Origin of the sequence: Corynebacterium sp. SCR221107 (assembly GCF_027886475.1) — a bacterium.
In the GTDB taxonomy this organism is placed as follows: domain Bacteria; phylum Actinomycetota; class Actinomycetes; order Mycobacteriales; family Mycobacteriaceae; genus Corynebacterium.
On the sequence record NZ_CP115670.1, the window covers coordinates 2,533,785 to 2,588,724 of the forward strand.

Sequence of the window (54,940 nt, forward strand, 5' to 3'; positions counted from 1 at the left end):
ATCGCCTCCCTGCCGGTGCCGGATCCGGTGGAACAGGCGCGCAGGCGTGCGCGACGTGTGTCCTAGCGCAGGATAAAAGGCCGGTCCACCTTTCGGGGCCTCGAGCTTCCTCGTTCGGGGAAATTTCCTGTGGTGATTCACGCCGCATTAAAGTGATATCACTTTTATGATAATCTGATATCACATTATTGGATCTCACTGAGGAGGAAACATGGACGCAAACACCGCGCCCGCCCCGGTCGGCCACCAAGGCGCCGCCGTCACCGTCACCGAACACCCCGCCTGGTCTGCCTCGGCGCCGCTGGCCGGAACCGCGCTCATCGTCGCGCTCGCACTCATCGGACTGAGCGTGTGGGACATTTTCCAAGGCCTACTGCCTCTCGCCCTCGACATCGCCGTGATTATCATCGCGCTTTTCGCCTTGACCATGATCCGCGTCATCAACCCGGGTGAGACCCACGTGGCGCAATTCTTCGGCAAGTACGTGGGCACCGTCCGCCGCACCGGGCTGACGATGGTCGCACCGCTGGTGGCAACGCGTAAGAAAAGCGTGCGCGTGCGCAACTTCGAGACCAACGCCATCAAGGTCAATGACCTCAACGGCAACCCGATCAACATCGGCGCGATCATCGTCTGGCAGGTCGCCGATACCGCGAAGGCCACCTTCGCCGTCGAGGAGGTCGAGGAGTTCATTCATTCCCAGGCCGAATCCGCCCTGCGGCACGTTGCCACCACGCACCCTTACGATTCCGCCGATAGCACCACCACCCCATCCCTTTCCGGTTCGACCGACATCGTCTCCGCCGAGCTTGCCGACGAGGTCGCGGCGCGTGCCGCCATCGCTGGCGTGGAGATCGTGGAGGCCCGCATTTCGGCGCTGAGCTACGCCCCGGAAATCGCCCAGGCGATGCTGCAGCGCCAGCAGGCCACCGCCATCGTCGATGCGCGGGAAAAGATTGTGGAGGGCGCGGTGAGCATGGTCGAGTCTGCCCTGGGGCAGCTGGAGGCGCGTGAGATCGTGGAGCTTGACCCCGAACGCCGCGCCGCGATGGTGTCCAATCTGCTCGTGGTCCTGTGCTCGGACAATTCCGCCGCCCCGGTGATCAATGCAGGTAGCCTCTATTCCTAAGGTGGGATTATGGCCCCCCGTAAGAACATTCCCCTGCGGCTCGACCCGGCCATCTATGATGCCATCGCCCACGTGGCCGCCGACGAGCTACGCAGCGTGAACTCCCAAATCGAGCTCATGCTGCGCGAGCAGCTGCGCACGATGGGGCGCCTGCCCTCCAGCGCCGGCGAGCTCCCCCGCCGTGGCCGCCCCCGCAAGAATCAACCGGCCACGGACAACCCCGACCTGCCCCAGAACGCATAGCCAGTCTCACACCGCCCCGGCGCACCAATGGTTCTTGTGCTTCTGCCCTTGCTTGCCGACGTCAGCCGCGCCGGGACCAAGAGAAATGCTGAAAGCCGTGAGGAGTGCTGCCGCAAAGGGGCGGGGTGCTGCCCGCATCTTTAGACAAGGCCCCGTAGACAGTGCGCCATGTCTACGGGGCCTTTAAAGCTATATGCGCTGGTAAAACCAGGTTTACTAGCTCACACGCTCCGGCTTGACCATCGGGAAGAGAACAGTCTCACGAATACCCAATCCGGTCAGCGCCATCAGCAGGCGGTCGATACCCATGCCGCACCCGGCCGTCGGCGGCATGCCCTGCTCCATCGCGGCGAGGAAGTCCTCGTCCAAGACCATCGCCTCATCGTCGCCAGCGGCAGCAAGCCGGGCCTGGTCCTCGAAGCGCTCGCGCTGAATGATCGGGTCCACCAGCTCGGAATAGCCGGTGGCCAGCTCGAAGCCGCGCACGTAGAGGTCCCACTTCTCCGTGACCCCCGGCTGGCTGCGGTGCTGGCGTGTCAAAGGAGAGGTCTCCACGGGGAAGTTCTTCACGAAGATCGGGCCGTAGAGCTGGTCCTCGCACAAAAGCTCCCAGATCTCCTCGACCAGCTTGCCGTGGCCCCAGCCACCCTTCTCGGGCACGTCCAGGCCGATGACCTTCGCGATCTCCTTGAGCTCCTCGACGGTGGAGTCAATGGTGACCTCCGGCTGCCCCGGGAACTTCCGCGCCAGAGCCTCGTTGAGCGAAGGATACATCTCGATCTCCTTCCACTGACCGCCGAGATCGTACTCGGTGCCGTCGGCAAGCGTGACGGTGGTGGAACCGAAGACCTCCATGGCCACGGACTGGATGAGGTTCTTGATGGTGCGCGCGCCGTCCTCGTAGGTGCCCCAGGCCTGGTAAGTCTCCAGCATCGCGAACTCCGGGGAGTGCGAGGAGTCCACGCCCTCGTTGCGGAAATTGCGGTTAACCTCAAAGACCCGCTCGATGCCGCCGACCACGCAGCGCTTGAGGTACAGCTCCGGGGCGATGCGCAGGTAGAGGTCGATGTCGAGGGCGTTGGAGTGGGTGATAAAAGGCCGGGCCGCAGCGCCGCCGTGCAGGGTCTGCAGCATTGGGGTCTCCACCTCGAGGAAGCCCTCGCCCTCTAGGAAGTTGCGCAGCGCGCGCATGACCTTGATGCGGGTCAGCGCATTCGTGCGGGCCTGCTCGCGCATGATGAGGTCGGTGTAGCGGTGACGCACCCGCGAATCCTCACTCATCTCGGCGAAGGCAACCGGCAGCGGCCGGATCGCCTTGGAGGCCATGTGCCAGGTCTTGGCCATAATCGACAGCTCGCCGCGACGCGAGGAGACCACACGCCCGCGGATGGAGACGATGTCACCCAAGTCCACGTCGGCCTTCCACGCCGCCAGCTTCTCCTCGCCGACCTCGGCCAGCGACAGCATGGCCTGAATCTGGGTGCCGTTGCCCTCCTGGAGCGCCGCGAAGCACAGCTTGCCGGTATTGCGGATAAACAGCACGCGCCCGGCGATGGCGACCTCGACGTCGGTCTCCTCGCCGGGAGTCAGGTAGGTAACGCCCTCAGCGGGCTCGGCCGGGGCCTCATCAACGGCCACGAACTTCTGACGCAAGTCGGTGATGCTGACGGTGCGGTCGACGATCACCGGGTAGGCCTCGGCGCCGGAATCGATCAGGCGCTGGCGCTTCTCACGTCGGATGCGCAGCTGCTCAGGGACATCATTTGCTGGGGTGTTTTTTGCGTCAGTCACGCCTTCAAAGGGTAGTCGATGGCGGGCTTTTTGGTACAACTGCCCCTTTTTTGCTTGCCGACGCCCAACCGGTCACTTTCCACCCCGCGAAAACTACACACCCATTAGACTGGCTTTCATGACTGCCACCAGCGAGAATTCGCCCCTAGTCCTCGTGTGCGGCGAGGGCCTTTTCGACCTTGTCCCTTCCACTACCGCCCCGCTTTCGCCCCTGGTACCGGCAATGGGAGGTGGCCCGTTCAACGCCGCCATCGCGGCCTCTAGACAAGGCGCCCCTGTCCAGTTCCTTTCCCGGTTGTCCACGGATACCTTCGGCCAGGCGCTGGTTTCACGCTTGGAGTCCGAGGGGGTGGACGTATCCCTCGTCCAGCGCGGGCCCGAGCCGACCACCTTGGCGCTGACCTCGATCGGTGAGGACGGTTCGGCGCGCTACACCTTTTATATTGAGGGCACGGCGGACAGGATGGTTGAGCCGCCGGCCACCGTCGCCGCCGATCTCGCCTGCTTCGGCACGGTTTCCCTGGCCTTGGAGCCCGGCGCGTCACGGTACGCGGACCTGCTGCGAACCCTGTCACAGCAGGGCACGTTTGTCACGTTGGACCCCAATATCCGCCCGTTCTACGCCCACGACGCACACAAGGCCTTCTTGGAGTCACTGTATCCTTTCGTGGATCTGCTCAAGCTTTCCGACGAGGAGGAGGAGTTCCTGGGCTCACCTTCTGCGCCCATTAAGGTGATCACTCGCGGTGGCGACGGAGTCTCCATTGTCCTCGGCGGCACCACGACCATCGACGTGCCCGGCCGGCAGATCACGGTGGCGGACACGATCGGCGCCGGGGATACGATCATGGGCTCGTTGCTCTCCCAGATCTCGGCCCGCGTCGGCGCGCGGGGCGGCGCTGTGCGCGAGGCCGTGGCCTCCTTTAGCACCGAGGACTGGGCGGAGATCGGCGCTTGGGCGGTCACCGCCGCGGCCATTACCTGTTCACGCACCGGTGCCCAGCCGCCGACCGCGGCCGAGGTGGAGGCCTTCTAGGCCAGAATCTTCGCCACCTCGCTCAATACCTTCTCGCCCACCATCTCCGGGTGGGCGACCGGGTAGCTGTGGGTGCGAAGCCGGGCGGTAAATTCCTCCCAGGCTGTCGCACGCAGGCGGGCATCACGATCGTCGGCTGCCGCGGTGAAATGCCACGTCACCCCCTCGTAGCGGGAGGTGCAATGCGCGCGCATGAGCGTGGCGTTATGCACGATCATGTCTTTGACCGCCTGCAGTTGACGCGCGCTGAGCTGGGTGACCACGTCCTTGAGCGCGGCCACGCCGCGCCAGAGTTGCTTGTCCTCGGGCTCCGGCAGCTGCTTCCAGACCTCGGCCGGGTATGCGTCGAGAAGCACGAGGCTGCGCACCGCGCCACGCTGGGCTGCGATCTCGTGGGCTACGACCCCGCCGACCGACCAGCCCACGAGGTCAATCTCGCCCGCGCATTGTTCGTCGATAGCCTCGCGTGCTAGGCGGGCGGCCTGCTTGATGGACTCGGCCTTCGCCGCGGGTTCTTGCAGCCCCGGCGCCTGGATGCCATACACCGCCCGCCCGGGGTGCAACTTGGGCACCAGCCGGGAAAATGACGAGCTCAGCCCGCCTGCAGGATAGATGCAGAACACGGGCGGTCGGTGTGAGTCGCGCCCGGGCGATAGGCAGATGAGCTGCGCGAACCCATCCTGTGCGACGCCCGTAGCGGCGAGAGTGGCTAGGCCAGCCGCGGTGGGGCTGGCAAAGACATCCGCCACGCCTACCCCGAGCCCAGCCTTTTTCAGCTTGGCGGCCAGCTGCACCGCCAACAGCGAGTTACCGCCGAGTGTGAAGAAGTTAGCCTCCGGATCCTCGACCGTCGCGCCGAGGACGTGCTCGAAGGCACCCAGCACCGCGCGTTCTTGGTCGGTGGCCGTGCGCGCTCGCCGGTGTGTGTGCAGGTCGGCGACCGTAGGCGTCGGCAAGCGTGCGCTATCGAGTTTGCCGTTGACGGTGACGGGCAAGGAATCGATTGCCATAAAGGCGCTGGGCACCATGTATTCCGGCAGAAGGGTGCGCGCATGCGCCTGCATCCTGGCCACGAGATCTGGGGCTGGCTCCTGGGTGACCAGGTAGGCTACCACCGCCGAGCGTGCCGACGAGGCGGGCTACCATCGCGATGATGTGCCCGAACTCGTCGTGGCCACGCCCGCGCTGCCGCATCTGCCGGGTGAGCACGACGCTGGCCTGAATTGGGGTCTCGTCGGCGCCGGGTGCAATCAGCGGCTGGGGCGCCGGTGCCGAGGGATTGTTGTGCCACCACGTCTGCGCGGCGCGAAGGTCCGGCACCTCGGGGCGGGAGTACAGGTAGTCCCATTCCAGCGGTAGCGGGGGCAGGGTGCGTGCGGTCGCCTCCGCGCTGTAGCAGGCCGCCACCCAGCTGAGAAGGGCGTGGAAGGCGAAGCCGTCACCGGTGATGTGATGGAACCGCGCCAGCCAGTACTGCCTGCCCTCATCGTCGGTGATCAGCCAGTGCTCGGTCAGTGCCACTGACTCGAGTACCTCAAAGCGAGCCGCTGCGAGTGTGCGCTGGGCGAACTCGAGGACCTGGGCCCGGGTGCCAGACACATGCTGTCGCTGCACCACGATGGGTGCCGGGTGGGCGGTGGCATAATCCGGTGCGTGGTAGCGCAACTGGAACACGAGCACCTGTTGCAGGCAGGAGGCGATGACGGATTCGAGCAGGTCAAAATCGACGCCGCCTGCAACGTTGGTCGAGTGATCAAATTCGAGTAGTTCCGCGCACTGGTAGGCCGCGGAGTGCGGGTTTAGTTGCTGGGCGATCCACAGTGCCTGCTGCCCTTTGTGCAGGTAATACTTGCGTCGGGATCGCCGTAATGGGCAGGTCCCTCTCATAGTCGGTGCCTTCCTCATTCTGCGTTCACATTCTTCAGGCGATAAAGAAACTCGGAAGTGACAGAAGAAGTCGAAGTGTTGGCAAATGATGCATCTTTCGATGTCAGTGAGCAAATCATTTTTTGGGACAAGCTGAAGTACACCAAAGGCGTTGGAACTCAGCTAGAGAGATATGAAGAGGAAATCGATAATATTTGCTGTCGACTCGAAAATGTACGAAAGGAAATATCTGTTGCTGAAACTTCCCAACATCGTTCGGAAGGAGTACTAGCTGCTGATTCCCTGCTGGCGACTGTACGCTCACTCCTCTGATTTGGAATAGCATGAGCGTCCGTGAGGAATATAGCTGGAAAACATCCATGCATTTGGCAACCCGATCAGCTGCTCTGCTCCTGCTTGGAGCTTCTGTAAGTGAAGGCTAGATAATCCAAAGTCGGCCGTAGGCCTCCATTTTTCTGTTCTTGTTTCCAGCTGTGTATCCCATCTTCTTCCAGAAATGATGAGTGCTCTCTGGTGATCTTTCATCTACAAATGCCAGAGACAAGGTAGCTCCCGCAGCTTCAAATTCTTCTTCGGCATACTCCACCAGTCTTCGCCCTATTCCTCTGTGTTGATATTGGGGAAGGACGGCAACTTCAAGAATGGTTTTGGGTATACCTACCGTTCGAATACTGCTTCGGGATCGTCCATTGCCTCGATTACCCCAGTTAGGTTGCCGAGGTCAGCCAAGGGCGAGATTTGTGCCACTTGAACGATGCCTGTAACCACTGCCTGCATCGCCGCAACATCACCTCTCGGGGTGAGTATGACTAAGAAACTATTCGCTAGCGGGGTAGCTAAGGCCATCCCCGTCGCCGGTGCAGTTTTCTCGGGAGGCCTCACGCTGGGGACATTCCTTCCGATGTCCAAGCGTCTGCAAAAGCATTTATCCAGCCTGGAGTTGACCAAGCCGGGGCACCGGTCCGAAGTGAACTGCTCCCCGGAAGTTGGACCGAGAAATCAGACACCAACACCTGGGGAGCAATTCACATGCGAGGTGGGGATTAGTGATGTGACGTGATACCAGGGTGCCTGCTCTGATTCAGGGATTATCTCGGCGTGGATGTCGACGCTTCTTCGAGCTGTAAAGGGCGAGAGCAGCATTATACTGGTCGATCCAAAACTGCTCTTTCTTCTCGGGGGAGGCATCACGAGGTAGTAAGCCCATGCTGGTCGCCAAGTTGTAAAAACCGCTGCCCGGCTTGTTTTCGTTGAGGTACATCACCAACGATGAGAGCATGACCTTCTGTTCTGGGTGCTCGTTATAGGTTTGTTCCACCACATAGCCGAGCAGGTCACCCATGGCGTTTCTCCCCTCGGGGGATGAGAAATCAAAACCTGGCTGGCCCGTGCTTGCACTGATCTCCCGATTGAGATCGGTGTAGTTGGAGCTGCGCCCCAGGCGTGCGGTTCGCTTCAAGGATGTGACCGCTGCAGAGACAAGCTCCTGCCACTGCTCCGGATCGCGTCCATGGATACTCGTCATAATTGACAGGCCTTTCGTTATTGCCGAGCAACGATGCCAGTAAAGATACTCTGACCTAGCTAATTCTAGAGGGTGCTGTTGCAAAGTTGGGGCAGTAGGAAGAGCGACGTGAAATAACCACAGCCATGGGTACCTTCTCCGGTCGTCATTTCCCCCGTGACATCATTCTGTGGGCAGTGCGGTGGTACTGCCGCTACGGGGTGAGCTACCGCAATCTGGAGGAAATGATGACTTCAGCAGGGCGTGCCGGTCGATCACACCACGATTCTCACCGCTGGGTCCAGAAATACGCCCCTGAGCTGGACAAGCACACTCGGTGGTACCGGCAGGTACCTGACTGGCAGACCAGTTCCTGGCGGGTGGATGAGACCTATATCCGGGTACGGTGTCATCGGTAATCGGTGGTGACGTCGCTGACCCCGAGGAGTTCCATGTCCTCCTGGGCTCTCACCGCGTCGGCTACACGTTTACCGATGACACCGTACCCGTTTACTGCAACCTTGATTTTATTCGGCATGCTGATTGTCCTTCCCGGAAATCCTGGTTTGGCCCGATGGTCGTATGGTCGTGTTTCTCATCTGGGGTGGTCGGGGAATGTCCTTGTTCAGAGCTCATTGAGCATCTGCTCCATCTCGGCAATCTCGGCCTCCTGATCTTCAATGACCTGCTCAGCCAGAGCGATGGCCTGCGGGTTCTGGCCATCAGTGACCTCATCGCGGGCCATATCGACCGCGCCCTCATGGTGGGCGGTCATCTGCTCAAGGTAGAGCCGGGCAGCCTCGGTGCCCTGGGCGTCCTCGAGGGCTGTCATGTCCTCCTCGCTCATCATTCCACTCATCCCGCCATGGTCCATCTCACCCATATCACCGGTGACCGGATCTTCTTCCCAGGTCTCGAGCATGGTATTCATCCGGTCGATCTCCGGGCCCTGGGCATCGATAACACCCTGGGCGAACTCGATGACCTCGGCCGGGATATCGTCCTTGGCCAGGAGGATTTCACTCATCTCCACGGCCTGTTGGTGATGCGGGATCATCATCTGCGCGAACATGATGTCCGCGTCATTGTGCTCGGTGGAGACCTCTCCGGCCGCCCCCGTCTCTGTCTCAGGATCCGTGGTGGCCCCGGTCGTTTCGGTGGTGTCGGGGGCGGACGTAGTGGCGATGGTCGTGGTGTCGGTGTTTTCTCCCTCAGTGTTATCTGCGCAGGCGGACAAAACCAGGGTGGAGGTCAAGGCGAGAGCGGCGATGGTGATGGTGCGCTTCATGGGGGTTCCCTTTCGGAGGTTGTGTATGGGGGGAGTCGATGAAGGATTGAAAGTCAGCGGACGGGGGCTGCAGAGCTCACAGCAGCCTTCTCCTCCTTCCCGTCGGTCGGAGCCAGGTGAGCCGAGTCCAGGTCGATCCGGCGTAGCAGCTGGGCGTTGAGGGCGACGATGATCGTGGACAGGGACATCAAGATGGCGGCGGCCGCCGGGGGAAGCAGCACACCGCTGGGGGCGAGCACACCGGCGGCCAGGGGAACGGCCACGATGTTGTACCCGGTCGCCCAGACCAGGTTCTGGACCATCTTGCGGTAGCTGGCATGGGAGAGCTCGATCATCGACAGCACGGCCCGGGGATCATCACTGGCCAGGACCACCCCGGCGGACTCCATCGCCACATCTGTACCCGCGCCAATCGCAATACCGACCTCGGCTCGGGCCAGGGCCGGGGCGTCATTGACACCGTCGCCGACCATGGCCACGCTCAGACCGCGCTCCTGCAGCTGGGTGACCTTGGTGTCCTTGTCCTGCGGCAGAACCTCGGCGAAGACCTCATCGATCCCCAGATCCTTGCCCACTGCCTGGGCGACCTGGGTGGCGTCACCGGTGATCATCGCTACCTTCACCCCGCGGGCCTGCAGGGCGCGCACCGCCGCGCGGGATTCGGGGCGGATCTTGTCCTCGACGGCCACGGCACCGATGATCTCACCGTCGCGGACGACGTGGAGCACTCCGGCGCCTCGCTGCGCCCAGGAACCGGTGATGTCGGTGAGCTCACCCGGGATGGTCAGACTGAATTCGCGCAACATGTTCGGCCCACCCACGAGGATTTGGGTGCCATCGACAGTGGCCCGGATCCCGCGGCCGGAGGCGGCGGTGAAACCGGTTGCGCGCAGTGGGCGGCGTGAGGCCTCCGGGTGTGCGGCCGCGGCAGCCACGATCGCCCGGGCCACGGGATGCTCACTATCGGCCTCAGCGGCGGCGGCCAGGGCCAGCAGCTCACCCTCGGCGATACCCGTGGCCGGAGCCACGCCGGTGACGGCGTGTGCGCCTTCGGTCAGGGTGCCGGTCTTGTCGAAGAGCACGACGTCGATGGTGCGCATGTGCTCGAGTGCCATGCGGTCCTTGATGAGCACCCCGGATTTCGCGGCGCGCTCGGAGGAGATCGCGATGACCAGCGGGATGGCCAGGCCCAGGGCGTGCGGGCAGGCGATGATCAGCACGGTCACGGCGCGGACTACCGCATCGTCGGGGCTGCCGATGATGGTCCAGACCACGGCGGTGATCAGGGCCGCGATCAGGGCGAACCAGAACAGGAAGGCTGCGGCTCGATCGGCCAGGGCCTGGGCCCGGGAGGAGGAGGCCTGGGCATCGGCGACCATGCGCTGGATGCCTGCCAGGGCGGTGTCCCCACCGGTGGCCTCCACCCGGATACGGACGGTGTTGTCGGTGGCCACGGTGCCGGCCACCACGCGCTCACCGGTATCCCGGTAGACGGGTCGGGATTCACCGGTGATCATGGACTCATCGAATTCGGCCGCTCCGTCGATGATGGTCCCGTCGGCCGGGACGCGGGCACCGGCTCGGACCAGCACGACATCGTCGACGGCCAGCTCTGAGATCGCTACGGTGCGGGTGGTCCCGTCGACGACCTTCTCGGCCTCATCGGGCAGGAGCGCTGCCAGCGCGTCAAGCGCGGAGGAGGCTGCACCAAGAGCGCGCATCTCCAGCCAGTGGCCCAACAGCATGATGGTCACCAGCAGGGCCAGTTCCCACCAGAAATCTAGGTGGAACCCGCCCAGCCCCAGGGTGGTGACCCAGGAGGCGATAAACGCCACGGTGATCGCCATGGCGATCAGGAGCATCATGCCCGGTTGGCGGGATTTCAGCTCGGTCATTGCGCCCTTGAGGAAGGGGGTGCCGCCGTAGAGGAAGATGATCGTGCCCAGGACCGGAGGAATCCAGTAGGCTCCCGGAATCTCCGGAATATTATATCCCAGCAGGTCGGCGAACATCGGGCTGAAGAACACCACCGGAACCGACAGGATCAGCGACCACCAGAAGCGGTCCCGGAACATCGCGGCGCTGTGGCCGGCGTGTTCACCGTGACTGTGGACCTGGTGTTCTTCATCGACAGCGGAATGCGGATGATCGTGCGGCAGGGCATGGCCGTGGGTGGCGGCATCCGCATGGTGCTCGTGACCGGCATGATCCGGGTGGTGGGTGTGGTCTGTTTCCGGAGCGGGGTGATCACCGTGGTGGTGGGTGTGGTCTGTTTCCGGAGTGGGGTGATCACCGTGGTGGTGGGGAGTGCTCATGAGGTTCCTTTCGCTCAACCCGGTCGGGGTCGAGATGATGGGTGAATCGATCAGGACAAGACGGTGTAGCCGGTCTCTTCAATTGCCCGGTGGACGGTTTCCAGGGGCACGGAACCCGTGACCGTGACGATGGAGACCCCACCGGCGATGAGGTCGACCTGGACGTCGTCGACCTGGGGCAGAGCGCTCACCGCCTCGGTGACGTTGCCGGCGCAGTGTTCGCAGGTCATGCCTGTGACCTGGTAGGTGGTGGGACCTTCAGGTGTTGCGTCGGTTGCCGCGGCCACGGCCGGGGCGGAGACGGTCGCGGACGGTGTAGAGGACGCGCAGCATCCACAACCGTCGGAGGCCAGCGGCAGCAAGGAGGAAGTCGGGGTGGTCATCGGATCGCTCCTGTGGGATCGGGGGATCAGGCGGGGTTTCCCCTCCCATCGTATACCCCCATGGGGTATTGTCAAGGGGTTGATACGGATCGCTGCCGAGGTCATCAGAATTATTGTCCCCGGGGAGTGGGGTCACTGAGCATCAGGGACACGTTTTCCTGGTGCAGGGGAAGACGGATGGTGAAGACCGATCCGGCACCGGGGCCAGGAGAGGTGGCGGTGAGAGTGCCGCCGTGGGCCTCGATCAATGCCTTGGAGATGGTCAGACCGATACCGGCCCCGCCGTTGTCCCGGCTGCGGGCGGCATCCCCCCCGGTAGAAGCGTTCGAAGATGTGTCCGAGCTGGCCAGGTGGGATGCCCTCGCCGTCATCGGCGACGTGGATGAGCGCGGTGGACGCTCCCTGTCGGTGGACGCTGATCCGGACCTGCCCGCCGGCCGGGGTGTGCCGTAGCGCGTTCGACAGGAGATTGCTCATCACCTGGCCGAAGCGTTGCCGGTCCACGAGCACCCGGGCGGTGTCCGTAATGGTCTCGACCTGTAAATCGACGCCTTTATCAGCATAAGCTTCCCCCGCGGCAGCAGCGGCGGTATGGAGCAGATCCCCGAGCCCTTCCTCCGCCAGGTCCAAATCGATCCGGTGTTCCTGGGCCCGGGAGACATCGTCGATGTCTTCCATCAACCGGGTCAGGCGGGTGAGTTGGTCAGCCATGATCGTGTGGGTGGCATTATTCCAGTCCACGACCCCGTCCTGGAGACCATCGAGGTAGACCGTGAGCACCGATAAGGGGGTGCCCATTTCGTGGGCCAGATCAGAGAGCATCTGGCGGCGGACCTGTTCGGGGTGTTCCAGCCGGTCGGCCATGGTGTTGAAGGCATGCGCCAGGGTGGTGACCTCGGGGCCTGCTTCTCCGGCGGGCACGCGGATACGGTAGTTGCCGGCCGTCAGGCTGGTAGCGGCGCGGGTGAGATCCTGCAGGGGGGTGCGCAGGCGACGCGATAACCACAGGCTGGCCAGCAGGGCGCTGATCAAGGCGGTGGGCAGGGCGACGGCCAGGGTGATCAGGTTGGCGTCCCGGTAGGCCTGCTCGGCATGGAACAGCTCCAGCGAGGGGTCCTCCCGGCCGGTCATCAACATATGATCATGGAACAGGGTCGGGCCCACCATCGTGGCCACGGCCGCGGCCACCAGCAGGCTAATCACCACGACCAACACCTGGGCGGCCAGGAAGCGGAAGGTCAGGCCGGGTCTGTGATTCATGGCTGCCCCACCCGGTAGCCCACGCCACGCACGGTGTCGATAAACCCCCGGCCCCGGGTGTCGGTGCCGAGCTTGCGACGCAAGTTGCCGATGTGGACATCGACGATGCGTTCATCACCGACCCAGTTGGTGTCCCAGACCTCGGTGACCAGGTCGTGGCGGGTCAGCACCTGGCCGGGGCGCAGGGCCAGGGCAACCAGCAGCTCGAACTCCGTGCGGGTGAGCTCCACGGTCGTCTCCCCCACCCGCACCTGATGGGCGACGGGGTCAAGGATGAGGTCACCAACAATCAAGGGGGTGGTCACCTGCGGTGGGGTGGTGCTGGTGCGCGGGCGGCGCAGCACCGCATGCACCCGGGTCACCAGTTCCCGGATGCTAAAAGGTTTGGTGATGTAGTCATCCGCCCCCAGGGTCAAACCGCTGATCTTGTCGTCCTCGCTGCCACGCGCGGTGAGCATGAGGATGTAGCAGTCCGAGAAGGTGCGGATCCGTCGGCACACCGCCAGGCCGTCGAGTTCGGGCAGCCCCAGATCCAGCACCACAACATCGGGGGAAAAGCGACGGGCCTCGTCCACGGCCTGGGTGCCGGTGTGCGCCTGGCGGGTGTCGAAGCCGGCCCGGATGAGGTAGGAGGCCACCATCTGAGCCAGGGGTTGTTCATCATCGACGACCAGCACCCGCCCCGGGGGCGTGGCGGTGGTCGGTGTGCGGTCAGCCATAGACCCCAGTATCGCTTCGGCCGGGGGTCTTATTTCTGGTCACGGATATCCCTTTCTTGATGCAGGTGCGCTGGGGGCATGGTGGAGAGCACCTGCCCGAGGGCGTCGATGAGCTCTTCGCGCCACCAGGCCACGTCGTGCCCGCCGTCATATACGCGCAGGCGCACCGCGGATTCGGGCAGCCCGTGGTCGCACAGGGCTTGTTTGAGGGCCAGCACGTGCGGCACCAACAGGCCTTCGTGCAGGCCGACCGACAGGTGCACGCTGGTGCGCGGCCATGGCCCGAGTTTGCCCACGATCCACGGCCTGATCTGCCCGGCAAGGTCGGCAGGGGTGGCTGCGGGGTCGGGGTGCCACCACAGAGACGGGGAGGAAATGATCAGCTTCCCGATGCGCCCCGGGTGTGCGTTTGCCACAGCTAACCCCGCCAGCCCGCCGAGGCTTTGCCCGGCGAGGATGAGCTCACCTTCCTGGATGCTGGAGCCGCGTTGCCCGGCGCTGCGGTGGGCGAAGGCAAGCAAAGGAGTGATGATCTCGGCGAGGAGGTCCCGGCGCGGGTCGAGCAGCTGCTTGCGCTGCTGGCGCTGGTGGTCTCTCCCGCGCTCAATGCGCTTGCGCTTGGCGACGATCACGGCGTCGCACTCGGCGTGCGCACCGGTGTCGTGCGCGCCGCATGCCTTGCGGCAATTACCTTGCTGTGCGGGGCGGCCACCGCCGCGGTGGGCCCGATCATGTTCGTGGGCCTGGCCGTGCCCTATCTTGCCCGCTCGGTGGTAGGCACCGATCTCAGGGTGGTGCTACCCGCCTGCATGCTCATAGCACCCATATTCTTGCTGCTTACCGACGTCGCAGCCCGGCTGGTCATCGCCCCCACCGAGATCCAGACCGGCATCGTCGCGGCGCTGATCGGTGGCCCCCTCTTCATCGCCATCGTCGTTCGGAGAAACGTGGAGACCCCCGCATGAGCTACGACCACTTCTCTTTCGGCGGCGTGCGCGTGGCCAAGCGCACCGCGCTGGTGGGTACCTGCATGGCGGTGGCGATCACCGCGATCGGCTGGGTCGCGCTCATGCGCGGGGCATACCCCCTGGGGCCTGGCGACGTGCTGCGCGCGCTCAGCGACATCGGCCTGGGCGACGTCGACCCGCTCGGGGCCTACTTCGTGGGGCAGCAACGCCTGCCGCGGACGCTGTGCGCGATCGCCGTGGGTGCCCTTTTGGGAATCGCCGGGGCCATCTTCCAGCGCCTTTCCGGCAATCTCTTAGGCAGCCCGGACATCATCGGGCTTTCCACGGGTGCCGCCAGCGGCGCGGTCATCGCCATCATCGTCTTCTCTGGTTCCCCCGCGGTGGTAGCCCTGGGGGCGATCGCAGGCGGGCTTGTCGTCGCCTGCTTTATCTACCGGCTTTCACTCCAGGGTGGGAAGTCCAACACCACCCGGCTGGTGTTGGTGGGCATCGGCACCGCAGCCATCCTGCAGGCGCTCAATACCTTGCTGCTGGTTGGTGCCTCACTCGACGCCGCCCAGACCGCAAGCCAATGGCTGGCCGGAAGCTTTAATGCAACCACCTGGACCGATGTCGCCTGGGCGTGCGGCGTGCTCATCCTTGTGACCCCGATAGCGCTATTGCTGGGCCGGCCGCTGGCGGTGCTCATGAGTGGTGATGACCTCGCCGCGGGCCTCGGCGTCAACGTGGAGCGCCGGCGTGCCGACCTGCTCATCGTAGGGGTCATAGCCACCTGCATCGCCGTTGCGATCGCAGGCCCCATTTCCTTCGTCGCACTCGCCGCCCCCCAGCTGCCCGTCGGCGTGGTCACCGGAGTCCTCGGCGGCGCCTACCTGGTGTGGCTGCTATCCGGCGCCCGACGCTTTTAACCGTTGACGAAAGGAAGCACGAAGTGAACACACAACGAGAACACACCACCGCCCTCGGCGCGCGGAACCTTCATGTGGGTTATGGCGAACGCGAAATCATCACCGACCTCGATATCGCGCCGCCCACCGGTGAGCTCAGCATCCTCGTCGGCCCTAATGCCTGCGGCAAGTCCACGCTGTTGCGCGCGCTCGCCCGCGTGCTGCGTTCCCGCGGCGAGGTGTTCCTGCGCGGGCGCGACATCCGCCAGCTCAAGCCCGAGGAGATCGCGCGCGACATGGCGCTGTTGCCCCAATCCCCCACCGCCCCAGCGGGATTATCGTCCGCGACCTCGTAGGCCGCTGCCGCTATCCGCACCAGGACATCCTGGGGCGCTGGCGAGCCTCCGATGAGCAGGCGGTCGCCGAGGCTATGGAACGCGCCCATATCAGCGACCTAGCCGACAAGCGCCTCGATGAGCTCTCCGGCGGGCAGCGGCAAAGGGTGTGGCTGGCGCTGGTTTTGGCACAGCAGACCCCGATCGTCTTGCGCGACGAGCCGACCACCTACCTCGACATCACCCACCAAGTCGAGGTGCTCAATCTCGCACGCGACCTGCAGGAATCGGGTGTGACCGTCGTGATGGTCTTGCACGAGCTGACACTGGCGTTTCGCTACGCCACCAACCTTGTTGTCATGCGCGACGGTGCCGTCGTCGCCGCCGGTGCGGTCACCGATGTGGTCACCGAATCCCTGCTTTCCGACGTCTACCAGCTCGACTGCCAGCTCATCGACAACCCCGAGACGGGGCGCCCGATCGTGGTGCCGCGCATGGGCGTCGGTAAGCACTAGGCCCTAGCCCCGTTCGGCCTCGAGGTTTTTGAAACCGATGCCGATGGGAACGCCCACGTTATCGATGAGGCGCACCCCACCGATTGTGGCCGCGACAAAGAGCCGGCCATCGCCGTGCTCCGGTGCCTCGTCGAGGCCCAGGCTGCGCAGCTCGACGTACTCCGGCTTCATGCCCGCAGCCTCAAGAACCTCGACGCAGGTATCGACGATAGCTTGCGGGCCGGACTCCGCCGCATACGCCCCGGCGGTCAACGCCGCGGACAGCACGAGCGCCTGCTCGCGCGCGGCGGGCTGGACCTGCCCGTTGCGCAGGGAAATCGCCACCCCGTCCGGCATCCGCACGGTGGGCACCGAGTGCACGGTGACCGGGACGTGCAGGTCAGTGACCATCCGCTGCACTCCCACCAGCAACTCATAATCCTTCTCGCCGAGGACGAGATCGCTCGGGCCCGCAATGTGTAACAAGGTGAGGATCTGGGTGGCGGCCACCGACAGCGCTGCCGGATCCTCCATCCCATGATCGGCGAGGGTGACCGTGGTGCGCAGCCCCTTCGGCCACAAGCTCTCACGCTCGTAGCGGAAGACGGCGTCGACGCGCTCCTCGCGCAGCGCTTCATAATCGGCCGGGGTTGCGTCGTAAAGCGAAACGATGACCACCGCGCCCGGAATCCGCCGCGCCGCGCGGATCAACGCGCGATGGCCTGCATGAACCCCGCGGGACAGTGGAACCAGCACCACCGGCTTGCCCTGCTTGCGAAACGCCCGGGAGAACATCGCGATCTGATCCGGGCTCTCGAAAACGCGCGCGCTGCCAAACTCAAAGGCCACAGATTGGTTCCTCTTTCTTTCTTGTCCTTTTTCTAGCTTGCTTCTAGTCTTCTTCGTCAAGGGCCGGTTCCTGCCCGTGCTCGAGTGCCCACCACTCCACGTCATGCGCGCGATAGGCCTGCGCGGTGCGGCGGGCCAGGTGACAGAAGGTCTCCCGATCCGCCGGATCCGCGATCGCATTCACGCTGTGTTCCAGCGTTGCCACATCGACCAAAGACGAAGAGCCCGCTGCGGTGTCCATGATGAACTGCTGCAGCTCCTGTGGCACCCCGGCGGACTCGAGAAGCTCGAAGCCAATGATCTCGATCTGATTGCGAAATGCGGCAAAGGCCATGCCCGCGACAAATTCTTTGAGGTGCTCCGGCGCGACCGGGATGACCCGAAGGCCGCACTCCCCGAGCAAAACGTTGCCGACGACCTCAGCCGCCGGATCATCACCGGTGATCGACCACGCATCATCCGCCGCGTTGAGCGCAACAAAGGTGCTCACCTGCGCAACCTCGTGCAGCGGATCGAAGGCCTCCAAACCGTAGCGCGGGCAGGTGTGCCCGATGACCTGCTTATCGCGCACGAAAGGAACGATCGCGTCGATCGCTTGGGGCAGCTCGTCCGCGCTGGTACCGATCAGCACGATGCCCGCGCCGGCGACCTGGGATGGGTCACTGACCTGCAGGATCGTGTGCCCGACCTCCTCAAGGCGAGAATCGAACTCGATGTGTCCAATGACCGCGATGACAAGGCGAGGAGGGTTCACAGCTTTATGTTTCCTTTTGGTTTCGCTTGAGCAGGTCTGCGACAGACACCGCGCTGGAGTGCTCGTCCCGACGCCGGCGCCCCCTCGAGACAGGGGCCTGTTCGGCTGGTGGCTCATCCACAGTCTCTTTCGCCACCTCTGCAGCGGTGGTGTCAGCCACACTCGACGTGTTCTCGGCCTCTTCCGGTTTGCGTCGCTTGCCACCAATATACGGCGAGTTCTTCGCCGCCGCAGCGGCAAGCTGCGACACCGACAGCTTCCCCTCGCCCGCGCGGTGCTCAGCCTGGGTAGCCTCCTCCTGAGCTGCGGGATCCTGCTTCACCTGTGTGACCACGGCAAACTCGGCCGTAATCGGCTTATCTGCCTTGTCTGCTTTTTCTGCCCTGTCTTGCTTGGCTGGCTTGTCTTGCTTGCCGACGCCCACCGGCTCATCAGCGCCAACGGTCACCTTGGAAATCACGGCCGTTTCTTCCGGAGAAGGGCTCGGAGCCGGCTGGGGCTGCGCCTGCGGTTTGAACACCGGTTGCTGTACCTGCTCAGCCGCGGTCTCGATCTCCATGATCCGTCGTGCCTGTGCGCGCAGCATACCCGGCTCCACCAGCGATTGGCCGGTTAGATACTCCAGTTGCTCACGCAACTCCTCGAGCTGCCGGCGAATAGCCTTGAGGGTTTCTTCCTCACTGGAGCGAATCTTGTGTTCCAGTTCGACCTGCATTGTTGCTTTATCCGCCTCGAAGCGCTGATTCGCCTCCTCCAGACGAGCCTGCCCCAGCTCTATTTCCGAGGCCAGTTGGGCTTGCGAGGCCACGGCCTGCGCGCGGTAACGGCTGACCAAAAACATGCCAAGAATAGCCGCCCACAGGGCAGCGAGCAGGGCAAGCTTCAGCGCGCCGACGCTGCCGGTAAACAGCATGACGATGCTTGCGACCAGAGCGAGAATAACGAGAACAATAAGAAGCTTCTGTCCCCGCTCAGTTGAGCTATCGTTTCGCTGATTTTCGGCACTCATGGGTACAAACCTACCTCACGACCATGGGCATGGGGCATCGAGCCACGAAGCTTTTGCTGAGTTCGTGCTCCTCCCTAAGGTGCAGCGGGAAGGAACTGAACCCAGCATTGGCCGTGACGTCGGCGCTGTCCACCGAATTTTTCTTTTCGTACATTATTGTGAACAATTCCAGATAAACCGTTGACGAAGGGTTTTGACGCTTTTAATATCGCACATATGAGCGAATTTGACCTCAGTCAAGAACAGGGCGAAGGCCCGCCACCACCGAGGATTGGCCAGCTAATGGATGAGCTTGCGGGCGCCGAATTCAGCGAGAACGTGCCCGAAAAGGCAGTGCGCAAGCTGCAAGACTGGGCCCAGCGTTTGCACGCCTTCACCGACGACATCGTGCCCACCTTCTTTCACGAAGACGTCTCTCTCGGCCTTCTCGATGACATGGCCGAGCTGGTGGGCAAACTCAATTGCCTCACCGACCGCATACGGTTAGGCTTCATCCGCGCAGCCAACCGCCTCTGCGAGGGCAGGTCAGGGGCACAGAGCAGGCGGCGTTTCGCCGCACGGCTCATGATCCCCATCGGACGATACAACTATTACGCCAATGTGGAGGCCCGCGCACTCATCCACACCAGCGACGGCACAATAGTCAATGGGCTCGTCCAACGCCTGTTCGCCGACGCGCGAATAGGCCAGGCAGCGCTGGAAGCCATCAGCGAGACCCTTCACCGCATACCCGGAAACAAGCGCGAGATCGCGAAAGAAATCGAGGAAAAGCTCTGCGAGCTCGCTCTCGCCGGCTCTGGGGAAAATCTGCGCACCGCTGGCATCGCCCTGTTGCAACAGCACGGCATCGGCGCCAGCGAGCAGGAACAACGGGAGAAGGTTCACCTACGGATTTCCAAGCAGACCGCCGACCTCATGGCAAGCCTTCACGGCAAGCTACCCTCGAGCACCATCGCCTTACTCAATCGCCTTTTCCATGACTACGCAGGCCCAGGCGACCTCCTCGAAGATAAAGCCAACGACGAACGCAGCGCCGACCAGCGCCGCATCGATGCCCTCGAACGCGCGCTGGAGGTTGCCCTAGAAAAAGACCTGCGGCCCACGAGACCCGGCTGCGCCAGCGTCGTGGCCACTGTCACCCTGCAGCAGCTGTGCGAATTTAACGGGGTTGCGTTAACTGATGTCGGGACGGCAATCACGATAGATGACCTGCTCAAGTTGGGTGCTTCCAGGCACTGGTATCTAGCCATCCTCGACCACGAAAACGGCAACCTCCTCCATGTTTCGCGCACGAAACGCACCGCAGACTTGGCCATGTACCTAGGACTGTTGGCATCCCAGGGCGGTGACCAAACCCCGGGCTCGAATCTTCCCGCTGCCGCCTGCGAGATCCACCACGTGCGCTCTTTCGCCAACGGCGGGGAAACCGTGCCCAACAACCTCATGTTCCTTAGTCCCCACACTCATCGGTTAGTCGACGATAACCGCGAGGACCGCGATTGCTATTGGACGGTGGAGGCAGGCGACCACACCGTGGCCGTGCGCAGGCCGCAATACCTCGATCCCCTGCGACAGGTCAGCCACAACTTCAATCCGGCCCTGTGGTTGACTCCGGGCCTGCGCCTCAAGCACGGCGTGCACCTGGATCCGCTGCGCCCGCAGTGGGTGGCTTAAGCAATACTTAGGCGGGTTCCCCGTCGGTCGGTGGGGGGACTGAACAATTGCGCTCGAGGAAGGCACCGCCTACAGACATGGCGATCCCACCCAAGGCTGCGGCGATGACCACCGGGGCTTCGTCGGCAGCTGCTGCAAGCTGCTTGTATTGCATGAGCACGTATATACCCATGCCCGTGTAGACGCCGCCAAAGATGGCACCGGTCCAGGCCGAGGCTTTTCCGATGACCAGAAACATCGCGGCGGACAGCGGGTTGAGTTGGGAGCGATCGAGGCCGATCTTGTTTTCCTCGATGCGGGACTTGATCCGGATCCCCAAGATGAGGCACAAAACGGCCATGACCCACAAAGTGATGGCCACAGATACTGGGACCGCACTGAGGAGGCCAAAGTAGCTTGAGACCACGATTAGGCTGGCTGCGGCGCAAAAGCCCCAGGTGCCGATCAGGGAGGCGATGGATGTGGTCTTCATGCCTGCTACTCTACGTCGGCAAGCCTCACTCCGTCGACATCCTCTCTGGGAAGGCGGGCAATGAGGTCTGCGACTTGGCGATGTCCGAGCATCGCCTCGGGGTCTGCCTCCAGCCACGGGATCAGCACAAAGGCACGCGCATGCGCCCACGGGTGCGGCAGGATGAGCTCCGGATGGTCTGACTTGAGCATCTCACCGTCCTCGTAGGCGGTGATGATATCAACATCGAGTGTGCGCGGACCCCAGTGTACGGTGCGCTTGCGTTCGGCGCGTTGCTCCAGCTCCTGGCAGCGACGCAGCAGCTTCATCGGGGTGGTATCCACCTCGACGATGATGGTCGCATTGAGGAACTCCTCTTGGTCGGACACACCCCACGGAGGGGTGGAATAGACCCGAGAGCTTGCCACCAGCTCGTCCCTGAACTCCTCGAAGGCCGTCATGATGAGACCATATCGATCGTTCATGTTAGAACCAATGGACAAAACCGCTCTGAGCATACTTAAATCTTTCCTCGCGAACGCCGCGCAACCACGGCAACATCTTCGAAAGTCAACGGTATCGGCGCACTCGGCTTATGCACGGTGACCTCAACCGCGAACAACTGGGAATAGGCCGCCATCACCTTGTCGGCTATCTCGGCTGCAACCTTTTCTATCAGATCAAAGGGGGGACCCGTAATCACTTCGTGGGCAATTGTGGCAAGCTCCGCATAGTTTATGGTCTCGTTCAAATCATCACTTTTGGCGGCGGGGCCCAGGTCCAGCCAACACGTGATGTCGACGATGAAGTCCTGCCCCTCACGCTTTTCGAAGTCGAAGACACCGTGGTGCCCACGCGCTTTGAGCCCCTTGAGTTCGATGCGATCAGCCATCATTCCCCCTACTTTCCACAATTCCAGCGTGCAGCCACGTCGACCGCATCGCGGGAGGTAGCAACGTTGTGCACGCGCACGCACCACGCGCCCTGGGCCGCAGAAATTGCGGTCACGGCGGCGGTAGCGGGGTCGGCGGCTACGGCCGGGTTAGCGTCGGCAAGCAAGCCGCGTTCGGTGCGGATCGCCGCAAGGAAACGCTTGCGCGATGCCCCCACCAGGACCGGAAAATCGCCCTTAACGAACTCCGGCAACATTTTCAACAAAGCCCAGTTATCCTCCGCGGACTTGGCAAAGCCTAACCCCGGGTCGAGGGTAATGCGCCCCGGGGATACCCCCGCCGCCAGCGCCTGATCGACCAGCTGCGCCAGCCGGTCGCGCACATCCGCCACCACATCACCGCCATGATCGGCGTGGCCAGCCGCGTCACCGAAGCGAACGGTCTTCCAGTGCATGAGGCACACGGCCTTGTCGGTCTCGGCCATCACGCGGAACATGTCCGGATCGGCCAAACCGCCGGAAACATCATTGATAAGGGCAACCCCCGCCTCCGCCGCCGCGGCGGCAACGCTGGCGCGCATGGTATCCACCGACGTCGGAATGCCCAGCTCATGCAGCGCCGCGATGACGGGAACGACCCGGTTCTTCTCCACCTCGGCATCGACGCGGGTGGCGCCCGGCCGGGTGGACTCGCCTCCGACATCAATGATGTCGGCCCCCTCGGCAACAAGTTGGCGGGCGTGCTCGATGGCTTTCGCCGGATCGAGATATCGCCCGCCGTCGGAGAAAGAATCCTCCGTCACATTGACAATGCCCATGACCAGGGTTCGGCCGGGCAAGGTGGTCTCAATTCCAAGGACGGGATCGCGCATGCAAGACATGTTACCCGCCCGTTTTGTGCCCCCTAACTACGGATCAAGGCCAGCGCCTCCGCACGGGAAGCGGCATTGCGCTGGAAGCCACCGCGCACGGCCGAGGTGGTGGTGACCGCCCCCGGCTTTCGAATACCGCGCATGGCCATGCACAGGTGCTCGCACTCGATGACCACGATGACCGACTGTGCCTGCAGCTTATCCACCAACGCGTCGGCCACCTGAGAGGTCAGGCGCTCCTGGACCTGCGGGCGCTTGGCATAAAGGTCGACCAGCCGGGCGAGCTTGCTTAACCCCGTGACCTTACCGGAGTCCCCTGGGATATAGCCGATGTGGGCCTTGCCGAAAAACGGCACGAGGTGGTGCTCGCAGGTGGAATAGATCGGGATGTCTCGCACGAGGACCAGCTCGCGGTGGTCCTCGTTGAAGACCTTTGACAGCACTTCCTTCGGGTCGGTGTGCAGTCCCGCGAAGCACTCCTCGTAGGCGCGCGCCACTCGGGCCGGGGTTTCCTTCAGCCCCTCGCGGTCGGGGTCCTCCCCCACTGCGATGAGCAGCTCCCGCACGGCAGCTTCTGCACGTGCGCGGTCAAAGGTTCCGGTGGCCATCTACGCCTCATCTTTCTTGTTAGCTTCCGCATCGGTGCCGTCGTCGCCTGCGGCATCGGCGATCTTGCGAATGACTTGGGTGTCATCGCTTTCCCACTGGCTTGGTTGGCGGTGGCGCCCGGCCGGTTCCTCCGGCGATTGTGCCTGGATCTGCACGGTGGGCTGGGACTGATTGTCCCCGTCAGTCTCATCCTTTGGCTCATCGTTCCAGGTGTGCTCGGTGCGCTCATTTTCCGGCAGGCAGAAACCAATTTCCTCCTGCGGTGCGGCCGGGGTCTCAGGCTGGGCGGGCTCAGCAGGCGCTGCGGGTGTGCCGGCGCCGTAGGCTTTCAGACCTGGGTGCGGCTTCGGAACGAAGGAGCCCTCGGAACCTTCGGACTGGGTGTTGTTCGATGGCGGCCAGCCCGGCGCCGACCATCCCGCCGGCGGCGGGGTGCCCGCGTAGCGGTTGGAAGGATCCGGGGCCGGCGGCATCTGCTGCGGCGGGGTGAGACCTGGGGCAGCCTGATTATCAGGTTGGGCGGGCGCGCCGCCCCGGGCGGCGAGTTCTGCCTCGCGCTTGGCGCGGGCGGCCTTGGAGGCCTCAAGCAGGCTAAACGGCTTCGGTGGTTCCTCGCCGCGCTCGAGGGCCAGCTCGGTCGGGGTCTTGACCGGCTCGCGCCCGGCCTGGCGCGGGAAGCGGGAGTCTTCACCGGGGAAGACCTCTCCGACCTCGCGCGGAGTAATGCCTTCGAACAGCGCCTCCAGGTCTGGGCGGCGCAGGGTTTCCTTTTCCAGCAGCTTCTCGGCCAGCTTATCGAGATAGTCGCGGTGCTCGGCGAGGATGTTGTAGGCATCCTCGTGGGCCTTGTCCATGAGGTACTTCATCTGCTCGTCGATCTTCGCCGCTGTGGCCGGCGAGTATTCGAGAGTCCCCTGGCTGCCACGGCCGGAGAAAGGGTCGCCTTGCTCATCGCCGTACTTGACCAGGCCGAGGCTTGGGCTCATGCCGTACTCGGTGAGCATGGCCTTAGCCGTCTTGGTTGCCATCTCGATATCGGCAGACGCGCCGGTGGTGGGCTCGCCGAAGACGAGTTCCTCGGCGGCGCGCCCACCCATGGCGAACACGAGGCGCGCGTACAGCTCGTCGCGGTTGTACATTCCCTTATCGTCCTCGCCAGCGGTCATGGCGTGGCCACCCGTGCGCCCGCGGGCCAGGATGGTGACCTTATAGACGCGGTCGATGTTCTTTAGCGCCCATGCGGCAAGCGTGTGTCCACCCTCGTGATAGGCGGTGACCTTCTTTTCCTTCTCGGAGATGACCTTCGACGAGCGGCGCGGACCGCCGATGACGCGGTCGGTGGCCTCTTCGAGGGCGTCGGCGGTGATCACGTTGCCGCCGATGCGGGCGGTCAGCAGCGCAGCCTCGTTGAGGACGTTGGCCAGGTCGGCGCCGGACATGCCGGCGGTGCGTCGCGCGAGCGCCTTGAGGTCGGCGTCCTTGGCCAATGGTTTGCCCTTGGCGTGGACCTCGAGGATCTGCTCGCGGCCCTTGAGGTCGGGGTTGCCCACCGGGATCTGGCGGTCGAAGCGACCCGGGCGCAGCAGCGCGGGGTCGAGGATGTCGGGGCGGTTGGTGGCGGCCATGAGGATGACGCCCTCGCGGTCGCCGAAGCCGTCCATCTCCACCAGGAGCTGGTTGAGGGTCTGCTCGCGCTCGTCGTGACCGCCGCCCATGCCGGAGCCGCGCTGGCGGCCGACGGCGTCGATCTCGTCGACGAAGATGATGCAGGGGCTGTGCTCGCGGGCCTGCTTGAACAGGTCTCGGACGCGGGAGGCGCCCACGCCGACGAACATCTCGACGAAGTCGGAGCCGGAGATGGAGTAGAACGGCACACCGGCCTCACCGGCCACGGCGCGCGCCAGCAGGGTCTTACCCGTGCCGGGCGGGCCGTAGAGCAAAACGCCGCGCGGGATCTTCGCGCCGAGTTCCTCGTAGCGGGTCGGATCCTGGAGGAAGTCTTTGATCTCGTGGAGCTCGTCGACGGCCTCGTCGGCACCTGCCACGTCGGCGAAGGTGTTGGTAGGCATGTCCTTGGTCAGCTCCTTGGCCCGCGAGCCGCCGAAGCCGAACATGCCCATGCCGCCGCCTTGCATGCGGGAGAAGACGAACATGAAGATGCCGAAGACGATGAGCATCGGCAGGATGTAGCCGAGCATCGACATCAGGAAGGAATCCTGGGTGACCTTCGTCGTGTACTTCTCGGTCTCGGAGGCCTGGACCTTGGCGAAAACGTCCGCGGCGGACCTGGCCGGGTACTTGGCCATGATCTCGGTGACGTTGTCTTGGCCATCGTCGCTGATCGGCTCCTTGAGCTTAAGACGCAGGCGCTGCTCGCGGTCATCGATTTGAGCTTCCGCCACGTTGTTCTGTTCCAGCTGCGTGATGGCGACGCTGGTGTCTACGTCCTTGTAGCCCCGCGCGTCGTTGCCAAACAGCGTCAACAGATATAAAGCGATGAGCGCTATCGCCGCGATCGCTCCGATCTGGAGTGTCTTCTTGTTCTTCATTCAGCCTTCATTCGTCCTTCGCCCACGGCCGTTCACGGTTGAACCGGCGTGAACTGGTGTGAAGTGGTCGTCAAACAGTCGTCAAACAATAGCCTAACGCCCGCTGGGGGCGTTTCGTTCCCCGGCGGGCGTAAAGAATCATACTAAAGATTTATAGTCCCCGTTCCCAACCCTCGCGCGCTGCCGTTGCTCCCCACGGTTTCGGCATCTCGGTAGTGAGATGTGAGCAATGCGCGGCCGAGGCCGCTTACCCGTGTTCCCAGTGCCAGCGCGTGCTCAATGGTGATGACCTCGCGCTAAGGTGGCCTTATGGGGCATGATGAACGCTTCGCCCGCGTCCGTGGGCTTGATGCCCGCCAACCAGGGGCGCACGTGGTGCGCGCTACCGACGTTACCTTTTTCGTACTTATTGCAGCTCGGTGAGCCAGTTGAGCCGCTGGATTCGCGTGTCGAGCAGCCGGTATTGTTTGCTGGCTTCATCGGCCTTGGCGCGCAACTGCGCGACCGGAAGCGTGGTCACGTACCGAATCTCGTTGCGGGTGTAGCGATCCCTGCGGGCGGAGCTGGAGTCCGCAAGCTGCGTGTAGAAGCGCCGCTTGAGCAGCGCGGAGTCGCGCTGGGCGATGGCGTCGGTCAGCGTACGTTGCTCATCGAATGCCGTAGCCAGATTGGTGGCGTTGATCCGGCGGATGAGGCTTTCGATGTGCCCGAACAACGCCTCGGCCTCGGCGAGCAGCTCCTCGGGGTTTTCCTCCGGGGTGTCGCCTTCCTGGACGCGGGATACCGCGGCGAGGCGTTCGGTGAGCTTCTTGAGCCTATTTTGCGCCTCGGCCCGCTCGGCGAGCGCTTCAGCCAGCAGCATTGTTTCTCCTTGGGATGCTAGGGCCTACTTCTCGGCGTAGACCTCGGGGTTGAGCGTTCCCACATACGGCAGGTCGCGGTAACGCTCGGCGTAGTCGAGCCCGTAGCCGATGACGAACTCGTTGGGGATGTCGAAGCCGATGTCGAGCAGATCCACCTTGGCGGTGACGGCCTCCGGCTTGCGCAGCAAGGTGATGACCTCGAGCGAGCGGGGGCCGCGGCCTTTGAGGTTGCGGATGAGCCAGGACAGGGTAAGCCCGGAGTCGATGATGTCTTCGACGATGAGCACGTCGCGCCCGGCGATGTCGCGGTCCAGATCCTTCAGGATGCGTACCACGCCGGAGGAGGAGGTGGAGTTGCCATAGGAGCTTACCGCCATGAATTCGGACTGGCTGGGGATGCTGAGCGCACGAGCGAAGTCGGTGATGAAAAAGACTGCGCCTTTGAGCACGCACACCAAGATGAGGTCTTCCTCGGCATCCTTGTACTTCTCGGAGACCAGGTCCGCGAGTTCTTGGATGCGGGTACGAAGCTGTTCCTCAGAAATGAGGATGGACTCGACGTCGCTGCCGTAGCGGTTAGCTGGGACATCAAAGTCTTTGGTTGCGTGCATTAGTGTTGTGCCTTTCTCCTTGCGATAACGCAAAGTTTGCCATCTTTGCGCACTATCTCCAACCTTTCGCGGGAATTTCCGCCGACCGCGACGCCACCTTGTCCGTGCCAGTCGCTGATGAGGGCTTCAATCGATTGCAGAATCGTGGCGTTGACCGCCGTGCCGTGCGCACGCAAAAACGTTAGCACTACCCGTCGCCGTATGGCGGGGTCTTGCTTTTTTAGCTTTCCGACGTCGACACTCTCGCCCTCACATACCTCGCGATAGGCCTGGTCCGCCAGCCTATCGAGCAAGGCGCGGTCCTCGGCCACAAGCTGCCCCGCCCGTGCAAGCCCCGGCACCGGATCGAAGCCCGCGTAGGCGGCAATCTGCGGGAAGACCTCCCTGCGCAGCGCGACTCGAAGAAAGCTCGTGTCCTCGTTCATGGGGTCATCCCAATATGTAAGGCCTAGCTCGTGGCAGGCCGCCCGGGTATCGGCGCGCCGCAGGCCAAGGAAGGGGCGTGTGATCTCCCCCTTCTTAACCATCGCCGAGGCTTGCCCGCGCAGCGCGGACATGACGAGGGTCTCCGCCTGGTCGTCGGCAGTGTGTGCCACCCACAGCGGGCGGCGATCCTGCGTGGCGAGAGCCTGCAACGCCTCATAGCGCGCGGCACGCGCCTGGGCCTCGAGGTTGCCCGGCGCGACGGTGACCCGCACCACCTTTGCCCCCGCCCCGAGCGCTGTTGCCTGTTCGGCCGCACGCGCGGCCACCTCGGCGGAATCCTCTTGGAGGCCATGATCGACAATCACCGCGAGGACGTCCTTGCCCTCGGCTCTGGCCGCGGCCACGAGCGCGAGCGAGTCCGCGCCCCCGGACAGCCCGATGAGCGGGTTCGGGTCTGCAACCGCGCGCACGAAGCGTCGGCAAGCAAGAAAATGCGGGCAGTGAGCGGGCCAGAACATCTAGGACTCGCGAATTGCCGAGGCGAAGGCGTCCAGGGCCGCGCGCGCGGATTCGATATCCGAGCCGTTGGAGATGAGGCCAAACGCATAGACATGCCCCTGGCTATTGGGCACGATGCCCGCGAGCGCGGAGGTGCCGGTGAGCGTGCCGGTCTTCGCACGCACCCAGCCGCGTCCGGACAAGTCTGCGTAACGATCCTCGAGCGTGCCCGTGGCGCCGGCAACGGGCAGCGCGCCCAGCAGCGGGCGCAGCTCCAGCTCCGTGACCGATGCCCTCATCAACTGCGCCAGCAGCGCCGGGGTGACCACGTTGTGGGTGCTCAACCCCGAGGTGTCCTCGATAGAGGTGTTGGTCAGGTCGAATCCCGCGTCCGTCAACACCTGCATGGTGACCTCGGCCGGTGTCGCCGGGTCGATCTCGCGACCGATCGCCTCGGCCATGACGTTATCTGAATCCTCCAGCATCATCCGAAGCCGTTCTTCCAGGGTCGGCGACTGCGTGCTGGCCACCTCCTGCCCGTCAGAGGAACTGGTGTATCCGAAGGTCTGGGTCCCCAGCCGCTGCGCGAGGGCTTGGGCAACATCCAACGCCGGAGTGTGGCTGCGCGGAACATCGCCGGTGGTATCGCCGATCCGGGCACCGTAGAGCATGATCGGTTCCATCGGGGCGATGTACCCGCCTTCGATATCGGCGGCATCCCAGCCGTCGGCGAAGGCGGGGGCGGTCCAGGCGCTGGTATCCACGAGCACCTGGGTGACCTCGGGAACGTTCTCGCGGATCTGAGCAGCGAGGTCATCGAGGCGCTCGCTGGTCAGCCACACGTCACCGGCAGCCTTGATGGTCACGGTGGTCCCGTCGGCGACGACGGTGGTGGTGATCCGATCCTGGGCGCCAAGTACCTTCAGCGCCGTGACCGCGGTCAAAAGCTTGGTCGCGCTCGCCGGGCGCAGGGCCACGGTGGGGCTGGATTCGAAGACCACCTCGCCTGTGTCCGCATCGATGACCTGGGCACCGAACTGAGCCAGCGCCGGGTTGGCGGCCGCGGCCTGCAGGCTTTCGCGCAGGGTGGCATTGTCTTGGGGTACGTGCTGGTCAACGAGGCCAATGGTGTGTTGCGGCCCGGCGACGCTCAAGGGCGGGTCAACCTCCACGCCGAATCGCTGCGTGGCCACGACGGCACCGGTTACTGTTGCTACTACGGCGACGGTCGTAACCCCCGTCGCTACCCACCACTTTGCACGTTTCATCCCCACTAGCCTAACGCGCGGGCGTGAGCGGGTAGGATATTGACAGTTCTTCCGTCGAATGTTTTGACACAAGGAGTAAATCCCTCATGAGCATTGAAGTCACCATCGAGATCCCCAAGGGTTCGCGCAACAAGTACGAGGTCGACCACGAGACCGGCAAGGTCTACCTCGACCGCTACCTGTTCACCCCGATGGCTTACCCTCTGGACTACGGCTTCATCGACCACACCCTCGGCGAGGACGGCGACCCGCTCGACGCGCTGGTCATCCTCCCTGAGCCAGTCTTCCCGGGTGTGGTGGTCAAGGCTCGCCCGCTCGGCGTGTTCAAGATGACCGACGAGGCCGGCGGCGACGACAAGCTGCTGTGCGTCATCGACGACGTGCGCTGGAACCACCTCAACGACATCGACGACGTCTCCTCCTTCCTCAAGGACGAGATCGAGCACTTCTTCGTCCACTACAAGGACTTGGAGCCGAACAAGGAAGTCACCGGCTCCGGCTGGGGCGACAAGGCCGAGGCCGAAAAGATCCTCGCCGAGGCCATCGAGCGCCACAAGGCCTAATGCTTCATAAAACCCCGCCTTCGCAGTGCAGCACTGTGAAGGCGGGGTTTTGACGTTTGTGCGCTCGCCCACGCCCTGCTTCAGATTTGCGGTCGAAAGGAAACAGTAGAACGGAGTACCAAAAATACCCGGGGGGTATAAAATTCGGGTCTTTTCGACCATGCCTATTCGACCGCAAACCTGAAGCACCGACGACCCCGGCCCTTTTCCCCTATCCTGAACCCAAAAAAGCGGATAGGACAGTCATGAGGATCCCGAAACTCGCACCACACCTGATTCAGGACCCAAACACCAAACGCATCTACCCTTCACGCACGAATTGGGTCCAAGAGTATGGGCTCAAGGAGCTTCGTAAGATTCCTTCTTACGACCCCCTCTGGCAAGGGCTCGCTCACGGCCACTGGCAGAAGATCACGCCCGAAATGGCAATAGAAACCGAAAGGTATGCCAGCCTCCCGCCATGGGAAAAAGCCCGCGCGGTGGCAGCAGCAACCGCTTTATCACTCGATCGCAGCGCAGTCTGCGGGCTCAGCGCTGCCCGGTTGTGGAACTTGTGGACACCTTCTTCTCATGACGAAAAGGTCGAGGTCAATATGCTGGGAGGAACGAAGCCGCCGGGCAATAAACAGCGAAAGGCACACCTTGAGTACCGCAGCGCGATGCTGCATCCAGACGAGCTTCTGGTCGTTGATGGCGCCCGAGTCACTGGCCTATCCCGCACGCTCTATGACCTTATCCGTTTCCATAGCCCCGAAACCGCGGTCGTGGCGCTGGATTCATTCCGAGCCGCCTCTCCCACAGCAACACCAGACAACATTGCGAATTGGATCCTTGAGAATCGCAGTCAAAGAAACCGGAAACGCTTCGAGCGTGTCCTTTCTCTATCGACATCCAAGAGTGAAAGCCCCCTAGAGTCGAAGGCGAGATTTAGGCTGCTGAATGCAAAGATAAGCGGGCTTGAGCATCTCGAATTCCAACGCGAGCTGATTGCCGGAGCACAACTCATCCGCCCCGACTTCCTCCTTAATGGGTGGCTCATCGTGGAGGTTGACGACCGAACCAAGTATGAAAGCAATGCCGAGGAGAGCATCAGACAGGAAAGGGAGCGTGAGATGAGGCTGCGCCACGAAGGCTACCAAGTCCTGCGTATCCATAGAGAGGACATCGACAACGGGAGTTTCCTCGCCCTCATCACCCGCGAGCTTAACGGGCAAACATCCCGAAAACCAGCCCGACCAGCATAAACCATACGCCGAGAGCCGCGGTGACGATGAGGGCGGGCTCGCCGCGGGCAATGATGAGGCCGATAACGGCTACGATGATGGCGCCGCCGCCGATGTAGCGCAGCAGCTTCGGCAGCAGTCCGGCGCGGATGCGCAACGCCCAGCAGATTGTGCACAATAGCGCCAGCGGCGCGGCCAGGCCCGCGATGGTTATCAGTGGCGCGGCGACCGCCATCGCCAGGCCGGCGGCATAAAAACCCGCCGCGATGGCACCGGTGACGGCGACGACGAGCCAGAGTCGCCAGGCGATCTGTCCGGTCAGGGCGGCGGTGGTTTTCATGCCCTCTACAGTATCCGACCTATCCGTTGACCCAGGCGATGAAGTTGGTGGTGCCGTCGCCTTCCAGCCCAGCCATGGTGTGACCCTGGCCCCAGATGGTGGCAAAGTCCACGTCGATGCCCTTTTGTTGCAGCGCGAGCGCGAGATTGAGCTCGACGGTGGTGGCGGTGTCGCCCTGCTTAATGCCGGTGCGGATGCGTCAGGCGGGCGCGACCGTGGAGGTGTCATAGTCAGGGAAGGTCGAGTTGAGGAAGTACATGGGGTTGTACATGTCCTGGCGGGTGAGCACGTCCACGCCTTGGGCGTCGGTGGTCTCGAAGTCGGAAGTATATGCCGAGGCACCCAGGTCCTCGGTGAAGTCAGAGTAGGAGGTGTAGTCGGCCTTTTCCAACACGTCGCGGGAGGGTTCGGAAAAGTGCAGCAGCGAATCGGCGCCGATGCCGAGGACTGTGTTCTCGGTCTGGTTGCGGCTAGTGCCGTCGAGGGCGCCGACGTCCTTGGTGGCGCTCTTCTAGCTGTCGATGAAGCCGCGGAGGTTGTCCACGCGGGCGGTGTTGGTGGCGGCGTCGTAGATGGCCCAGGTTTCGTTCTCGTTGAGCTTGGCGACGTATTCCTCCACCGTTTGATAGGTGGTGGTGTCCTGTTGCGCACCCATGCCCATGCCGCCACCCATGCCGCCACTCATCCCGGCCGGCGGCTCGCCGGTAGGCATCTCACCTTCTGACATCCCGCCTGCCGCTCCGGTAGCACCCGTCATGCCGAGGCCGGTGCCCATGCCGGCCATCTGGACGTTCGACGGCGTCTAGGGGAAGGTCGTGACCTTGAGGAAGTCGTTGAGCGAGTCCTCGATGACGGAGAGGATCTTGTCGTAGTAGGTGCCAGCCAGATAGGCGCCCCCGCCGGATTGTTTCAGGGTCAGGCGAGTGGAACCGTCGGAAAGCCCCAGCCCGTTGAGGTAGTCGCCGTAAGCGTTGGCGAGGTCGAGGCTATAGGCGCGCGTCCAGGTGCCCTCGGCTCGGGTACCGGTGGAGGCGAACTGGCCCATCTGCCATTCGTAGGCGAGGTTGGCGGCGTCGGAGGTGTCCATGACCGCGCCGATGGCCGATAGGTAGGCGTTGTAGAGCTCGGAGTCGCCGGAGGCGCCCATGATGGCGGTCTGCGCGCCGCCGCCGGAGTGGCCGAAGCAGTAGAAGCGTCCCTCGTCGATGGGCAGGGCGTCGGCGTTAAAGCGCAGGAAGCGCACCGCCGCCTTGAGGTCGGTGACTCCCCAGGGGGCGTTGCCCAGGTAGCTGTCGGTCATGGAGTCTTTGCCGCGTACCCCGGCGTGGGCATAGACCAGGCCCGCCTCGATGTAGGAGGAGACGGTGTCTCAGCTGTATTCGCTCATCGGCTTTTGCGAGGCGTAGCCGGGGGTGTTGACCGGCAGCACCACCGCGGCCTTGCCCTTTGGGCTAAGGGAGAACGTGCCGTCGCCGTTGTCGGTGGCGGTGACCAGGGAGCCGGGGACGACGATCGCAAGCGTCTCATAGTCGGGGGCTTGCGGGTGCAGGCAGTAGCTTTGGCCGATCAGGTAGTAGGCATCGTTGTCGGCATCGTGGCGCTAGGCCGCCTGGTCTAACTTCAATTCGTCGTAGTTGGCGCCGGTTGCGCTTGAGCTTGTGCTTGCCGACGAGCCTCTGTTCGATGAGCTACAGGCGGCCAGTGTGCCGGCGCCCACCACGACGGCGGAGCCGAGCAGGAAGCTGCGACGGGTAAGACGTGCGTTCATGTCTGATCCTTTCCGATTGTGTTGTATTGCCAGTAACACACGCCCTTTTTGCGTTTCAGCCTGTACAAATCGGATTGACAGCCAATCGGTAGGTTGTTTCGAAGCTACTATGAAGTCCATGAAGGAAGTACTTGTCTCTGAGGTGCCGGAAAACGCACAACTTATTGATGTCCGCGAAGTCGATGAGTTCGCCGAGGTCCATGCCGCGGGCGCGGTCAACATCCCCCTGTCGGAGTTCGTCGCCCGCGTCGGCGAGATCGACGACGCGGGCGAGGTCTACGTCATTTGCCTCTCCGGCGGCCGCAGCGCGCAGGCCTGCCAATACCTCGCCGCCCGCGAGGTGGACGCAATCAACGTCGCAGGGGGCACGCAGGCCTGGGTTGCAGCAGGTCTTCCCACCGAAAGCGCCGAAAGCTAAGACCCATGACACGGGCTGCTGTAAGAAAGGCGGTTGCCGCGTTGGCAATGGCCAGCGCGTGTGCAGGGTTGATGGCCGCCCGGGCGCAGGCGGTGCAATTTGTTCCGAACACGGATCCGGGCGGGTTCTACAGCACCATCCCAGAACCAGGTAAGGCGGCACCGGGCACCGTGCTGCCTACCCAGGTTAAATCTCTCGGGCTTGCGGATCAGCTGGTGTCGGTGACGTATTTCTCCTATGCGTCCACCCACCCGCGGGAAAGATGGTGCCGGTTTCCGCCGTGGCATTAGTGCCGAACACCCCGTGGACGGGGCCGGGCACGCGCCCGGTGGCGTTGCTGGCCCCGGGCACGATTGGCGCCTCCGATGCGTGCGCCCCCTCCAAGCTTGTGGCCTACGGCTTGGAGTGTGAGCAGTCCGCCATCATCGGCCTCTTGCAGCGCGGCTTCATCGTGGCCATGACCGACTACCAAGGCCTAGGAACCCCCGGCGCGCACACCTATATGAACCGCGAGGCCCAAGGTGCTGCGGTGTTGGACATGGGTCGGGCGGTGCCAAACCTAGGAATCGCGGAGGTCAACGCGGAGACCCGCTACGTGCTGTGGGGATACTCCCAGGGCGGCGGGGCATCGGCCGCAGCCGCGGAGATGCAGGCGGGCTATGCACCCGATGTCAATGTGGTAGCCGGCTATGCCGGCGGCATCCCGGTCGACACGATGCTGACCGCCCAGGCGCTCGAGGGCACACCGATGATCGGGTTCTTGGGCTACGCCATCCACGGCATGCAAGAAACCGACCCGGATCTCTACCGCGATGTCCTGGGCCACCAATGATGACATCATCCCCATCGAGCTGGCCCGGCAGATGGTGACCAACTGGCGCGGCCTAGGCGCCAGGGTGGACTACTGGGAGGATCCGGTGCCCAATTTTGGCCGCATGGGGCCGCATGTCTACACGTTGGAGAACGCCTTCCCCCAGGCGATGAATTGGGTTATGGGTGAGTTGGCGGCACGCTAGTGCGGCGTGACAACGTCGGAAAGCAAAAAAGTAACCACCCCACAACGGTGGGGGAAACCAATCAATCATGAGGTTATGGCTTAGGGTATAGGCCATGACCTCTGCTTTATTTCCGGCCGATCTACTCGAATCCCCCGTATTCCAACTGGAGCGGCTGCGGCGACGCACCCGTGAGGAGGTGGAGGCCGCACTTGCGACGCGCGGGCTGAATGTGCGCGAGTACTGGGTGCTGACCTGCCTGTCGAGCGCCCAGGCCTCCAGCCAGTCGGCGCTGTGCGACATGCTCTCGATCGACGCCTCGGACATGGTTCGGCTCATCGACGGGCTCGAGAACCGGCAGTGGGCCAAGCGCGAGCGCGACCCGCAGGATCGTCGGAGGCAGATTGTTTCCTCCACCAAGAAGGGGCGCGCGAACCAGAAGAGCCTGCGCGCCATCGTCGCCGAGGCCGAGGCGCGGGCGCTGACCGATTCCTCCGCCAAGCAGCTCAAACACCTGCGCAAGCTCACCGAGCAGATGCTGGGGGTCAACCAGCCGCTCAACCAGTTCAGCGAAACCCAAGCCGATCAAGCCCCAGCATAAGGACGCCTCGCCCCTCATGAGTCTTAACTCCTACCCCTCCCAGTTCCTCGCCGGAAACAAGGCGCCGCAGCCGCGCACACTGCTAGACATCCTGCTGGCCACCGCACGCAACCACCCCGAGGCCGCCGCCATCGACGACGGCACCATCATCACCTACGCCGAGCTCATCGAAGAGGTCACCGCGCTGGCCCACTTCCTGCACACCCAGGGCATCAAGCGCGGCGACCGCATCGGCATCCGGATGCCCTCCGGGCACAAGGAGCTCTACATCGCCATCCTGGCCACCCTCGCCGCGGGCTGCGCATACGTGCCCGTGGACGCCGATGACCCGGACGAGCGCGCGGAGATGGTCTTCGGCGAGGCCGGGATCAACGGGCTCTTCGACGCCGACGGCTTCCACATGATCCGCACCACCCCCGGCGGGGATACCCGCGCCCCACGCCTGGACAACTACGCATGGATCATCTTTACCTCCGGCTCCACCGGCAAGCCCAAGGGCGTCGCGGTCACCCACCGCAACGCCGCGGCCTTCGTCGACGCCGAAGCCCAGATGTTCTTAAGTGACTCCCCCGGCGGGCCACTGGGCCCCGACGACCGCGTGCTCGCCGGGCTGTCTGTGGCCTTCGACGCCTCCTGCGAGGAGATGTGGCTGGCCTGGGCGCACGGCGCCTGCCTGGTGCCCGCCCCACGCTCGCTGGTGCGCTCCGGCATGGACCTAGGCCCCTGGCTCATTCGCCGCGACATCACGGTGGTCTCCACCGTGCCCACGCTGGCGGGCATGTGGCCGGCCGAGGCCTTGGACAATATCCGCCTGCTCATCGTCGGCGGCGAGGCCTGCTCGGCGGAGCTGGTGGAAAAGCTCTCGACCCCGGAGCGCGAGGTGTGGAACACCTACGGCCCCACGGAGGCCACCGTGGTTGCCTGCGGTACCCAGCTCCACCCCGGCAAGGAGGTCTCGATCGGCCTGCCGCTGGCGGGATGGGACCTGGTGGTCGTGGACGCCGAGGGCAACCCGGTGGGCATCGGCGAGGTCGGCGAGCTCATCATCGGCGGCGTGGGCCTTGCCCGCTACCTGGACCCGGACAAGGATAAGGAAAAGTACGCGCCGCTGCGCTCGGTGGGCTGGGCGCGCGCCTATCGCTCCGGCGACCACGTGCGCCTGGAGGAGGACGGCCTCTACTTCGTCGGCCGCATCGACGATCAGGTCAAGATCGGCGGACGACGCATCGAGCTCGGCGAGGTCGACGCGAACCTCGCCGCCCTGCCGAATGTGCGCCAATCCACCGTGGTGGTCCAGGAGGTCGCGGGGCAGAAGGTGCTGGTCGGCTACGTGTCCTTGGAGGATGCGGGCATCGAGTTCAATCAGGAGCTCGCCCACCGCCGCCTGGCCGAGACCATGCCGGCGGCGCTGGTTCCGCGCATCTGCGTGATGGAGGACCTGCCCGTCACCACCTCCGGCAAGGTGGACAAGAAGGCCCTGCCGTGGCCGCTGCCGGGAACGGAGGCCAACACCGAAGGCCTGGACCCGGTGGAGTCGTGGCTGGCCGGGCTGTGGGTTAAGGTGCTGGGCACCTCCGTCGACGGCGCGGACGCGGACTTTTTCACCTTGGGCGGCAGCTCGCTGGCCGCGGCCACCCTGGTGGGGCGCATCCGCCACCGGGTGCCCACCGTGGCCGTGCGTGACCTCTATGACCACCCGCGCCTGGGCGCCTTAGCCGAGCGCGTCCGCACCATCGCCGCCGACACCGGCATTGACCTTGACTTCGCCGACACCTCCGTTTCGCTTGCCGACGCCAAGGTGTCCGCCTCCTCCCCCACACCCGCTCGTCGGGTGCGCCCCGTCGGTGTCGGCACGCGCCTTACGCAGGGACTCATCCAGATCCCCATCATGACCCTGCAGGCCACCAACTGGCTGGCGATCCTGCTGCTCATCAACAATACTGCGGCAACCGCGGGCGTCACCTGGGCCCGCCACTATAACTGGTGGCTGGTGGTCGCCATGCTGGTGGTGTTTTCCACCCCGCTGGGCCGGCTGCCGCTGGGCGGCTACGGCGCCCGCCTGCTCACAGCCGGTATTACCCCCGGCACCTACCCGCGCGGCGGGGCCACCCACCTGCGCATCTGGGCCGCCGAGCGGCTGGCGGATGCCTCCGGCTCCCGGGCGATCAGCGGCGCGACGTGGGTTAACTACTATGCCCGCGCGCTCGGGGTGAATATCGGGCGCGGCGTGGACCTGCACTCCTTGCCGCCGGTGACTGGGCTGCTCACCTTGGGCAAGCACTGCTCCATCGAACCGGAGGTGGACCTTTGCGGCTACTGGGTCGACGGCGACACCCTGCGGGTGGGTTCGATCACCGTGGGCAATAATGCCCGCGTGGGCGCGCGCAGCACACTCATGCCGGGCACGGTCATCGGGGCGGACGCCCACATAGAGGCCGGGTCGACCGTCACCGGCGATAAGCCCGTGAAGGCGGGCGCGCGCTGGTCGGGCTCGCCCGCGCACAAGGTGGGTCGCTCCAAGCACCGCTTCCCTAGCGAGCACCCGGCGAGGCGCTCGCGCTGGGTGCCCATCTATGGGGCATCCTCCATCCTGCTGGCGCTGCTGCCGCTGGGCGCCCTCGCCCTCGGTGCCGCATTCATGGTGGCGCTGACCCATCGCCTCGGCGGTAATCCATTCTTAGGCCTGGTGGCCACCGCCCCACTCGGCGCGCTGGTGGCCTTCGCCTGCTACATGGTGCTCATCTGGATCCTGGTTCGCCTGTTGTCCATCGGCCTACAACCGGGCGTGAATCCGGTGCGCTCGGCGGCGGGCTGGCGAATCTGGCTCATCGAGCGCCTCATGGACGACGCCCGCACGCAGCTGTTCCCGCTCTATGCCTCGCAGCTCACCCCGCTGTGGCTGCGCAGCCTGGGCGCGCGCATCGGCAAGGACGTGGAAGTTTCCACCGCGGTGATGGTGCCGAAGCTGGTAGAAATCCGCGACGGCGCTTTCCTCGCCGACGACACCCTCATCGGCGGCTATGAGCTCGGCGGCGGCTGGATGCTGTCGGGGGAAACCCGCATCGGGAAGCGCTCGTTTGTGGGCAATTCCGGCATCGCGGGCCCGGACCGCAAGCTGGGCAAGAATTCGCTGGTGGCCGTGTTATCCTCCACGCCGAAGAAGGCGAAGGCGGGCAGCAACTGGTGGGGCTCGCCCCCGGAGCGCATGCGAAGGGTGGAGGTCACCGCCGGCGAGGGCGAGCAGCGCACCTACAACCCCGGCTTCAAGCTCAAGGCGCTGCGCGGTGCGGTGGAGACCCTGCGTCTGTTGGCGCCGATGACCTCGGCTGCCCTGGCCACCGTCTTCCTTTCGGGGCTGCAGTGGCTGCTGCTAAACCACGGGTTGGCTGTGGCTTGGCTGCTCGGCGGTCTGCTGCTCATGGCGCTCGGCGTGGTGGCGATGGTGATAACGGTGGTGGTCAAGTGGGTGTGCGTCGGCAAGCATAGAAAGGCCGATCACCCCTTGTGGAGCTGGTTCGTGTGGCTTAATGAGCTCCAGGACGCCTTCGTGGAATCGGTGGCCGCGCCCTGGTTCCTCCTGCCGAATCTGGGCACTGGTTCGCTAAACATGGGCCTGCGTGCTTTGGGCGCGCGCATCGGCCGCGGGGCGTGGATCGAGTCCTATTGGTTCCCGGAGACCGACCTGTGCCGCATCGGTGCAGGTGCCACCGTCGGCCCGGGCTGTGTGGTGCAGACCCACCTGTTCCAGGACCGCGTGATGAGCCTGGATACTGTCACGCTTGCCGACGGCGCCACCCTCGCCGCACATTCCGTCGCCTTGCCCGCCGCGTTCATCGGCGACGGCGCCATCGTGGGCCCGGGTTCGCTGGTCATGCGCGGCGACCAGGTGCCCGCCGGTACCCGCTGGCAGGGCAACCCGATCGAGCCCTGGGGCAAGAAGTAGACGGATCGCCTTCCCGCACGAGGCTGTCCGTGAAGGGCCTCCTCGGCCGGGGCTTCAAGTTTGCGGTCGACAAGACTCGGTCGAAAAGACCCTGTTTTTATACCCCCCCTGGGTATTTTTGGCACTCCGTTCGACGGTTTCCATTCGACCGCAAATGTGAAGCCCTACCGCGTCGATGCCGGTCAACAAGACGAGGGCCGTCCCCACACACAGAAAAAGCGGCCCGCACTCACGGACCGCTAAAGTCTTTCGCGCCAGACAGCTGACCCTCTGCCGCAAAAGCTTGCTTATGTGCGCTAGTCGCCGATCTGGTCGCGCCCACGCATGACGATGAGCGGATCGGGCTCGCCGACCACCTCGTGGTCTTTGTTCGTGTACTCAAACTTCGACAGGATGTAGCGCATGGCGTTGATGCGGGCGCGCTTCTTGTCATTCGAGCGGATGGTGATCCACGGGGACTCGTCGGTATCCGTGTAGCGGAACTGCTCCTCCTTGGCGCGGGTGTAGTCATCCCAGCGATCCAGGGAGGCCAGGTCCATCGGCGAGAGCTTCCACTGGCGCACTGGATCCACCTGGCGGATGGCGAAGCGGGTGCGCTGCTCCTTTTGGGAGACGGAGAACCAGAACTTGGTCAGCGAAATCCCCGAGCCCAGGATCATGTTCTCCAGCATGGGCACCTCGCGCAGGAACTCGGCGTGCTGGGACTCGGTGCAAAAGCCCATGACGCGCTCCACACCGGAACGGTTGTACCAGGAGCGGTCGAAGAAGACGATCTCGCCGGCACACGGGAAGTGCTGAATGTAGCGCTGGAAGTACCACGAGGTGGACTCGCGCGGGGATGGCTTCTCCAATGCCACGATGCGCGCTCCACGGGGGTTGAGGTGCTCATTGAAACGCTTAATCGACCCACCCTTGCCGGCGGCGTCGCGGCCTTCGAAGAGGATGATGTGGCGCTGGCCGGTGTCCTTGGTCCAGTTCTGCCACTTCAGCAGCTCGATCTGCAGGGCGCGCTTCGTCTTTTCGTACTCTGCGCGCGTCATGCGCTCTTCGTAGGGGTAATCCTCGCGCCACGTATCGATAGGGGTTCCATCGGGTGCGAGGAGGATCGGGTCATCCTCATCTGAATCGTCGACGATGTAGCCTTCGGTTGCTGCGAGGTCGATGACGGGGAGGTCGTTATCAGAGTCAGCCATGCCTTGATTTTAGCGCCCAGCGCCAGCCAATGTTGGCTATCAATACCCCCGCTTGTGCCAGCTCACAACTTTTTCACGGTCTTCCTGTTGTTTGCTTTCCGACGCCCCCAGCTCCCCCGAACGCACCAAACCCCGGTCCAAAGACCGGGGTTTTAGTGAAGCTGATCTATCAGCGCTTGAATTAAGCGAAGATGTTGATCAGGTCAGCGATAGCGCCAGCAGCCTTTGCGAAAGGCTCAAGCAGGGTGAAGATGTTTTCCAGGCCGGAGGAAAGAGAAACGACGGTGTTCATATGAAAACTCCTTTAAAAGATTGACATTAGGCTTGGCTCCCAACTTGGGAGAAGCCACCGGTTAATTACTTGGCAGCAGAAGACAGCTCGGTGACCAGGCCAGGCAGATCCTTGAGCTTGCCGAGAGCCTCGGCGACGCCGGTCAGTTCCTTGAGAGCCAAGACGGCGGTCTTGAAGTTGGAGAGCTGATCTGCGATGTAAGAGAGGTCCATGAGTTTTCTCCTCTTGTGGGGCCAGCAGGTGCTGGCGTGGGTTTCCAGTTTGCTGACACCCTTGGAGGGCGTCACCTCTGTAAGTGTGCCACATATTCTCAAAGTTTCAAGTGAACCGAGAAAAAACTCGACTTGAGATTCTATGAAGCGATAGAGAAATTTCACAAAACTACAACGGTGGCGAAAAACGGCTTCAACCTTGGAAAATGGCAGAATCCTCGCCTTAGCTAAAGCTCCTCGTAGACGCGAGTTTATAAAAATGTGACCATTTTTGTAACGACCTCGTGCGCCTCGCCGATTATGCAAATCTGCGAAAAGTTGCTCACACGACAGGTGAAAAATCCCCGCAAAATCACCCCATTTCGGGGGCTATGCTGGGGACTGATCGAGCGAAGAATAGGGAGCAGACTCTAAGCCATCACCTGCCCTTCCGGCGCGCAACACACGGCCTAATCCCCAAGATTTTTCATTAGGACACACCCGGCCTTCGGCCATGAACGACCAAACAGACCACAACGCCCCCTGAGGGCGCGTAAGGCGCCGCCCAGGGGGCGTTGAGGAGTCTGTATATATAAGACGGTGAGCGTTCAGGCTTAGAAGCCCATGCCACCCATCTCGTCAGCACCCGGCATAGCAGGAGCAGCAGGCTCCGGCTTGTCGGCAACGACAGCCTCGGTGGTCAGGAACAGGGCTGCGATGGAGGCAGCGTTCTGCAGGGCAGAGCGGGTCACCTTCACCGGGTCGTTGATGCCAGCGGCCATGAGGTCGACGTACTCGCCGGTAGCGGCGTTGAGGCCCTGGCCGGCAGGCAGGTTCGAGACCTTGTCGGCGACAACACCCGGCTCCAGGCCTGCGTTGAAGGCAATCTGCTTCAGCGGAGAAGAGAGTGCCTCGCGGACGATCTTGACACCGGTGGCCTCGTCACCGGTCAGGTCCAGGTCGCCGTCCAGGACGTGTGCGGCCTGCAGCAGGGCGACGCCACCGCCGGCGACGATGCCCTCCTCGACAGCAGCCTTGGCGTTGCGCACGGCGTCCTCGATGCGGTGCTTGCGCTCCTTGAGCTCGACCTCGGTGGCAGCGCCGACCTTGAGGACTGCAACGCCGCCGGCCAGCTTGGCCAGGCGCTCCTGCAGCTTCTCGCGGTCGTACTCGGAGTCGGAGTTCTCGATCTCGGTGCGGATCTGGTTGACGCGGCCCTGGATCTGGTCGGCGTCGCCGGCGCCCTCGACGATGGTGGTGTCATCCTTGGTGACAACGACCTTGCGTGCGCGGCCGAGCAGCGGGATGTCGGCGGTATCCAGGGACAGGCCGACCTCCTCGGAGATGACCTGGCCGCCGGTGAGGATGGCCATGTCCTGCAGCTGGGCCTTGCGGCGGTCGCCGAAGCCCGGAGCCTTGACGGCCACGGACTTGAAGGTGCCGCGGATCTTGTTCACGACCAGGGTGGACAGGGCCTCGCCCTCGACGTCCTCGGCGATGATCAGCAGCGGCTTGCCGGTCTGCATGACCTTCTCCAGCAGCGGGAGCAGGTCCTTGATGTTGGAGATCTTGCCGGAGACCAGGAGGATGTACGGGTCCTCCAGGACTGCCTCCAGGCGCTCCATGTCGGTTGCGAAGTAGCCGGAGATGTAGCCCTTGTCGAAGCGCATACCCTCGGTCACCTCGAGCTCAACGCCGAAGGTGTTGGACTCCTCGACGGTGATGACGGACTCCTTGTTGAGCTTGCCGCCACCGACGGCGTACATAGCCTTGGCGATCTGGGCGCCGATAGCGGGGTCCGCGGCGGAGATGCCTGCGGTTGCGGCGATCTCTTCCTCGGTCTCGATCTCCTTGGCCGAAGACAGCAGCTGCTCGGTCACAGAGGCAACAGCCTTCTCGATGCCGCGCTTGATGCCCATCGGGTTCGAACCTGCGGCCACGTTGCGCAGGCCCTCGCGGACCAGTGCCTGTGCCAGCACGGTCGCGGTGGTGGTGCCGTCGCCGGCGACGTCGTCAGTCTTCTTGGCAACTTCCTTGACCAGCTCGGCGCCGATCTTCTCGTAGGGGTCCTCGAGCTCGATCTCGCGAGCGATGGAAACACCGTCGTTGGTGATGGTCGGGGCGCCCCAGCTCTTCTCCAAAACGACGTTGCGGCCCTTCGGGCCGAGGGTGACCTTCACGGCGTCGGCCAGAGTGTTCAGGCCACGCTCGAGGCCGCGGCGTGCTTCCTCGTCAAAGGCAATGATCTTTGCCATGTGTTTGTGCTCCTTATTATTTATCGGACGACACTCACGTCTATTTCAGTGCCATATAAGCGCCCGCGACGGCACGGAAGGTCGAGTGTGAACACTTCCTCACTTATATGAACAGCCAATGGGACCAACGCCCCGCAAGAGGTGTTTGTTCCCTTTTTCTGTTTTCGCTTAGCACTCAAAGCTAGCGAGTGCTAACACTGTTTTTAGCAGTCACTACCGCCGAGTGCAAGATATTTCGCCGAGGGCGGACACGGTGGGCGTCGGCAAGCATATGCAAGTCGAACTAGGATCGGTAACTATGACTACAACAGATACCGGCACCATCCGCGCCCACATCGAAGGCGACCGCGAGGGGATCTGGAACGACCTCTCCCAGATCACCTCGTACAACTCCGTGCACTCCGTCCCCGAATGCGCCAGCGACCACGCCGCCGCCTGCGCCTGGGTGGTCGAGAACATGAAGAAGGTGGGCCTGGAGGTTACCGAATACCCTTATGAGGGCGGGGCCACTACCGTCATCGGCGCCAAGCCCGCCGTCGGGGATGCGCCCACCGTCTTGCTGTACTCGCACTACGACGTCGTGCCCGCAGGCGACCCGGCCGCTTGGACCGCCGACCCCTTTACCCTCACTGAGCGCGACGGGCGCTGGTACGCCCGCGGCGCCGCCGACTGCAAGGGCAACCTGGTCATGCACTTTGCCACCCTGCGCGCGCTCAACGCGCTTGGCGGCACCGACCTGGGCATCAAGTTCCTCGTCGAGGGCTCCGAGGAGCAAGGCGGCGCGGAGCTCTCGCAACTTATCGCCACCCGCCCGGAGCTTTTCGACACCGATGTCATACTCATCGCCGACTCCGGCAACGCCGCCGTGGGCGAGCCGACGCTGACCACCACCCTGCGCGGCGGCGCCCAACTGACCGTTACCATCGACACCCTTCAGGCCGCCGTACACTCGGGTTCCTTCGGCGGCGCCGCCCCGGATGCCGTGGCAGCACTTGTGCGCCTGTTGGACACCCTGCGCGATGAGCACGGCCGCACTGTGATCGACGGCGTGGACACCACCACCAAGTGGCCCGGCACCGGCTACGACCGCGACACCTTCCGCAAGGACGCGGGCCTGCTCGAGGGCACGCAGATCATGGGCACCGAGGACGACGACCCGGCCGACATGGTCTGGGCGCGCCCGGCCGTGTCCATCACCGGTTTTAGCTCGACCCCGGTGGACAAGGCCGTCAACGCCGTGCCCGCCACCGCCTCCGCACGTCTGAACCTGCGCGTTCCCCCGGGACAGGACGCGGCCACTGTCGCCGAGGCGCTGAAGGCACACCTTGAAAACCGCGTGCCGTGGGGCGCCCACATCACGGTCGATGTCGAAGACATCAACCAGCCGTTTAGCGCCACCACCACCGGCCCGGCCATCACCTCTTTCGCCTCCTACCTGCGCGAGGCCTATGGCAACAAGGAGCTCACCATCATCGGCTCCGGCGGCTCAATCCCGCTGTGCGCCGAGCTTTTGGAGGCCGTCCCCGGCGCCGAGCTGGCCCTGTTCGGCGTAGAAGAGCCGCAGTCCACCATCCACTCCCCCGACGAGTCCGTCGACCCCAGCGAGATCATCGACATCGCCGTCGCCGAGACCGCTTTCCTGTTGAACTACGCCCGTTAAGCCATCCCCGCACCAACCCGCAGCCATGCTTGGTTGCGGGTTTTTTGCTTTCCGACGATCACCGCCCCGCGCCTGCATGAAAATGACCCACCCCTGCGGTGACCCAGCATCCATCGTCCCCCTCGAATCCCAGTAACACTCTCACGTCAGATGTGTTAACAACACTGCAAGCACGCAAACCCCCATACCCGGTAAGTGAGCATTCAACGAAAATTAAGAACCTCGGCTCTCAAAATGCCCCCTATGCTGGCGCAATCCCCCTTCAACGAGCCTTAAGTCCCCCTTCTCACACAAGGAGTCTCACCATGAAGCGATTTGTCTCCGCCATCGCCGCCACCGCGGTGGCAACCGCCGGCATCATCGCCGCCCCGGCAGCCGGTGCAGCGACCGTCGCGTACGCAGGAAACCAAAAGTGTTCGATCCAAACCACGGTTGAAGAATGGCGTGAACTTTGCTGGTCAGCAAACCACATCTACGAAATTAGTCGCTCGGATCCAGAAACTTTCACCCTCGCAAAAGCAACCGATCGCAAGCAGGAGCTGGAGCTCTATATCCAGGAGACCATCTCCGACCCGCAAACCTCGGCAGAAATCTACCGCTCCAATATGCTCCACGATGTCGTAGACGCCTACAGCCCCTGCATCGCCCTCATCAACAAGGCTGGCGCGACCCCGCTTCCGGGTACGCCTACCCCTGGAACCACTACCCAGCCAGCACCGAACCAGCCACAGGCCCCCCTCCGATAGCTCCATCAGCTCCGCGGACAGCTCCTCCGCAGCCAGGATGCCATTGATGGCATCCTGGCTGCGCTGACCCCGCTGGTTAAGCAGATGGCCGTCATCAGTGAAGCATTTCGCTAAATAGCCTTGCTCCGCCGACCATGTCGGAGAGCCGCTAATTATTAGGCAAAGCCCGCCCCGTGCGGGCTTTTTGCCTTGCCCACTACACACAAGGTAAGAAGATCATCCTTCCTGGCGCCGAAATTGACCCCTGGGGCGGGCACCGTAGGCGTCGGAAAGCAAGGAAATAGGGGCAAAGGCTACCCCTGCGCGGTTGCGGCGGTGCGGGAGGGGTGCATGGCGTGGTTTTCGCATGTCAACAACTGGCATGACCACATAAATGCAGGTAATGGCAGTTGTGGTACGTCCATAATGGTTTTTACCCCCGGTTGTCAACTTCCATGCGGGGTATTTGCGCGCATGTGTGACGGTTATTACTATTCGGGTTGTGACTTACACCATTGAACTCTCCAAGCGGGCGCTAGTGCTCGGTAGCGCGGCCAGCGTAGACCGAGTGCTTTGGGCTACGTACCCGTTTGTGGGATAGGGACTGACTCCCCACATTCGGGGAGTAGTCGTTAGAACCCAAAACTAGAGAGTCGGTCCACCTTAACCGAATTGATCCCCGCCGGACTTTCACACCTTTGAAAGCATCCCCGCGACCCGGATCTTTTTAAGCTCCACCCCTTGAAAAGCTTTTTTCAGGCCACACATTCACTTTAGGGACCGAATCAATGTCTACTCCAGTCTTTTCCGATACCCGCACCACCTTCGGCAACACCAAGACCTCAACGTTTACCACCTTCATCCACAGCCCGCGCCCACAGGAGACGGACTTCTTCACAGACCCGGCAGGGTCGAACACCCGCATCTTCGCCGAGGATCCCTTCCGCGCCCGCTTCGGGCACCGCCTGCCACGCGGGCTGCGCGAGGAGGCCAAGGGCATGCAATGGCGCACCTTCCTCGCCACCTACGCACCGGCATCGGACATGCGCATGCAGTTCACCCACATCGAGAAGCTGCGCGGTGCACACCAGCGCTACTGCGCGGAAATCACCGAGACCATCAACGGCCACCGCGTCACCCGCGCCCGCGAGGTCATCGCATCCGGACCGGTCCAGGCCTGCTCCAATATCTTGGGCGATCTGGGACGCCGCGTTGAAATCCACAGCTTCCACCAGTTTGAGATCTTCGAAGCCACCGTCACCTTCGTCTACGCAGGAAACAACAAGGATCGTCACTGGGCCATGGGCTTCGGCGGCACCCGCGAGCAGTCCGCCTGCGCCGCCATGACAGCAGCAGCCGAGATGATCTACGGATAGTTTTTTCATCGCACGCAATCAAAAAAATTCTGGGCCCGGCCGGCGATCGGCTGGACCCGTCGCGTGTGTGAGGGTGGGTTTTATACAGCGCAGCAAACTCAGCGACGGGCATGAGCGAACGCTGTTCGTGGTCCGCGTTCGCAGGCGGGCACACCCGAAGCGCCCACCTGCCTGCGCGATTTCCGCTACACTGTCGGTTGTGTGAGTCGCGCCACGGGCAGGGATTCTTCCGCGCTGCAGCAGTGCAGTACTGGGGTTTTTCTGTTCAATGCGCGGTGTGACAAATTGAGCACTGCCCGGGCAGGGCGTAGTGATTTCTTTGTGGCTTCGACGAATGGTGCGCCTTACCACCACCATTGTTCGCATGCTCAAAGATAAGGAGCCTACGACCCCTTGCTCTTGCTCTTGCTTGCCCTCGCCGGTGCCTCCCTCATCGCCCCCTTCCTCATCCGCGCCCTCGGGCCACGTGCCTTCGGAATCATCGCGCTTGCGCCCCTGGCCGGATTCATCTGGGTGTTAACTCACTACGCCCGCGGAACCTTCGCGGGTGGTGGCGCCCTGCACGCCAACTATGGCTGGCTGAGCAGCGCGCACCTCGATATCACCCTGCGGATGGACTCCCTCGCCGCGCTGTTTAGCCTCATCATCCTGGGCATAGGCACCCTCGTACTCATCTACTGCTGGGGCTACTTCGACGCCGCCCCGCGGCGCCTGCGCTACTTCTCGGCGCAGCTGACCGGCTTCGCCGCCGCCATGTACGGGCTGGTGATCTCCGACAACCTGCTGCTGCTCTACGTGTTCTGGGAAATCACCTCCATCTTGTCCTTCCTGCTGGTGGGCTACTACGGCGAACGCGCCTCCTCCCGCCTGTCCGCCGAACGCGCGCTCATGGTCACCACCCTCGGCGGGTTGGCGATGCTCGTGGGCATCATCGTACTGGGGCACCAAACCGATGTGTGGACGCTCAGCGGCCTGGCAGACTACGGCCTTGAGGGAACCCACCACATCACCTACGCCATCGTCCTTATTCTGGCCGGTGCCTTGTCCAAGTCCGCCATCGCGCCCGCGCACTTCTGGCTGCCCGGCGCGATGGCCGCCCCGACGCCGGTATCGGCCTACCTCCACTCGGCCGCGATGGTCAAGGCCGGCATCTACCTGGTCGCCCGCATGTCCCCGGACTTCAACTTCACCCCGGTCTGGCACCTGGTGATCTTGACCCTGGGTACGATCACGATGGTCATGGCCGGTTGGATGTCGCTGCGGCAAAAGGACCTCAAGCTGGTCTTGGCCTATGGCACCGTGAGCCAATTGGGTTTTATCGTGTGCGTGGTGGGGATCGGATCCCGGGAGGCGCTCATGGCGGGTTTGGCGCTGACGTTCGCGCACTCGATGTTCAAGGCGGCGCTGTTTATGGTGGTCGGCGCCATCGACCACACCACCGGCACCCGCGACTGCCGGGAGCTGTCCGGCCTGGGGCGCAGGTCCCCGCTGCTGTTCGGGGTGGCTGTGGTGGCGGCGGCCTCGATGGCGGGCATCCCGCCGCTGTTTGGCTTCATTGCCAAGGAGGCCGTGTTTGAGGAGGTCTTGCACGAGCCGCTTCTGACGGGTATGCCCGGCAAGATGCTTCTGACGGGCATGATCGTGGGCTCGGTGATGACGATGGCCTATTCGCTGCACTTCCTGCACGGGGCCTTCGCCACCAAGCCGGGGACCCACTCCTCCGGCGGCGGGACCTCTCCCGCGGTGGCGAACATGCACGCGATGCGCGCCCCGCTGTGGGTTCCGGCGCTGCTGTTGGCGTTGAGCTCCTTGGTCTTTGGCCTGTATCCGGCGGGCCTGGACTTTGTTATCGGCACCCACCTGGACTCGGTGTTTCCCGGAGAGAAGGCCACTCACCTGGCCTTGTGGCATGGTTTCGGCGCGCCGTTGGCTATCAGCGCGTTCATCATCGTAGCGGGCTTGGTGATCTTCTGGCAGCGGGCCGTGGTGGCCAAGGCCTATTTCCAGGAGCCCGCCCTGGGCAATGCGTCGGCCGCCTATGATGCGGTCATCAGCTTCCTGCGCCATCTCTCGCTGAAGCTGACCGCCTCCACGCAGCGCGGCTCGTTGATGCTGAACCTGGCCACGATCTTCGTGGTTTTGGTGATCACCCCGACCACCTTGCTGTTTTTGGGTGCGCGCACCGATGTGCGCATGCAGCTGTGGAACAACCCGCTGGAGGGGGTGACGGCGGGCATCATCGTGGTGACGGCGATCGCCGCAGCGATCACCCACAACCGCCTGTCAGGCCTGCTGATGGTGGGGGCCACCGGTTTTGCGGTTTCCTTCATCTTCGCCACTTACGGGGCACCCGACCTGGCGCTGACCCAGCTTCTGGTGGAAACCATCACCGTGGTGGTGTTCATGTTGGTGCTGCGCAAGATGCCGCCGGACACGGTGTGGCGGGCAGGGCCTAAGGCCACCCGCGCGCGGGCGTGGCTGTCGATCGCGGTGGGCGTGGCCGTGGTGGTGTTTATGGTGTTTGCCCAAAACGCGCGCACCACACAGCCGGTGTCTGTCTGGATGTCGGATCTGGCCTACGAGATCAGTCACGGCGCCAATACCGTCAACGTGTTGCTGGTGGACATCCGTGCCTGGGATACCTTGGGCGAGATCTCCGTGCTGGTCATCGCGGCGATCGGCATTGCCTCGCTGATCTACCGCAACCGCAGCTTCGACCGCGGCTCGCGCCGACCTACCCTGCGGGTGGCGGGCAGGCGCTGGTTGGCCGTGGCTTCCTCGGCGGAAAAGCAGCGCAACCGCAGCCTGCTCGTCGACGTTTCCACCCGCGTGCTGTTTCCCTCCATGATCGTCATCTCGTTCTATTTCTTCTTCGCAGGCCACAACGCCCCCGGTGGCGGCTTCGCCGGCGGGCTGGTGGCCTCATTGGCGATCACGTTGCGCTACCTGGCGGGCGGGCGTGAGGAGCTGGAGGAGGCCTTCCCCGTGGATGCCTCCCGCGTGTTGGGCACTGGCCTTTTGTTGTCCGTTGCTACCGCCTTGGCGCCGGTGTTGATGGGTCTGCCGGTATTGACCAGCCTGTACTACCCGCTCATGATGCCGGTCATCGGCAAGGTTTCCTTGTCGTCGGTGTTGCTTTTCGACGCCGGCGTCTACCTCATCGTCCTCGGGCTGACCATCAGGATCTTGGACACCCTGGGTGGCCAGCTCGATCAGGACGAGCAGATGCGCAAGCAGCGCGCCCGCGATCGCGCGCGCCGGCTGCGCAAGAACGCAGAAAGGCTCAAGGCCGAGAATGCGGCCCGGATGGAAGCGGCGCGGGGTGCGTCGTTAAGCACTCCAGCTACCGCGCAGGCCACGAGCACGAAGGAGACACAGGAAAGACACGTACACAACGAACAGCAAGGAGGAAGGACGCGATGATTGCCAATCTTTCCCTTCTCATCGCCGCCGGCGTGCTCATCGCCGCGGGAGTGTACCTCGTGCTTGATCGCGCGATGACCAAGATGGTCCTCGGCCTGCTGCTTCTGGGCAACGGGATGAACCTCCTGCTGCTGCAGGCAGGCGGCGACCCCGGCTCCCCGCCGATCAAGGGCCGCGAGAGCTCACTTTTCGGCGATCAGATCGCCGACCCGCTGGCCCAGGGCATGATCCTTACCGCCATCGTCATCTCCATGGCAATGACCGCGTTCATCCTGGCGCTGGCCTATCGCCAGTACCGTTACCGCACCGAGGACGTCATCGAGGATGACTCCGAGGACGCAGCGGTGGCCGCGCGCCCGCGCCTGGCCTCGGCCGCCCCCGACCACGATGCCTCCGATGACCCGGAGACGGGCAAGGTCACCGACGCCGGCGACGGCTTCGGCCCGCACTCATTCGAGCAACCAGTCAAGGAGGACACCAGTGACTAATACCGGCGACCTCTACACCATGCTCGTATCCTGGCTGCCTACGATGGTTCCGCTGCCGATCATCCTGCCCGCCCTCGGCGCGGCCGCTGCGCTGGTGGCCTACAAGCGCCCCAGCCTGCAGCGGATCGTCACCATCGGGGTGCTGTTCGTGCAGATCATCTTGTCGATCACCCTCGTCTTATTGGTCGATCAGGAAGGCATCCAGACCCTCCAGGTCGGCGGCTGGGACGCCCCGGTGGGTATCACCCTGGTGGCCGACCGTTTGTCCACCCTCATGCTGGCCGTGAGCTCGCTCGTGCTGTTTTGCGTCATGTGGTACGCCATCGGCCAGGGCCTGCGCGACGGCGACGAGGACGACCCGGTGTCCGTGTTCTTGCCCACCTACCTGCTTTTGTCGATGGGCATTAACGTTTCCTTCCTCTCCGGCGACCTGTTCAACCTCTACGTCGGCTTCGAGATCTTCCTCGTGGCCTCCTACGTGCTGCTGACCCTGTCCGCCTCCGAGGCCCGGGTGCGCGCGGGCGTGTCCTATGTGATGGTCTCCATGATCTCCTCCATGGTGTTCGTGCTCGCGCTCGCGCTCATCTACGCCTCGGTGGGCACCTTGAACATGGCGCACATCTCCCAGCGCATGGCCGACGTGCCCGCGGGCACCCAGGCCATGATCTTCGCCGTACTCTTGGTCGCCTTCGGCATCAAGGCCGCGGTCTTCCCGCTCGATAGCTGGCTGCCGGACTCCTACCCCACCGCCCCCTCGCTGGTCACCGCGGTGTTCGCGGGCCTTTTGACCAAGGTGGGCGTGTACTCCATCATCCGGATGCGCACCGTCGTGTTCACCGACGGCTCCCTCGATACCCTGCTCATGTGGGTGGCGCTGGCAACCATGCTGGTGGGCATCTTGGGCGCGATGGCACAAAATGACATCAAGCGTCTGCTCAGCTTCACCCTCGTCAGCCACATCGGCTACATGATCTTAGGCGTGGCCCTAGGCACCGCCCAGGGACTGTCGGGGGCCATCTTCTACGCCATCCACCACATCCTGGTCCAGACCGCCCTGTTCCTGGTGGTCGGACTCATCGAACGCCAGGCTGGCTCCTCCTCCCTGCGCCGGCTGGGCTCGCTGGCCAAGTCCTTCCCGCTGCTCGGCGTGCTCTACATGTTCCCGGCCATGAACCTAGGCGGCATCCCACCGTTTTCCGGTTTCCTGGGCAAGGTCATCGTGCTCGAGGCCGCCGCCGAGCAGGGCGGGACGCTGTCCTGGCTGCTCATCGGCGGTGCGGTGATCACCTCCCTGCTGACGCTGTACACGATGGTCGTGGTGTGGTCGAAGGCCTTCTGGCGCGACCGCGCGGATGCGCCCGAGGGCAATACCGCCATCGTGCGCCCCACCGTGTTATCCGATGTCACGGAGGAGACGACCATCGCCGAGCGTGCCGACGTCGGCCGCCCGCCCGCGGGCATGGTCGCCGCCACCTCCGTGCTGGTGGCTTGTTCCCTGGGGCTGACGGTAGTCGCAGGCCCCGTCAGCGCCGTGACCACCAGGGCGGCCAACTCCGTCCAGGACACCAGCACCTACCAGGACGCGGTGCTCGGCTCGGGGCGCTATGGCGACGACCTCGACCCCACCCGCACGCTCGACCAGGAGTCCAACGCGGAAGTGTCCGACTCCCTGCCGGGCCGCAACCTCCAAGACGCCGCGAGCACAACGACCACCCCGACGTCGGCACGCACGATTGAAACCGACAGCGCTACCGGCACGGACGACACTGACGCAGGCACCAAGGAGGAAAGCGAATGAGCGGACTCAAGAGGCGCTTTCGCCCCTACTTCACCGCGTGGGCGGTCGTTATGTGGGTGGCGCTGCAGGGCGAACTCAGCGTGGGCAACGTGCTCGCCGGGCTCATCGTCGGTCTGGGTGTCTCCCTGCTGCTGCCGCTGCCGGCGATCCCCAGCGGCAATATCTGCATCCACCCCGGGCCACTCATGGTGCTCCTGTGGTACTGGCTGCTCGGGCTTATCCACGGCGCCTTCGCGGTGGCCTGGATCTCCCTGCGCCCGGCCGCCCCACCGACCACCGCCATCATCACCGTGCCGATGCGCGTGGAATCCGAACTCATCCTCGCCTTCGGCACCACCTTGTATAACCTGCAGCCCGGCGGCACGGTGACCGACATCGACGTGGGCAACCGCGAATGGACCGTGCACCTGCTCAAGGCCGAATCCCAATCGGAGATCGACCAGGCCCGGGCAGCGGTCGCCATGCTGGAGAAAAGACTCATCGCCGCCTTCGAAAGGGGAGCCCAGTGAACCCAGAGGTCTATAACACCGTCCTCCTGGTCATCGCCTGCGTCTTCGCGGTGTCCTTCATCCTTACCAACTACCGCATCCTCGCCGGACCGAACTCCATCGACCGCTTGCTGGGCATGGACGGGCTCTCGGCGATGATCCAATGCGCGCTGGCCACCTATATCTGCTGGACGCTGGATACCTCCGTGTCCTACGCCATGCTGGTCGTGGCGATGCTGGGATTCATCTCCACCGTCTCGGTGGCGCGCTTTAGGAAGCGAGACGATGCCTGATGCTCACCGACGTCTTATCCCTCATCTTCATCGGGCTCGGCGCCCTCTTCGTGCTCTCGGCCTCCATCGGGCTGGTGCGCTTCAAGGACTCCCTTTCGCGCGTCCACGCCATCACCAAGCCGCAGACGGTGGGTCTCATCCTCACCGTCATCGGCGCCATCATCCGGGTGATCGGCTCGCCCGACTTCAACATCGCCCACCGCGGCGACCTCGGCATCCTCGTGCTGCTCGTTTTGTTCGCGCTGATGACCGGGCCCGTCACCGGCCAGCGCGTCGGCCGTGTCAGCCGCCGCGAGGGGCTCTACGGCCCGCCGGATCACCTCAGCGTCAACGAGGCACCGGCCCAGCGCGCCGTCAAGCGCAAGCGCTAGGCAGCGCGGGCAGTGCTTGCTCGTGCTTGCTTGAGCTTGCACGTGCTCGCTTAGGTTCGGCGTTGGGGGTGCGGGGGCACGGCGGTGCGCACGCTTCCCGCGCCCCGGCCCCCACGGTGGCGGCTAAGCCCCTAAGATGGCCACCGTGCGTACTTGCCGAAGCCTGCCCACCTTGTTAATCATCGCCTGGCTATTCGCGGCCCTCGTCCTCGTCAAGGAATTCAGCCTCGATGCCTCCCAGCGCGTCTTCCAGCCCGAGCCGGTCGACCTCCAGGTCTACCGGCTGGCCGGGCAGCACCTGGCCGAGGGCGGGCAGTTGTACGCCGGCGACTTCATCCCCGGGCTGCCCTTTACCTACCCGCCGTTCGCCGGGGCCTTCTTCGAGCTTTTCACGTCCGTACCGAGCCAGGCTGCGACCTGGTTGTGGCAGGTGCTCAATTTCCTCGCCCTGGTGTGGGTGATCGCGGCCACCATGCACACCACGCTGCGGGCCAGCATGGGCACCTGGGCACTGGCGGTGGGCCTGGCCGTTGCCTCATTCGGACTCGATTCCATTCACGGCAGCTTCTATTTCGGTCAGATCAACGTGGTGCTCATGGCGTTGGTGGCGCTGGATTTCTTGCCCCGGCGCACCTTCGGCGGGGTGGGCGTGGGGCTTGCCGCCGGCATGAAGCTCACACCTGCGTTTTTCATCGTGGTCTTTCTCGCCCAGGGCCGCTACCTCGCCGCCGCCGTCGCTGTGGTGACCTTCCTCATCACGGTGGGCATCGGCTTTGCCACCATCCCGGATGCGGGGCAGTTTTGGACCCAGGCGATCTCCGATTCCTCGCGGGTGGGCACCCACGATAATCCCGGCGCGCAGTCGCTGTTGTCGGTGCTCACACGGGTTTTCGAGCAGCCCAGCCAGCTGGTGTGGCTGCTGGCCGTGGCCGTGACGGTGGCCTTGGTGTGGTCGGCTGCGCGCGCAGCCCG

Annotated in this window: 59 protein-coding genes and 3 pseudogenes (2 of these 62 only partly in view); 29 read left to right on the plus strand and 33 right to left on the minus strand. The window is 63.7% G+C overall.

Features of this window, described 5'->3' with window-relative positions:
• From PAB09_RS11015 to PAB09_RS11025, 3 genes are all read left to right on the plus strand, one after another.
• Positions 1 to 66, plus strand: partial view of a dipeptide ABC transporter ATP-binding protein gene (locus PAB09_RS11015; protein ID WP_271033695.1) — the end only. Its footprint begins 1,599 nt before the window's first position; only the last 66 of its 1,665 coding nucleotides appear in the window; the start codon falls outside the window, past its left edge; the stop codon is at positions 64 to 66.
• Between the two features lie 145 nt (positions 67 to 211).
• Complete coding sequence (locus tag PAB09_RS11020; protein WP_271033696.1) at positions 212 to 1,129, plus strand: SPFH domain-containing protein; 918 nt, start codon at positions 212 to 214, stop codon at positions 1,127 to 1,129.
• Between the two features lie 9 nt (positions 1,130 to 1,138).
• Entirely contained in the window at positions 1,139 to 1,372 is a 234-nt protein-coding gene (locus PAB09_RS11025) for a hypothetical protein (protein WP_271033697.1), read from the plus strand.
• Positions 1,373 to 1,588: 216 nt separating this feature from the next.
• Here PAB09_RS11025 and lysS read toward each other — a convergent pair whose 3' ends face one another.
• A complete protein-coding gene (lysS, locus tag PAB09_RS11030) occupies positions 1,589 to 3,163 on the minus strand; it encodes a lysine--tRNA ligase (protein ID WP_271033698.1) in 1,575 nt (524 codons plus the stop codon).
• 118 nt (positions 3,164 to 3,281) lie between these two features.
• Between lysS and PAB09_RS11035 the strand changes: the two genes are divergently transcribed.
• On the plus strand, positions 3,282 to 4,199 hold the full coding sequence (locus PAB09_RS11035) for a carbohydrate kinase family protein (protein WP_271033699.1): 918 nt from the start codon (positions 3,282 to 3,284) through the stop codon (positions 4,197 to 4,199).
• On the opposite strand, the gene PAB09_RS11040 is transcribed toward PAB09_RS11035, so the two are convergent.
• Together PAB09_RS11040 and PAB09_RS11045 are read right to left on the minus strand one after the other, a co-directional pair.
• Positions 4,196 to 5,209, minus strand: a complete 1,014-nt coding sequence (locus PAB09_RS11040; protein ID WP_271033700.1) for an alpha/beta fold hydrolase — start codon at positions 5,207 to 5,209, stop codon at positions 4,196 to 4,198. The genes PAB09_RS11035 and PAB09_RS11040 overlap by 4 nt on opposite strands.
• On the minus strand, positions 5,163 to 6,086 hold the full coding sequence (locus tag PAB09_RS11045) for a condensation domain-containing protein (RefSeq protein WP_271033701.1): 924 nt from the start codon (positions 6,084 to 6,086) through the stop codon (positions 5,163 to 5,165). The genes PAB09_RS11040 and PAB09_RS11045 overlap by 47 nt, the downstream gene beginning before the upstream one ends.
• Positions 6,087 to 6,143: 57 nt before the next feature.
• On the opposite strand from PAB09_RS11045, the gene PAB09_RS11050 reads away from it, so the two are divergent.
• Positions 6,144 to 6,398 carry a hypothetical protein gene (locus PAB09_RS11050; protein WP_271033702.1) on the plus strand — a complete coding sequence of 85 codons (255 nt, stop codon included), beginning with the start codon at positions 6,144 to 6,146 and terminating at the stop codon, positions 6,396 to 6,398.
• Positions 6,399 to 6,504: 106 nt separating this feature from the next.
• Here the strand turns inward: PAB09_RS11050 and PAB09_RS11055 are convergent, their stop codons facing one another.
• Complete coding sequence (locus PAB09_RS11055) at positions 6,505 to 6,672, minus strand: hypothetical protein (protein ID WP_271033703.1); 168 nt, start codon at positions 6,670 to 6,672, stop codon at positions 6,505 to 6,507.
• 495 nt (positions 6,673 to 7,167) lie between these two features.
• The gene (locus tag PAB09_RS11060; RefSeq protein ID WP_271033704.1) at positions 7,168 to 7,611 is read right to left on the minus strand and encodes a hypothetical protein; all 444 of its coding nucleotides are present in this window, start codon (positions 7,609 to 7,611) and stop codon (positions 7,168 to 7,170) included.
• A gap of 125 nt (positions 7,612 to 7,736) precedes the next feature.
• Here PAB09_RS11060 and PAB09_RS11065 point away from each other — a divergent pair.
• A pseudogene (locus PAB09_RS11065) lies at positions 7,737 to 7,994 on the plus strand (IS6 family transposase); the annotation flags it as partial.
• Between the two features lie 5 nt (positions 7,995 to 7,999).
• On the opposite strand, the gene PAB09_RS11070 reads toward PAB09_RS11065, so the two are convergent.
• From PAB09_RS11070 to PAB09_RS11100, 7 genes and pseudogenes are all read right to left on the minus strand, one after another.
• A complete protein-coding gene (locus PAB09_RS11070; RefSeq protein ID WP_011266046.1) occupies positions 8,000 to 8,128 on the minus strand; it encodes a dehydrogenase-fragment in 129 nt (42 codons plus the stop codon).
• An 87-nt stretch (positions 8,129 to 8,215) separates the two neighbouring features.
• The gene (locus PAB09_RS11075) at positions 8,216 to 8,878 is read right to left on the minus strand and encodes a DUF305 domain-containing protein (protein WP_271033705.1); all 663 of its coding nucleotides are present in this window, start codon (positions 8,876 to 8,878) and stop codon (positions 8,216 to 8,218) included.
• A 53-nt stretch (positions 8,879 to 8,931) separates the two neighbouring features.
• Positions 8,932 to 11,193, minus strand: coding sequence for a copper-translocating P-type ATPase (locus PAB09_RS11080; protein WP_271033706.1), 2,262 nt, complete (start codon positions 11,191 to 11,193; stop codon positions 8,932 to 8,934).
• A 50-nt stretch (positions 11,194 to 11,243) separates the two neighbouring features.
• A complete protein-coding gene (locus tag PAB09_RS11085) occupies positions 11,244 to 11,576 on the minus strand; it encodes a heavy-metal-associated domain-containing protein (RefSeq protein ID WP_271033707.1) in 333 nt (110 codons plus the stop codon).
• 164 nt (positions 11,577 to 11,740) lie between these two features.
• Positions 11,741 to 12,836: pseudogene (locus PAB09_RS11090) on the minus strand (sensor histidine kinase); the annotation flags it as partial.
• Complete coding sequence (locus PAB09_RS11095; protein WP_271033708.1) at positions 12,833 to 13,555, minus strand: response regulator transcription factor; 723 nt, start codon at positions 13,553 to 13,555, stop codon at positions 12,833 to 12,835. The pseudogene PAB09_RS11090 and the gene PAB09_RS11095, both read right to left, overlap by 4 nt.
• 29 nt (positions 13,556 to 13,584) lie before the next feature.
• Entirely contained in the window at positions 13,585 to 14,076 is a 492-nt protein-coding gene (locus PAB09_RS11100) for an alpha/beta hydrolase (RefSeq protein ID WP_271033709.1), read from the minus strand.
• Here PAB09_RS11100 and PAB09_RS11105 point away from each other — a divergent pair.
• The 3 genes and pseudogenes from PAB09_RS11105 to PAB09_RS11115 all read left to right on the plus strand — a co-directional run bounded on the left by PAB09_RS11105 (position 14,059) and on the right by PAB09_RS11115 (position 16,260).
• Entirely contained in the window at positions 14,059 to 14,520 is a 462-nt protein-coding gene (locus tag PAB09_RS11105; RefSeq protein WP_271033710.1) for a FecCD family ABC transporter permease, read from the plus strand. The two genes, PAB09_RS11100 and PAB09_RS11105, sit on opposite strands and share 18 nt — an antisense overlap.
• On the plus strand, positions 14,517 to 15,431 hold the full coding sequence (locus PAB09_RS11110; RefSeq protein WP_271033711.1) for a FecCD family ABC transporter permease: 915 nt from the start codon (positions 14,517 to 14,519) through the stop codon (positions 15,429 to 15,431). The genes PAB09_RS11105 and PAB09_RS11110 overlap by 4 nt, the downstream gene beginning before the upstream one ends.
• Positions 15,432 to 15,454: 23 nt before the next feature.
• Positions 15,455 to 16,260, plus strand: a pseudogene (locus PAB09_RS11115) (ABC transporter ATP-binding protein).
• 3 nt (positions 16,261 to 16,263) lie between these two features.
• Here PAB09_RS11115 and PAB09_RS11120 read toward each other — a convergent pair.
• Genes PAB09_RS11120 through PAB09_RS11130 form a run of 3 tightly spaced genes read right to left on the minus strand, consistent with a single transcriptional unit; the run spans position 16,264 to position 18,851 of the window.
• Complete coding sequence (locus tag PAB09_RS11120) at positions 16,264 to 17,088, minus strand: pantoate--beta-alanine ligase (RefSeq protein WP_271033712.1); 825 nt, start codon at positions 17,086 to 17,088, stop codon at positions 16,264 to 16,266.
• Positions 17,089 to 17,131: 43 nt separating this feature from the next.
• Positions 17,132 to 17,842 (minus strand): 6PGD fold domain-containing protein, encoded by a 711-nt coding sequence (locus tag PAB09_RS11125; RefSeq protein ID WP_271033713.1) that lies wholly within the window; start codon positions 17,840 to 17,842, stop codon positions 17,132 to 17,134.
• Between the two features lie 4 nt (positions 17,843 to 17,846).
• Positions 17,847 to 18,851, minus strand: coding sequence for a DUF6779 domain-containing protein (locus tag PAB09_RS11130; protein ID WP_271033714.1), 1,005 nt, complete (start codon positions 18,849 to 18,851; stop codon positions 17,847 to 17,849).
• Between the two features lie 216 nt (positions 18,852 to 19,067).
• Here PAB09_RS11130 and PAB09_RS11135 point away from each other — a divergent pair, with 216 nt between their 5' ends.
• Positions 19,068 to 20,525, plus strand: a complete 1,458-nt coding sequence (locus PAB09_RS11135; protein ID WP_271033715.1) for an HNH endonuclease signature motif containing protein — start codon at positions 19,068 to 19,070, stop codon at positions 20,523 to 20,525.
• 7 nt (positions 20,526 to 20,532) lie between these two features.
• On the opposite strand, the gene PAB09_RS11140 is transcribed toward PAB09_RS11135, so the two are convergent.
• The 10 genes from PAB09_RS11140 to dacB form a co-directional block, all read right to left on the minus strand.
• Positions 20,533 to 20,997: a DUF3180 domain-containing protein gene (locus tag PAB09_RS11140; protein ID WP_271033716.1), complete on the minus strand. Its 465-nt coding sequence runs from the start codon at positions 20,995 to 20,997 to the stop codon at positions 20,533 to 20,535.
• Positions 20,998 to 21,002: 5 nt separating this feature from the next.
• Positions 21,003 to 21,494, minus strand: coding sequence for a 2-amino-4-hydroxy-6-hydroxymethyldihydropteridine diphosphokinase (folK, locus tag PAB09_RS11145; RefSeq protein WP_271033717.1), 492 nt, complete (start codon positions 21,492 to 21,494; stop codon positions 21,003 to 21,005).
• 2 nt (positions 21,495 to 21,496) lie between these two features.
• Positions 21,497 to 21,868 (minus strand): dihydroneopterin aldolase, encoded by a 372-nt coding sequence (gene folB / locus PAB09_RS11150; protein ID WP_271035381.1) that lies wholly within the window; start codon positions 21,866 to 21,868, stop codon positions 21,497 to 21,499.
• An 8-nt stretch (positions 21,869 to 21,876) separates the two neighbouring features.
• Positions 21,877 to 22,740, minus strand: coding sequence for a dihydropteroate synthase (gene folP / locus PAB09_RS11155; protein WP_271033718.1), 864 nt, complete (start codon positions 22,738 to 22,740; stop codon positions 21,877 to 21,879).
• A gap of 32 nt (positions 22,741 to 22,772) precedes the next feature.
• The gene (gene folE / locus PAB09_RS11160; protein WP_271033719.1) at positions 22,773 to 23,348 is read right to left on the minus strand and encodes a GTP cyclohydrolase I FolE; all 576 of its coding nucleotides are present in this window, start codon (positions 23,346 to 23,348) and stop codon (positions 22,773 to 22,775) included.
• A complete protein-coding gene (gene ftsH, locus PAB09_RS11165) occupies positions 23,349 to 25,898 on the minus strand; it encodes an ATP-dependent zinc metalloprotease FtsH (RefSeq protein ID WP_271033720.1) in 2,550 nt (849 codons plus the stop codon).
• Positions 25,899 to 26,304: 406 nt separating this feature from the next.
• Positions 26,305 to 26,760 (minus strand): DIP1984 family protein, encoded by a 456-nt coding sequence (locus PAB09_RS11170; RefSeq protein ID WP_271033721.1) that lies wholly within the window; start codon positions 26,758 to 26,760, stop codon positions 26,305 to 26,307.
• 24 nt (positions 26,761 to 26,784) lie between these two features.
• Positions 26,785 to 27,372, minus strand: coding sequence for a hypoxanthine phosphoribosyltransferase (hpt, locus tag PAB09_RS11175; protein ID WP_271033722.1), 588 nt, complete (start codon positions 27,370 to 27,372; stop codon positions 26,785 to 26,787).
• Positions 27,372 to 28,316 (minus strand): tRNA lysidine(34) synthetase TilS, encoded by a 945-nt coding sequence (gene tilS, locus PAB09_RS11180; RefSeq protein ID WP_271033723.1) that lies wholly within the window; start codon positions 28,314 to 28,316, stop codon positions 27,372 to 27,374. The genes hpt and tilS overlap by 1 nt, the downstream gene beginning before the upstream one ends.
• Entirely contained in the window at positions 28,317 to 29,564 is a 1,248-nt protein-coding gene (gene dacB, locus PAB09_RS11185; RefSeq protein WP_271033724.1) for a D-alanyl-D-alanine carboxypeptidase/D-alanyl-D-alanine endopeptidase, read from the minus strand.
• An 86-nt stretch (positions 29,565 to 29,650) separates the two neighbouring features.
• On the opposite strand from dacB, the gene PAB09_RS11190 reads away from it, so the two are divergent.
• Both PAB09_RS11190 and PAB09_RS11195 read left to right on the plus strand, forming a co-directional pair.
• A complete protein-coding gene (locus PAB09_RS11190) occupies positions 29,651 to 30,127 on the plus strand; it encodes an inorganic diphosphatase (protein WP_271033725.1) in 477 nt (158 codons plus the stop codon).
• A gap of 479 nt (positions 30,128 to 30,606) precedes the next feature.
• Positions 30,607 to 31,371, plus strand: a complete 765-nt coding sequence (locus tag PAB09_RS11195) for a hypothetical protein (RefSeq protein WP_271033726.1) — start codon at positions 30,607 to 30,609, stop codon at positions 31,369 to 31,371.
• Here PAB09_RS11195 and PAB09_RS11200 read toward each other — a convergent pair.
• The 4 genes from PAB09_RS11200 to PAB09_RS11215 form a co-directional block, all read right to left on the minus strand.
• Positions 31,331 to 31,690 carry a hypothetical protein gene (locus PAB09_RS11200; protein WP_271033727.1) on the minus strand — a complete coding sequence of 120 codons (360 nt, stop codon included), beginning with the start codon at positions 31,688 to 31,690 and terminating at the stop codon, positions 31,331 to 31,333. The two genes, PAB09_RS11195 and PAB09_RS11200, sit on opposite strands and share 41 nt — an antisense overlap.
• 199 nt (positions 31,691 to 31,889) lie before the next feature.
• A complete protein-coding gene (locus tag PAB09_RS11205; protein ID WP_271033728.1) occupies positions 31,890 to 32,084 on the minus strand; it encodes a hypothetical protein in 195 nt (64 codons plus the stop codon).
• 117 nt (positions 32,085 to 32,201) lie between these two features.
• Positions 32,202 to 32,465 (minus strand): hypothetical protein, encoded by a 264-nt coding sequence (locus PAB09_RS11210; protein WP_271033729.1) that lies wholly within the window; start codon positions 32,463 to 32,465, stop codon positions 32,202 to 32,204.
• 27 nt (positions 32,466 to 32,492) lie between these two features.
• Positions 32,493 to 32,990 (minus strand): hypothetical protein, encoded by a 498-nt coding sequence (locus PAB09_RS11215; RefSeq protein ID WP_271033730.1) that lies wholly within the window; start codon positions 32,988 to 32,990, stop codon positions 32,493 to 32,495.
• 24 nt (positions 32,991 to 33,014) lie between these two features.
• Here PAB09_RS11215 and PAB09_RS11220 point away from each other — a divergent pair, with 24 nt between their 5' ends.
• Positions 33,015 to 33,308: a hypothetical protein gene (locus tag PAB09_RS11220; protein WP_271033731.1), complete on the plus strand. Its 294-nt coding sequence runs from the start codon at positions 33,015 to 33,017 to the stop codon at positions 33,306 to 33,308.
• Here the strand turns inward: PAB09_RS11220 and PAB09_RS11225 are convergent.
• On the minus strand, positions 33,291 to 33,458 hold the full coding sequence (locus PAB09_RS11225; protein WP_271033732.1) for a twin-arginine translocation signal domain-containing protein: 168 nt from the start codon (positions 33,456 to 33,458) through the stop codon (positions 33,291 to 33,293). The two genes, PAB09_RS11220 and PAB09_RS11225, sit on opposite strands and share 18 nt — an antisense overlap.
• A 118-nt stretch (positions 33,459 to 33,576) precedes the next feature.
• Between PAB09_RS11225 and PAB09_RS11230 the strand changes: the two genes are divergently transcribed.
• From PAB09_RS11230 to PAB09_RS11255, 6 genes are all read left to right on the plus strand, one after another.
• On the plus strand, positions 33,577 to 33,876 hold the full coding sequence (locus PAB09_RS11230; RefSeq protein ID WP_442873670.1) for a rhodanese-like domain-containing protein: 300 nt from the start codon (positions 33,577 to 33,579) through the stop codon (positions 33,874 to 33,876).
• Positions 33,877 to 33,881: 5 nt separating this feature from the next.
• Positions 33,882 to 34,166, plus strand: coding sequence for a hypothetical protein (locus PAB09_RS11235; RefSeq protein ID WP_271033734.1), 285 nt, complete (start codon positions 33,882 to 33,884; stop codon positions 34,164 to 34,166).
• Positions 34,157 to 34,708: a lipase family protein gene (locus PAB09_RS11240; protein ID WP_271033735.1), complete on the plus strand. Its 552-nt coding sequence runs from the start codon at positions 34,157 to 34,159 to the stop codon at positions 34,706 to 34,708. Before PAB09_RS11235 ends, PAB09_RS11240 begins: the two co-directional genes overlap by 10 nt.
• Positions 34,689 to 34,892 carry a hypothetical protein gene (locus PAB09_RS11245; protein WP_271033736.1) on the plus strand — a complete coding sequence of 68 codons (204 nt, stop codon included), beginning with the start codon at positions 34,689 to 34,691 and terminating at the stop codon, positions 34,890 to 34,892. Before PAB09_RS11240 ends, PAB09_RS11245 begins: the two co-directional genes overlap by 20 nt.
• 94 nt (positions 34,893 to 34,986) lie before the next feature.
• The gene (locus PAB09_RS11250; RefSeq protein WP_271033737.1) at positions 34,987 to 35,472 is read left to right on the plus strand and encodes a MarR family winged helix-turn-helix transcriptional regulator; all 486 of its coding nucleotides are present in this window, start codon (positions 34,987 to 34,989) and stop codon (positions 35,470 to 35,472) included.
• A gap of 16 nt (positions 35,473 to 35,488) precedes the next feature.
• Positions 35,489 to 39,415 carry a Pls/PosA family non-ribosomal peptide synthetase gene (locus tag PAB09_RS11255; RefSeq protein WP_271033738.1) on the plus strand — a complete coding sequence of 1,309 codons (3,927 nt, stop codon included), beginning with the start codon at positions 35,489 to 35,491 and terminating at the stop codon, positions 39,413 to 39,415.
• 296 nt (positions 39,416 to 39,711) lie between these two features.
• Here the strand turns inward: PAB09_RS11255 and ppk2 are convergent, their stop codons facing one another.
• The 3 genes from ppk2 to groL all read right to left on the minus strand — a co-directional run bounded on the left by ppk2 (position 39,712) and on the right by groL (position 43,346).
• Complete coding sequence (ppk2, locus tag PAB09_RS11260) at positions 39,712 to 40,608, minus strand: polyphosphate kinase 2 (protein ID WP_271033739.1); 897 nt, start codon at positions 40,606 to 40,608, stop codon at positions 39,712 to 39,714.
• A 357-nt stretch (positions 40,609 to 40,965) separates the two neighbouring features.
• A complete protein-coding gene (locus PAB09_RS11265; protein ID WP_271033740.1) occupies positions 40,966 to 41,112 on the minus strand; it encodes a hypothetical protein in 147 nt (48 codons plus the stop codon).
• A gap of 593 nt (positions 41,113 to 41,705) precedes the next feature.
• Positions 41,706 to 43,346, minus strand: a complete 1,641-nt coding sequence (groL, locus tag PAB09_RS11270; protein WP_271033741.1) for a chaperonin GroEL — start codon at positions 43,344 to 43,346, stop codon at positions 41,706 to 41,708.
• A gap of 298 nt (positions 43,347 to 43,644) precedes the next feature.
• On the opposite strand from groL, the gene PAB09_RS11275 reads away from it, so the two are divergent.
• From PAB09_RS11275 to PAB09_RS11320, 10 genes are all read left to right on the plus strand, one after another.
• A complete protein-coding gene (locus tag PAB09_RS11275; RefSeq protein ID WP_271033742.1) occupies positions 43,645 to 45,006 on the plus strand; it encodes a dipeptidase in 1,362 nt (453 codons plus the stop codon).
• Positions 45,007 to 45,311: 305 nt separating this feature from the next.
• The gene (locus PAB09_RS11280) at positions 45,312 to 45,752 is read left to right on the plus strand and encodes a hypothetical protein (protein ID WP_271033743.1); all 441 of its coding nucleotides are present in this window, start codon (positions 45,312 to 45,314) and stop codon (positions 45,750 to 45,752) included.
• A 767-nt stretch (positions 45,753 to 46,519) separates the two neighbouring features.
• The gene (locus tag PAB09_RS11285; RefSeq protein ID WP_271033744.1) at positions 46,520 to 47,107 is read left to right on the plus strand and encodes an acetyl-CoA acetyltransferase; all 588 of its coding nucleotides are present in this window, start codon (positions 46,520 to 46,522) and stop codon (positions 47,105 to 47,107) included.
• A 393-nt stretch (positions 47,108 to 47,500) separates the two neighbouring features.
• Positions 47,501 to 50,530, plus strand: a complete 3,030-nt coding sequence (locus tag PAB09_RS11290; RefSeq protein ID WP_271033745.1) for a Na+/H+ antiporter subunit A — start codon at positions 47,501 to 47,503, stop codon at positions 50,528 to 50,530.
• Positions 50,527 to 51,018, plus strand: a complete 492-nt coding sequence (locus PAB09_RS11295; protein ID WP_271033746.1) for a Na(+)/H(+) antiporter subunit C — start codon at positions 50,527 to 50,529, stop codon at positions 51,016 to 51,018. Before PAB09_RS11290 ends, PAB09_RS11295 begins: the two co-directional genes overlap by 4 nt.
• A 19-nt stretch (positions 51,019 to 51,037) precedes the next feature.
• Positions 51,038 to 52,816: a Na+/H+ antiporter subunit D gene (locus PAB09_RS11300; RefSeq protein ID WP_271035382.1), complete on the plus strand. Its 1,779-nt coding sequence runs from the start codon at positions 51,038 to 51,040 to the stop codon at positions 52,814 to 52,816.
• Positions 52,813 to 53,325 carry a Na+/H+ antiporter subunit E gene (locus PAB09_RS11305; RefSeq protein WP_271033747.1) on the plus strand — a complete coding sequence of 171 codons (513 nt, stop codon included), beginning with the start codon at positions 52,813 to 52,815 and terminating at the stop codon, positions 53,323 to 53,325. Before PAB09_RS11300 ends, PAB09_RS11305 begins: the two co-directional genes overlap by 4 nt.
• A complete protein-coding gene (locus tag PAB09_RS11310) occupies positions 53,322 to 53,597 on the plus strand; it encodes a monovalent cation/H+ antiporter complex subunit F (RefSeq protein WP_271033748.1) in 276 nt (91 codons plus the stop codon). Before PAB09_RS11305 ends, PAB09_RS11310 begins: the two co-directional genes overlap by 4 nt.
• The gene (locus tag PAB09_RS11315; protein ID WP_271033749.1) at positions 53,597 to 53,968 is read left to right on the plus strand and encodes a monovalent cation/H(+) antiporter subunit G; all 372 of its coding nucleotides are present in this window, start codon (positions 53,597 to 53,599) and stop codon (positions 53,966 to 53,968) included. Before PAB09_RS11310 ends, PAB09_RS11315 begins: the two co-directional genes overlap by 1 nt.
• A gap of 145 nt (positions 53,969 to 54,113) precedes the next feature.
• Positions 54,114 to 54,940, plus strand: the 5' portion of a protein-coding gene (locus PAB09_RS11320; RefSeq protein ID WP_271033750.1) for a glycosyltransferase 87 family protein. 460 nt of this gene lie beyond the right edge of the window; 827 of the gene's 1,287 nt are visible here — the first part of the coding sequence; its start codon is at positions 54,114 to 54,116; the stop codon falls past the right edge of the window.

Bases quoted from the DNA above. Each gene is read 5' to 3' on its own strand.
- PAB09_RS11020 (WP_271033696.1), top strand. From the start codon at position 212: ATGGACGCAAACACCGCGCCCGCCCCGGTCGGCCACCAAGGCGCCGCC.
- PAB09_RS11025 (WP_271033697.1), top strand. From the start codon at position 1,139: ATGGCCCCCCGTAAGAACATTCCCCTGCGGCTCGACCCGGCCATCTAT.
- PAB09_RS11035 (WP_271033699.1), top strand. From the start codon at position 3,282: ATGACTGCCACCAGCGAGAATTCGCCCCTAGTCCTCGTGTGCGGCGAG.
- PAB09_RS11040 (WP_271033700.1), bottom strand. From the start codon at position 5,209: ATGGCAATCGATTCCTTGCCCGTCACCGTCAACGGCAAACTCGATAGC.
- PAB09_RS11045 (WP_271033701.1), bottom strand. From the start codon at position 6,086: ATGAGAGGGACCTGCCCATTACGGCGATCCCGACGCAAGTATTACCTG.
- PAB09_RS11060 (WP_271033704.1), bottom strand. From the start codon at position 7,611: ATGACGAGTATCCATGGACGCGATCCGGAGCAGTGGCAGGAGCTTGTC.
- PAB09_RS11070 (WP_011266046.1), bottom strand. From the start codon at position 8,128: ATGCCGAATAAAATCAAGGTTGCAGTAAACGGGTACGGTGTCATCGGT.
- PAB09_RS11075 (WP_271033705.1), bottom strand. From the start codon at position 8,878: ATGAAGCGCACCATCACCATCGCCGCTCTCGCCTTGACCTCCACCCTG.
- PAB09_RS11080 (WP_271033706.1), bottom strand. From the start codon at position 11,193: ATGAGCACTCCCCACCACCACGGTGATCACCCCACTCCGGAAACAGAC.
- PAB09_RS11085 (WP_271033707.1), bottom strand. From the start codon at position 11,576: ATGACCACCCCGACTTCCTCCTTGCTGCCGCTGGCCTCCGACGGTTGT.
- PAB09_RS11095 (WP_271033708.1), bottom strand. From the start codon at position 13,555: ATGGCTGACCGCACACCGACCACCGCCACGCCCCCGGGGCGGGTGCTG.
- PAB09_RS11110 (WP_271033711.1), top strand. From the start codon at position 14,517: ATGAGCTACGACCACTTCTCTTTCGGCGGCGTGCGCGTGGCCAAGCGC.
- PAB09_RS11130 (WP_271033714.1), bottom strand. From the start codon at position 18,851: ATGAGTGCCGAAAATCAGCGAAACGATAGCTCAACTGAGCGGGGACAG.
- PAB09_RS11135 (WP_271033715.1), top strand. From the start codon at position 19,068: ATGAGCGAATTTGACCTCAGTCAAGAACAGGGCGAAGGCCCGCCACCA.
- PAB09_RS11140 (WP_271033716.1), bottom strand. From the start codon at position 20,997: ATGAAGACCACATCCATCGCCTCCCTGATCGGCACCTGGGGCTTTTGC.
- folK (WP_271033717.1), bottom strand. From the start codon at position 21,494: ATGCTCAGAGCGGTTTTGTCCATTGGTTCTAACATGAACGATCGATAT.
- folB (WP_271035381.1), bottom strand. From the start codon at position 21,868: ATGGCTGATCGCATCGAACTCAAGGGGCTCAAAGCGCGTGGGCACCAC.
- folP (WP_271033718.1), bottom strand. From the start codon at position 22,740: ATGCGCGATCCCGTCCTTGGAATTGAGACCACCTTGCCCGGCCGAACC.
- folE (WP_271033719.1), bottom strand. From the start codon at position 23,348: ATGGCCACCGGAACCTTTGACCGCGCACGTGCAGAAGCTGCCGTGCGG.
- ftsH (WP_271033720.1), bottom strand. From the start codon at position 25,898: ATGAAGAACAAGAAGACACTCCAGATCGGAGCGATCGCGGCGATAGCG.
- PAB09_RS11170 (WP_271033721.1), bottom strand. From the start codon at position 26,760: ATGCTGCTGGCTGAAGCGCTCGCCGAGCGGGCCGAGGCGCAAAATAGG.
- hpt (WP_271033722.1), bottom strand. From the start codon at position 27,372: ATGCACGCAACCAAAGACTTTGATGTCCCAGCTAACCGCTACGGCAGC.
- tilS (WP_271033723.1), bottom strand. From the start codon at position 28,316: ATGTTCTGGCCCGCTCACTGCCCGCATTTTCTTGCTTGCCGACGCTTC.
- dacB (WP_271033724.1), bottom strand. From the start codon at position 29,564: ATGAAACGTGCAAAGTGGTGGGTAGCGACGGGGGTTACGACCGTCGCC.
- PAB09_RS11190 (WP_271033725.1), top strand. From the start codon at position 29,651: ATGAGCATTGAAGTCACCATCGAGATCCCCAAGGGTTCGCGCAACAAG.
- PAB09_RS11200 (WP_271033727.1), bottom strand. From the start codon at position 31,690: ATGAAAACCACCGCCGCCCTGACCGGACAGATCGCCTGGCGACTCTGG.
- PAB09_RS11210 (WP_271033729.1), bottom strand. From the start codon at position 32,465: ATGGGCACCGGCCTCGGCATGACGGGTGCTACCGGAGCGGCAGGCGGG.
- PAB09_RS11215 (WP_271033730.1), bottom strand. From the start codon at position 32,990: ATGACCGACAGCTACCTGGGCAACGCCCCCTGGGGAGTCACCGACCTC.
- PAB09_RS11225 (WP_271033732.1), bottom strand. From the start codon at position 33,458: ATGAACGCACGTCTTACCCGTCGCAGCTTCCTGCTCGGCTCCGCCGTC.
- PAB09_RS11230 (WP_442873670.1), top strand. From the start codon at position 33,577: ATGAAGGAAGTACTTGTCTCTGAGGTGCCGGAAAACGCACAACTTATT.
- PAB09_RS11235 (WP_271033734.1), top strand. From the start codon at position 33,882: ATGACACGGGCTGCTGTAAGAAAGGCGGTTGCCGCGTTGGCAATGGCC.
- PAB09_RS11245 (WP_271033736.1), top strand. From the start codon at position 34,689: ATGTCCTGGGCCACCAATGATGACATCATCCCCATCGAGCTGGCCCGG.
- PAB09_RS11250 (WP_271033737.1), top strand. From the start codon at position 34,987: ATGACCTCTGCTTTATTTCCGGCCGATCTACTCGAATCCCCCGTATTC.
- PAB09_RS11255 (WP_271033738.1), top strand. From the start codon at position 35,489: ATGAGTCTTAACTCCTACCCCTCCCAGTTCCTCGCCGGAAACAAGGCG.
- ppk2 (WP_271033739.1), bottom strand. From the start codon at position 40,608: ATGGCTGACTCTGATAACGACCTCCCCGTCATCGACCTCGCAGCAACC.
- PAB09_RS11265 (WP_271033740.1), bottom strand. From the start codon at position 41,112: ATGGACCTCTCTTACATCGCAGATCAGCTCTCCAACTTCAAGACCGCC.
- groL (WP_271033741.1), bottom strand. From the start codon at position 43,346: ATGGCAAAGATCATTGCCTTTGACGAGGAAGCACGCCGCGGCCTCGAG.
- PAB09_RS11275 (WP_271033742.1), top strand. From the start codon at position 43,645: ATGACTACAACAGATACCGGCACCATCCGCGCCCACATCGAAGGCGAC.
- PAB09_RS11280 (WP_271033743.1), top strand. From the start codon at position 45,312: ATGAAGCGATTTGTCTCCGCCATCGCCGCCACCGCGGTGGCAACCGCC.
- PAB09_RS11285 (WP_271033744.1), top strand. From the start codon at position 46,520: ATGTCTACTCCAGTCTTTTCCGATACCCGCACCACCTTCGGCAACACC.
- PAB09_RS11295 (WP_271033746.1), top strand. From the start codon at position 50,527: ATGATTGCCAATCTTTCCCTTCTCATCGCCGCCGGCGTGCTCATCGCC.
- PAB09_RS11300 (WP_271035382.1), top strand. From the start codon at position 51,038: ATGCTCGTATCCTGGCTGCCTACGATGGTTCCGCTGCCGATCATCCTG.
- PAB09_RS11305 (WP_271033747.1), top strand. From the start codon at position 52,813: ATGAGCGGACTCAAGAGGCGCTTTCGCCCCTACTTCACCGCGTGGGCG.
- PAB09_RS11315 (WP_271033749.1), top strand. From the start codon at position 53,597: ATGCTCACCGACGTCTTATCCCTCATCTTCATCGGGCTCGGCGCCCTC.